General features: G+C 71.3%; 51 protein-coding genes (1 of these 51 running past the window's edge). 32 read left to right on the top strand and 19 right to left on the bottom strand.

The features are described 5' to 3' along the window. Nucleotides 1-239: 239 nt before the first annotated feature. Both AB0G15_RS24570 and AB0G15_RS24575 read right to left on the bottom strand, forming a co-directional pair. Nucleotides 240-2816, bottom strand: a complete 2577-nt coding sequence (locus AB0G15_RS24570; RefSeq protein ID WP_362843904.1) for a DUF6493 family protein — start codon at nt 2814-2816, stop codon at nt 240-242. Further along, nucleotides 2813-4135, bottom strand: coding sequence for an SWIM zinc finger family protein (locus AB0G15_RS24575; RefSeq protein ID WP_362843907.1), 1323 nt, complete (start codon nt 4133-4135; stop codon nt 2813-2815). Before AB0G15_RS24575 ends, AB0G15_RS24570 begins: the two co-directional genes overlap by 4 nt. Nucleotides 4136-4343: 208 nt before the next feature. On the opposite strand from AB0G15_RS24575, the gene AB0G15_RS24580 reads away from it, so the two are divergent. The 4 genes from AB0G15_RS24580 (at nt 4344) to AB0G15_RS24595 (ending at nt 8211) form a co-directional block, all read left to right on the top strand. Beyond that, nucleotides 4344-5354, top strand: a complete 1011-nt coding sequence (locus tag AB0G15_RS24580; protein WP_362843910.1) for a TIGR01777 family oxidoreductase — start codon at nt 4344-4346, stop codon at nt 5352-5354. A gap of 140 nt (nt 5355-5494) precedes the next feature. Beyond that, nucleotides 5495-6772: a hypothetical protein gene (locus AB0G15_RS24585; RefSeq protein WP_362843913.1), complete on the top strand. Its 1278-nt coding sequence runs from the start codon at nt 5495-5497 to the stop codon at nt 6770-6772. A 128-nt stretch (nt 6773-6900) separates the two neighbouring features. Then, the gene (locus AB0G15_RS24590) at nt 6901-7200 is read left to right on the top strand and encodes a hypothetical protein (protein WP_362843916.1); all 300 of its coding nucleotides are present in this window, start codon (nt 6901-6903) and stop codon (nt 7198-7200) included. A 420-nt stretch (nt 7201-7620) separates the two neighbouring features. Then, entirely contained in the window at nt 7621-8211 is a 591-nt protein-coding gene (locus AB0G15_RS24595; protein WP_362843918.1) for a hypothetical protein, read from the top strand. Nucleotides 8212-8265: 54 nt separating this feature from the next. On the opposite strand, the gene AB0G15_RS24600 is transcribed toward AB0G15_RS24595, so the two are convergent. Continuing rightward, nucleotides 8266-9204, bottom strand: a complete 939-nt coding sequence (locus AB0G15_RS24600) for a helix-turn-helix domain-containing protein (RefSeq protein WP_362843920.1) — start codon at nt 9202-9204, stop codon at nt 8266-8268. 86 nt (nt 9205-9290) lie between these two features. Between AB0G15_RS24600 and AB0G15_RS24605 the strand changes: the two genes are divergently transcribed. Next, on the top strand, nt 9291-10538 hold the full coding sequence (locus AB0G15_RS24605) for an MFS transporter (RefSeq protein WP_362843923.1): 1248 nt from the start codon (nt 9291-9293) through the stop codon (nt 10536-10538). Nucleotides 10539-10707: 169 nt separating this feature from the next. Here AB0G15_RS24605 and AB0G15_RS24610 read toward each other — a convergent pair whose 3' ends face one another. Then, entirely contained in the window at nt 10708-12564 is a 1857-nt protein-coding gene (locus AB0G15_RS24610; protein ID WP_362843926.1) for a protein kinase, read from the bottom strand. A 97-nt stretch (nt 12565-12661) separates the two neighbouring features. Then, entirely contained in the window at nt 12662-14023 is a 1362-nt protein-coding gene (locus AB0G15_RS24615; RefSeq protein ID WP_362843929.1) for an FAD-linked oxidase C-terminal domain-containing protein, read from the bottom strand. A 191-nt stretch (nt 14024-14214) separates the two neighbouring features. On the opposite strand from AB0G15_RS24615, the gene AB0G15_RS24620 reads away from it, so the two are divergent. The 3 genes from AB0G15_RS24620 to AB0G15_RS24630 all read left to right on the top strand — a co-directional run bounded on the left by AB0G15_RS24620 (nt 14215) and on the right by AB0G15_RS24630 (nt 18316). Continuing rightward, nucleotides 14215-16995 carry an immune inhibitor A domain-containing protein gene (locus AB0G15_RS24620; protein ID WP_362843931.1) on the top strand — a complete coding sequence of 927 codons (2781 nt, stop codon included), beginning with the start codon at nt 14215-14217 and terminating at the stop codon, nt 16993-16995. Nucleotides 16996-17106: 111 nt separating this feature from the next. Continuing rightward, the gene (locus AB0G15_RS24625; protein WP_362843934.1) at nt 17107-18045 is read left to right on the top strand and encodes a diacylglycerol kinase family protein; all 939 of its coding nucleotides are present in this window, start codon (nt 17107-17109) and stop codon (nt 18043-18045) included. 115 nt (nt 18046-18160) lie between these two features. Further along, entirely contained in the window at nt 18161-18316 is a 156-nt protein-coding gene (locus AB0G15_RS24630) for a hypothetical protein (RefSeq protein WP_362693218.1), read from the top strand. 171 nt (nt 18317-18487) lie between these two features. Here the strand turns inward: AB0G15_RS24630 and AB0G15_RS24635 are convergent, their stop codons facing one another. Further along, nucleotides 18488-20146, bottom strand: a complete 1659-nt coding sequence (locus AB0G15_RS24635) for an NERD domain-containing protein kinase family protein (protein WP_362843937.1) — start codon at nt 20144-20146, stop codon at nt 18488-18490. A 374-nt stretch (nt 20147-20520) separates the two neighbouring features. Between AB0G15_RS24635 and AB0G15_RS24640 the strand changes: the two genes are divergently transcribed. From AB0G15_RS24640 to AB0G15_RS24660, 5 genes are all read left to right on the top strand, one after another. After that, a complete protein-coding gene (locus AB0G15_RS24640) occupies nt 20521-20919 on the top strand; it encodes a phage holin family protein (protein WP_362843940.1) in 399 nt (132 codons plus the stop codon). Then, nucleotides 20916-21632 (top strand): DUF3618 domain-containing protein, encoded by a 717-nt coding sequence (locus AB0G15_RS24645; RefSeq protein ID WP_362843943.1) that lies wholly within the window; start codon nt 20916-20918, stop codon nt 21630-21632. Before AB0G15_RS24640 ends, AB0G15_RS24645 begins: the two co-directional genes overlap by 4 nt. After that, on the top strand, nt 21633-22634 hold the full coding sequence (locus tag AB0G15_RS24650; protein ID WP_362843946.1) for a YihY/virulence factor BrkB family protein: 1002 nt from the start codon (nt 21633-21635) through the stop codon (nt 22632-22634). A 409-nt stretch (nt 22635-23043) separates the two neighbouring features. Next, entirely contained in the window at nt 23044-23619 is a 576-nt protein-coding gene (locus tag AB0G15_RS24655; protein WP_362843948.1) for a hypothetical protein, read from the top strand. A gap of 9 nt (nt 23620-23628) precedes the next feature. Next, nucleotides 23629-24102 carry a VOC family protein gene (locus AB0G15_RS24660; protein WP_362843952.1) on the top strand — a complete coding sequence of 158 codons (474 nt, stop codon included), beginning with the start codon at nt 23629-23631 and terminating at the stop codon, nt 24100-24102. Nucleotides 24103-24165: 63 nt separating this feature from the next. Here the strand turns inward: AB0G15_RS24660 and AB0G15_RS24665 are convergent, their stop codons facing one another. Then, nucleotides 24166-24861 carry a TenA family protein gene (locus AB0G15_RS24665; RefSeq protein WP_362843955.1) on the bottom strand — a complete coding sequence of 232 codons (696 nt, stop codon included), beginning with the start codon at nt 24859-24861 and terminating at the stop codon, nt 24166-24168. A 267-nt stretch (nt 24862-25128) separates the two neighbouring features. Between AB0G15_RS24665 and wrbA the strand changes: the two genes are divergently transcribed. From wrbA to AB0G15_RS24690, 5 genes are all read left to right on the top strand, one after another. After that, a complete protein-coding gene (gene wrbA, locus AB0G15_RS24670) occupies nt 25129-25761 on the top strand; it encodes an NAD(P)H:quinone oxidoreductase (protein ID WP_362844115.1) in 633 nt (210 codons plus the stop codon). 150 nt (nt 25762-25911) lie between these two features. Next, nucleotides 25912-26430, top strand: coding sequence for a MaoC family dehydratase (locus AB0G15_RS24675; RefSeq protein ID WP_362693245.1), 519 nt, complete (start codon nt 25912-25914; stop codon nt 26428-26430). A 27-nt stretch (nt 26431-26457) separates the two neighbouring features. Further along, nucleotides 26458-27618 carry an acyl-CoA dehydrogenase family protein gene (locus tag AB0G15_RS24680; protein ID WP_362843958.1) on the top strand — a complete coding sequence of 387 codons (1161 nt, stop codon included), beginning with the start codon at nt 26458-26460 and terminating at the stop codon, nt 27616-27618. 170 nt (nt 27619-27788) lie between these two features. Beyond that, nucleotides 27789-28244: an HIT family protein gene (locus AB0G15_RS24685; RefSeq protein WP_362843961.1), complete on the top strand. Its 456-nt coding sequence runs from the start codon at nt 27789-27791 to the stop codon at nt 28242-28244. Nucleotides 28245-28388: 144 nt separating this feature from the next. Next, nucleotides 28389-30386, top strand: coding sequence for a hypothetical protein (locus tag AB0G15_RS24690; protein WP_362843963.1), 1998 nt, complete (start codon nt 28389-28391; stop codon nt 30384-30386). Here the strand turns inward: AB0G15_RS24690 and AB0G15_RS24695 are convergent. Further along, a complete protein-coding gene (locus AB0G15_RS24695; protein ID WP_362843965.1) occupies nt 30373-30840 on the bottom strand; it encodes a hypothetical protein in 468 nt (155 codons plus the stop codon). The two genes, AB0G15_RS24690 and AB0G15_RS24695, sit on opposite strands and share 14 nt — an antisense overlap. Nucleotides 30841-30941: 101 nt before the next feature. Between AB0G15_RS24695 and AB0G15_RS24700 the strand changes: the two genes are divergently transcribed. Beyond that, nucleotides 30942-31232: a hypothetical protein gene (locus AB0G15_RS24700; RefSeq protein WP_362843968.1), complete on the top strand. Its 291-nt coding sequence runs from the start codon at nt 30942-30944 to the stop codon at nt 31230-31232. 56 nt (nt 31233-31288) lie between these two features. Here AB0G15_RS24700 and AB0G15_RS24705 read toward each other — a convergent pair whose 3' ends face one another. From AB0G15_RS24705 to AB0G15_RS24715, 3 genes are read right to left on the bottom strand one after another with little or no spacing between them, the layout of a single operon-like run. After that, on the bottom strand, nt 31289-31456 hold the full coding sequence (locus tag AB0G15_RS24705; RefSeq protein ID WP_362843971.1) for a hypothetical protein: 168 nt from the start codon (nt 31454-31456) through the stop codon (nt 31289-31291). Between the two features lie 56 nt (nt 31457-31512). Further along, nucleotides 31513-32244, bottom strand: coding sequence for a hypothetical protein (locus AB0G15_RS24710; RefSeq protein WP_362843973.1), 732 nt, complete (start codon nt 32242-32244; stop codon nt 31513-31515). Continuing rightward, nucleotides 32237-32773, bottom strand: a complete 537-nt coding sequence (locus AB0G15_RS24715) for an RNA polymerase sigma factor (protein ID WP_362843976.1) — start codon at nt 32771-32773, stop codon at nt 32237-32239. The genes AB0G15_RS24710 and AB0G15_RS24715 overlap by 8 nt, the downstream gene beginning before the upstream one ends. Nucleotides 32774-33132: 359 nt before the next feature. On the opposite strand from AB0G15_RS24715, the gene AB0G15_RS24720 reads away from it, so the two are divergent. The 7 genes from AB0G15_RS24720 to AB0G15_RS24750 all read left to right on the top strand — a co-directional run bounded on the left by AB0G15_RS24720 (nt 33133) and on the right by AB0G15_RS24750 (nt 40868). Beyond that, nucleotides 33133-34329: a histidine kinase gene (locus tag AB0G15_RS24720; RefSeq protein WP_362693254.1), complete on the top strand. Its 1197-nt coding sequence runs from the start codon at nt 33133-33135 to the stop codon at nt 34327-34329. A 114-nt stretch (nt 34330-34443) separates the two neighbouring features. After that, complete coding sequence (locus AB0G15_RS24725; RefSeq protein ID WP_362693257.1) at nt 34444-35205, top strand: LytTR family DNA-binding domain-containing protein; 762 nt, start codon at nt 34444-34446, stop codon at nt 35203-35205. After that, a complete protein-coding gene (locus tag AB0G15_RS24730) occupies nt 35202-35726 on the top strand; it encodes a hypothetical protein (protein WP_362843978.1) in 525 nt (174 codons plus the stop codon). The genes AB0G15_RS24725 and AB0G15_RS24730 overlap by 4 nt, the downstream gene beginning before the upstream one ends. 106 nt (nt 35727-35832) lie before the next feature. Next, nucleotides 35833-37332, top strand: coding sequence for a cation acetate symporter (locus tag AB0G15_RS24735; protein ID WP_362843980.1), 1500 nt, complete (start codon nt 35833-35835; stop codon nt 37330-37332). Nucleotides 37333-37575: 243 nt separating this feature from the next. Next, on the top strand, nt 37576-38757 hold the full coding sequence (locus AB0G15_RS24740) for an MFS transporter (RefSeq protein WP_362843983.1): 1182 nt from the start codon (nt 37576-37578) through the stop codon (nt 38755-38757). 174 nt (nt 38758-38931) lie between these two features. Further along, entirely contained in the window at nt 38932-39261 is a 330-nt protein-coding gene (locus AB0G15_RS24745) for a DUF485 domain-containing protein (protein WP_362843985.1), read from the top strand. Next, complete coding sequence (locus AB0G15_RS24750) at nt 39258-40868, top strand: cation acetate symporter (RefSeq protein WP_362843987.1); 1611 nt, start codon at nt 39258-39260, stop codon at nt 40866-40868. The genes AB0G15_RS24745 and AB0G15_RS24750 overlap by 4 nt, the downstream gene beginning before the upstream one ends. 114 nt (nt 40869-40982) lie before the next feature. On the opposite strand, the gene AB0G15_RS24755 is transcribed toward AB0G15_RS24750, so the two are convergent. The 8 genes from AB0G15_RS24755 to AB0G15_RS24790 all read right to left on the bottom strand — a co-directional run bounded on the left by AB0G15_RS24755 (nt 40983) and on the right by AB0G15_RS24790 (nt 50991). Then, the gene (locus AB0G15_RS24755) at nt 40983-41906 is read right to left on the bottom strand and encodes an aldo/keto reductase (protein ID WP_362843990.1); all 924 of its coding nucleotides are present in this window, start codon (nt 41904-41906) and stop codon (nt 40983-40985) included. Nucleotides 41907-41987: 81 nt separating this feature from the next. Further along, nucleotides 41988-43496 carry a wax ester/triacylglycerol synthase family O-acyltransferase gene (locus AB0G15_RS24760; RefSeq protein WP_362843992.1) on the bottom strand — a complete coding sequence of 503 codons (1509 nt, stop codon included), beginning with the start codon at nt 43494-43496 and terminating at the stop codon, nt 41988-41990. A 341-nt stretch (nt 43497-43837) separates the two neighbouring features. Next, nucleotides 43838-45523 carry a DNA polymerase/3'-5' exonuclease PolX gene (polX, locus tag AB0G15_RS24765; protein WP_362843995.1) on the bottom strand — a complete coding sequence of 562 codons (1686 nt, stop codon included), beginning with the start codon at nt 45521-45523 and terminating at the stop codon, nt 43838-43840. 134 nt (nt 45524-45657) lie between these two features. Next, a complete protein-coding gene (locus tag AB0G15_RS24770) occupies nt 45658-46308 on the bottom strand; it encodes a cupin domain-containing protein (RefSeq protein ID WP_362843998.1) in 651 nt (216 codons plus the stop codon). A 78-nt stretch (nt 46309-46386) separates the two neighbouring features. Then, nucleotides 46387-47226: a PmoA family protein gene (locus AB0G15_RS24775; RefSeq protein ID WP_362844001.1), complete on the bottom strand. Its 840-nt coding sequence runs from the start codon at nt 47224-47226 to the stop codon at nt 46387-46389. Beyond that, nucleotides 47217-48248, bottom strand: coding sequence for a Gfo/Idh/MocA family oxidoreductase (locus AB0G15_RS24780; RefSeq protein ID WP_362844004.1), 1032 nt, complete (start codon nt 48246-48248; stop codon nt 47217-47219). The genes AB0G15_RS24775 and AB0G15_RS24780 overlap by 10 nt, the downstream gene beginning before the upstream one ends. A 229-nt stretch (nt 48249-48477) precedes the next feature. Next, nucleotides 48478-49749: a glycoside hydrolase gene (locus AB0G15_RS24785; protein ID WP_362844006.1), complete on the bottom strand. Its 1272-nt coding sequence runs from the start codon at nt 49747-49749 to the stop codon at nt 48478-48480. 231 nt (nt 49750-49980) lie between these two features. Beyond that, nucleotides 49981-50991, bottom strand: coding sequence for a LacI family DNA-binding transcriptional regulator (locus tag AB0G15_RS24790; protein ID WP_362844008.1), 1011 nt, complete (start codon nt 50989-50991; stop codon nt 49981-49983). Between the two features lie 174 nt (nt 50992-51165). Between AB0G15_RS24790 and AB0G15_RS24795 the strand changes: the two genes are divergently transcribed. The 6 genes from AB0G15_RS24795 to AB0G15_RS24820 all read left to right on the top strand — a co-directional run. Continuing rightward, nucleotides 51166-52464, top strand: coding sequence for an extracellular solute-binding protein (locus AB0G15_RS24795; protein ID WP_362844011.1), 1299 nt, complete (start codon nt 51166-51168; stop codon nt 52462-52464). A gap of 9 nt (nt 52465-52473) precedes the next feature. Next, nucleotides 52474-53463: a sugar ABC transporter permease gene (locus AB0G15_RS24800; RefSeq protein WP_362844014.1), complete on the top strand. Its 990-nt coding sequence runs from the start codon at nt 52474-52476 to the stop codon at nt 53461-53463. Next, a complete protein-coding gene (locus AB0G15_RS24805) occupies nt 53460-54284 on the top strand; it encodes a carbohydrate ABC transporter permease (protein WP_362684313.1) in 825 nt (274 codons plus the stop codon). Before AB0G15_RS24800 ends, AB0G15_RS24805 begins: the two co-directional genes overlap by 4 nt. 36 nt (nt 54285-54320) lie before the next feature. Beyond that, nucleotides 54321-55742, top strand: coding sequence for a cellulase family glycosylhydrolase (locus AB0G15_RS24810; protein WP_362844017.1), 1422 nt, complete (start codon nt 54321-54323; stop codon nt 55740-55742). Between the two features lie 701 nt (nt 55743-56443). Next, on the top strand, nt 56444-57382 hold the full coding sequence (locus AB0G15_RS24815; RefSeq protein WP_362844020.1) for a hypothetical protein: 939 nt from the start codon (nt 56444-56446) through the stop codon (nt 57380-57382). Between the two features lie 112 nt (nt 57383-57494). Then, a protein-coding gene (locus tag AB0G15_RS24820) for a serine hydrolase (protein WP_362844023.1) crosses the window boundary here: on the top strand, nt 57495-57671 show its 5' portion. Its footprint extends 1254 nt past the window's final position; the window shows 177 of its 1431 coding nt (coding positions 1-177); its start codon is at nt 57495-57497; the stop codon falls past the right edge of the window.

Genomic DNA, 57671 nt, shown 5'->3' on the forward strand with positions numbered 1-57671 from the left:
TCCTTTTTGGCCTTTCTGGGCCTGGCCAACTACGGGGTGTGGTGGGGGTTTACCCCCCCCGGGCCCCCGCGCCGCGCACCGTGCGAGCCGGTCCGTCCGCACGGTGCGCGGCGCGAAGCTCTCCCGCGGCCGCGCCATCCATGGGACGACCGCCCGCTCCCGGCCGGAGGGCGGTGAACCCCCGACGGCCGGGCCGCCGGTCAGGCGGCTCCCGGGACGTCGGGGGTTCAGGGCGTTCGTCAGGGTGAGAGCAGCCGGGTGAGGCGGAGCGCCTCGCGGACCATCCGGCTCGACCCGCCGCGCGCGGCGATCGCGGCCAGGCCGGGGACCGGCGTGGTGTCGCCGGGGGGAGCGGTCCTGAGACCGAGCGCGATGAGGTCGGCCAGGCCGCTGGGCGGCCGTTCCCCGTCGGCGGGCAGCATGTGCGGAAGGGCGGCCGCGACGGCCCGCCACACCTGCGCGCCCGCGCCCGCCCGTTCCGCCTCGGCCAGCGAGGGGATGACACGGCTCAGCGTCACCATGCCGTTCCTGACCAGGTGGCCGAGCTGGTCCCCCAGGTCGGCGGCGGGCAGGTCGCCGGTCGCGGCGAGGACGAGAAGCAGGTCCAGGGCCGCCGTACGCTCCGCGGGGTCCTCGTGGTTCAGGTAGAAGACCAGCATGGTCGCGAAGGCGGGGCCGAGGGGGCCGTCCGCCCGCGCGAGATCGTGAAGGATCGGCAGCCGGGGACTGTTCTCGGGCCAGTCCCAGCTGAAGAACGGCAGCAGGTGGGCCGCGACGACCTCGCGGTGGGAGGGCATGACCCCGGCCCACCAGCTCATGGAGCCGCCGCGGTTGTGAACGTAGGTCTCGGGATCGCGGCACAGCGGGTCGACCAGGTCGAGCTCGACCGGCGAGGCCGCGACGAACGAGGCCGCACGCGGGTCGTAGGGGTACAGCGGCTGCTCCCCCTCGTCGAACCAGCGGCGGGAGGCGCCTGCGAGGTAGCTGTACCGGACCGTCACCACGGGATCGGCCAGCCCCTCCCCGGACATCCACCGCGCCACGAGCCGCCCGGCTGAAGTGGTGAGCCCGGCGGCCCTCGCGGCGACCTCGGCGTCGACCCGCCGGGGGATCCGCAGCAACGCCTGCTGCAGGTCGGCGTCCGGCGGGTCGACGCCTGCGGCTTGCAGCCGTTCGAGACGGGCGAGGAGCTCGGCCGGGTCCACATGGCCGTCGGCGCTCGTCGGGGTGGCCAGCAGCACCGGCGGCAGGGCGTCCTCCCGCGCCGCGGTGACGAGCTCGGCCATCCGGCGCAGGGTCAGCACGTGCGGCACCGAGACATGGCCGGGCCCCGGAAAACGGGGCTCGGACGACGGCGCCGACGGAGAGGCGACGGCCCGCATGGCCGCCCACAGCCACGCCAGCGGGTTGTCGTTCTCGCTCCATCCCCACCTGCGGACCGGCACCTGGGCCAGGACCGCCCGCACGGCCTCGCGGTCGCGGTGGGTGAGCTCGACCAGCCCCGCCATCAGCCGTTCGGTCTCCAGCCGGTCGAGCTGACTGTAGGGGTCGGCCGCGAGCCGGGCGAACTCCGCGCCGAGCTCGGCCGCCGTGGCGATGGGCGGCGGTAACTCGACCCGGGGAAGCCGCGGGGCGACGAGGAGGACGGGCCCCTCCTCCTTCTCGCCGGGCCGCTCCGCGACGCCGAGGAGCGCGCGCAGATCGGCGGGCAGGGCGCCGGCCGCGTCGCGAAGCGCTGCCGGGTCCAGGTGCGCGGCGTGCTTGACAGCCAGCCGAACGGCGCGTTCCTGCACGTCGGAGGCCTCGTGAGCGAAGGCCGTCGCCAGGGCCCCGGCCGTCGCCCCGGCATGGTCCGGCGACAGCCGCACGGACCGGTCGAGCCACGAGAGACCGGCGCGCACGAGCTTCTTCTCCGGCCGGTACATCAGCGCCTCGAGGGCCTCGGCGAAGTCGCCGGGGGACACGGCGGGCAGCTCGCGCAGGTGGCCCAGGGCGAGCTCGGCGACCGTGCCGGGCGCGGACGGCAGCAGCCGCAGGTAGTCGCGGGCCCGGGACCCGACCTCGGCGGGGGTGGGTTCGAGCGCCTGGTGCAGGCGGACGAAGAAGCGCAGTTCCAGCGCGGTGCCGCCGCGCAGGAACCGGCCGACGCACCCGTCCAGCAGCATCGCGCGGTCGACCCGGCCGTCGGCGGCCAGCGTGCGAAGCCCGCCCAGCCAGGTGCCGCCGGAGGTGGGGTCACCGTCCCACTGCAGGGCCTCGCCGACTCCCCGGGCGTGAAAGATCCGCGGCAGGAGCGCGTCCAGCAGCGGGTCGGCGGCCAGCACCTCGGCCACCCGCCCGCGGCCGAGCGCCGCCGACACCCAGCCCACGACGAAGCCGTCGTCGGCCGGCGGCTCGATACCCGTCCGGTGGATCAGGGACGCGGTCAGCTCGTAACTCGGGTCGCTCCCGCGGAGCCTCTCCGCCAGCCGCGCCGCCAGCTCGGCCTGCCACGCCTGCGGGCGGGCGCCGACCAGGCCGAGCAGCCGATCGGTGTCGTCCACCGTCTCGCGGGAGCCGACCAGGCCGCGCCGGGTGAGCCAGGACGCGACGGAGGCCGCGGCGGCGATCGTGCCGGCGCCCGCCGCGCGCAGCGCCTCGGCCCGGTCCCCGGCGCCGCGCCAGGAGTCGAGATAGAGCCGGATCTCCTTGAGATGCCCCGGCAGCCGCTTGGCGACCTCGCGCCTGGCGGCGTCGTCCAGGGTCACGACCAGCTTCGCGACGCCGTCGGCGTCGCTCCTGTCGATCAGGTCGCGTACGTCGTCCCACGCGCTCACGCCCGGGCTCCCTTCATGATCTGTACGGCGAGCACGTGCTTGCACGGTCCCCGTCGTCCTTGGTGCCTGGCCCACCACGGGCAGGTACAGGAGGTGCCGCGCACCTCGCGGACCTGGTCGCCGGAGGTCACCAGGGCCCGGCCGGGCCCGTCGAGCCGTACCGCCCCGCCGCCGGCGAGCTCGCGGGCGGCCCTGGCGCGCGGGTTCATCGCGGCGACCCTGTCGCGGTCGTAGGGCAGCTCGCGGTGGAAGTAACCGGCCTCGGCGGTGTCGTAGCCCACCCGGCCGGCCGCGCCGAGCTGGGTCAGCGCGGCCCGCACCCGGGACGCGTCGAGACCGGAGCGCTCGGCGAGCAGGTCGGGCTCCACCCTCGGCTCGAAGGCGAGCAGCGCGCCGACCAGGTCGGCGTCGTCCGCGGCGTCGTCGGAGGCCAGCGTCCGGAGCACGGCCCCCTCGGTGGAGAAGGAGCGCCCGCTGTCCGGGGACAGGGTGAGCACGTAACGCATGCCGGGTAGCTCCAGTTCCCACGCGCTCGCCACGGCCGCGTCCGGGCGGGCCGGGCCGTACAGCCGCAGGGTCCTGGCGAAGCGCAGCAGCGTGAGCATCGTCGCCAGCCGGTCGGGGCCCGGCAGGCAGACGGCGCCGGGCGCCGGGCCCGCGGTCAGCCGCAGCGAGCGGCCCGAGGGCACCGCCCACAGGGTGGAGCCGGCCCGCCGGGGCAGCGTGCGCAGGAAACGCGCCGCCTCCGGCCCGCTCAGCTCGGCCCGCGGGTCGAAACCCGCGGTGACGAGCTGGACCTCGGCGAAGCCGCGCAGCCACCGTTCGGGCAGTGGCACCTTCTTCTCCACCACCGCGCCGTCCAGCGTGGTGACGGCCAGCTCGTCGCGCCCGACGCCCAGGTGGAGGGGGTCGGCGCCGCCGACGCGCGCCAGCGCCTCGCGCAGCGGGCCGTTGACGTCGACGTTGGTGGTGCCCAGGTCGACCACCTCCCCGTCGAGGGCGCGTTCCAGCACGTCGAGGCGGGCGTAGACGCCGCCGCAGGCGGAGAACGACTCGAAGCGGAGCCGGTCGCCGTTGCAGGTGACCACCGGATCGCGGGAGAAAGCCGGGGCCGGGCGGTCGTAACGGGCCTGCGCCACGTTCGCGACGGCGAGCAGCCCGGCCGCGGCGGGGGCGGCCTCGGTCAGCAGGCCGCTGAAGAACCGGGGATGGCTCAGCGGGCCGCGCGCGGTACGCCCGCCCGAGGTGGACAGGGCCAGCCGCCCGGCGGTGAGCGTGGAGGGTCCGGCGTACGCGTACGCCTGCACCGCGTTGGTCATGATCGGGACCGTAGCCGTGGTCGCCGACATTTCTCACAACGGAGACCGGTTTTGTCTGTGGCGAATCAGCGCCCGGCGGCAGAGGTCGCCGTCCGTTCGCCTCCGCGGGCTCCGAGGTGCGCCGAGCATTCCCCGGTGTGGAGGGCGACCCCCTTTTGAACGCGTTCAGCGCTGTACTACGGTGGTCCCACACGTTCTGGGGAGTCCGATGAAGATAGTGATACCCGGAGGAAGCGGTCAGGTCGGCGCGATCCTGGATCGTGCGCTGACGGCCGCGGGGCATGACGTCGTGGTGCTGACCAGGCGGCCGGCGCGTGAGCGTGAGGTCCGCTGGGACGGGGAGACACCGGGACCCTGGGCACGGGAGATCGACGGCAGCGACATCGTGGTCAACCTGGCCGGGCGCAGCGTCAACTGCCGCTACACCGCCGCCAACCTGAAGGCCATGATGGACTCGCGTGTGCGCTCCACCCGGGCCGTGGGCGAGGCGATCGCGGCCGCCGCGCGGCCTCCCCGGGTCTGGCTGCAGATGAGCACCGCCACCGTCTACGCCCACCGCTTCGACGCGCCCAACGACGAGGCGACCGGCGTGCTCGGCGGCACCGAACCCGGCGTCCCCGGCTACTGGGCCCGCAGCGTCGAGATCGCGAAGGCGTGGGAGCGGGAGCAGGAGCGGGCCGAGACCCCGCACACGCGCAAGGTCGCCCTGCGCACCGCCATGGTGATGAGCCCCGATCGCGGCGGCGTCTTCGACGTCCTGCTGCGGATGGCGCGGCTCGGCCTCGGCGGCCCGATCGCGGGCGGCGCGCAGTACGTGTCCTGGATCCACGACCGCGACTTCGTCCGCGCCGTCGAGTTCCTGGCCGGCCGGGACGACCTCGCCGGGCCGGTGAACCTCGCCGCCCCCGATCCTCTGCCGCAGCGTGCGTTCATGCGCGCACTGCGCGCCGCGTGGGGTGTCCGGGTCGGCCTGCCCGCGACGAGGTGGATGGCCGAGCTCGGCGCGTTCGCGCTGCGCTCGGACACCGAACTCCTGCTGAAGAGCCGCCGGGTCGTCCCCGGCCGCCTGCTCGAAGCGGGTTTCGCCTTCGAGCACGCCCGCTGGCCGGAGGCCGCCGGCGACCTCGTACGGCGCGTGCGCGGCGGGTCCGGCGTCACCGGACGCCTGGTCCGCGATCCATGCTCGTTCGACCGGGACAGCGCGCTCGACGACCGTTGACGTGCCGTTCGAGCTTCCCGAGGCGCGTGGATGGCGGTGACGCGTCCTTACGGAGCCCTTACGGCGGTCTCGCGACCCGTGACCGATCGGAGTCCTACGACGATCATCTGAGGCGTAGAGATCACGAGAAGCGAGGATTCATGGCACGCACCCTCCGTCCGCTGCGCCTTCTCATCGCACTCCCGTTGAGCGGTATGGCCCTGGCACTGATCGGGACCCTCCCCGCCGCTTCGGCCGACACCACCGCTTCGGCCGACACGTCCCCGCGGCCTTCCGCAGGGGCCGGTGATCCCGCTGTCGCCCCGGCCTTCCAACCGGCCCGCAAACCGAGACCGACGCGCTGGCCGACTCCGCCCCCCACTCCGACCCCCACCCCCACCCCCACTCCCACCCCGGCCCCCACCGCCTCCGGCTGGCAGGTGATACCCGATCCGGAACTACCGCTGGGCAGCCGCCTGTCGGACGTCGCCGCCATCGACGCGAACCACGCCTGGGCCGTCGGCTATCAGGGGTCGACGTACAGCGGCCCGCTCCCCGAGCGGCCGTACGCGCTGCTGAGCTGGGACGGGACGAGATGGGCGGAGCGGACGCTCCCCGACAGGCCCGCGAACCTGGAGGTGGTCGGCGCGTCAGGCCAGGACAACGTCTGGGTCCTGGGGAAGACCGTCGGCTACTCCACCTACGCCGCACGCTGGGACGGCAGCGCCTGGAACAGCTACCTTCCCTTCCCCGGCAACCAGAACATGGGCTTCAACGACATCGCCGTCACGGGGCCGGACCAGGCCTGGATGGTCGGGGGCTCGAACGGCCGCCCCTTCATCGTCGAATGGGACGGCCAGGACTTCAAGCCGGTGTTCACCGGAACCAACGACGGCCCCACGTCCGCACGCCTGATGGCCGTGACCGCCGCTGGGGAGTCCGACGCGTGGGCCGTGGGCCGCACCGACGACAGACCGCTCGTCATGCGCTGGGACGGCACCTCCTGGCGTGAGACCCCCACTCCCTCCATCGCCGGAGCCGAGCTCTGGGGCGTGCACAGGGTCTCGGCGAACGACGTGTGGGCGGTGGGCTCGATAGATCGTGAGAGCCTCACCCCCAAGCCGCTTCTCCTGCACTGGGACGGCGTCACGTGGCGGACGGTCGCGTCTCCGATCACCACGGCGCTCTACAGCATCACCGGTGACGAGTCGGGACGCCTCTGGGTGAGCGGCTACAACAGGGAGGGCACCACGTTCCTCCGCTACGTGGACGGCCGGTGGACGACCGCGGCCGCACCCCTGATGTTCGGTCACACGCCCTTCTTCCAGAGCCTCGTGAGCGTTCCCGGCACCACGGCCACCTGGGCGGTCGGAGCCGTGTCCCACCCCGGCGGGTACCCGTCGCAGCATGTGATCGCACTTCACGGGACACTCGGCTAGAACCGGCCGGCCGGGCGGCGAGGGCACCTTCCGCCGCCCGGCCGGCCGAAGGACGAGAACCCCTCCGGGTTCGGCCGCAGTGGCTCCAGCCGCCCTTCCATGACAGTGATCCGTGCGAGCCGCCCCAGATGACGCACTTCTTGACGGCGGGGAGCCGTACGGGGCCCGCGTGGACGGTGAACCTGCCGGAGCCGCTCGCGGTGGAGCCGCCCTTCACCTGGAGGACCGCGTTCATCGCGATCTTGGACGGGAACACGTACCTGGACATGGTGACGACGCGGTTCCTGCCCTGGGCGGTGTTGCAGAGGATCCAGGTTCGCCTCCGCCACACCCCGCTCGCGCATCGACAGCGCCGACGTCACCGAGAGCGTCGCGAGTGCCGGGGCGAGCCCCTTGCCGGCCTGCGCCGGCGCCACCGGCGCGGGTAGGGGAACACGGAGATTACTGGACTGCATGGTCCAGTCTTATGTCACCGCAAATTGGACTGGCAAGTCCAATTTAAGGGGTGGCACTCCCGGAGGCCCGCAACGGGGCGAAGGCGGCGTCCGCACGCTCCGGACTCCCCGGGGCGCGGAAGGCGGTGCCGTACGGCCGCCGGCGCCGATCCTCACCCGCGGGCCGCGGGTCACGGGACCGGTCGCCCGCCTTCGTGGTCACCTTTCGGCACCCCGTGCTCCCGTGGCACGCGCAGGCCCGCCTGGAGCGGTTCGCGGCGCGGCCGGCCCGGTTCTTTCGGGGTGCTTACGTCCCTCTTTCGGGGTGCTTACGTCTTCGCGCACCCACTCAACTTCCTGGCCGGCAGCGCGCACGATGACGAGCGTCATGACCGCAAGGAACGGAGTTTCCCCATGCGTCGATCGGCTCTCTACCGGGCCACCGGGGCGGCCGGCCTCGTCTGCGCCGTGCTGCTGCTCGTCAACATCCTGCGCCGCGCGGGCGCGCTGCCGGAGACCGCGCTCACCCATGCCGTCGCACCGTTCGGCGCGCTCGCCGGCCTGTTCGCGATCACCGGCCTCTACTTGCTGATACGCGGTACGGCGGGCGGGCTCGGCCTCGTCGGCTACCTGCTCAACTCGGCCGGCCTGGCGGGGGCGTTCGCGATCGAGTACACGCTGCACTACGTCTTCCCGCTGCTGGGCAGGCCCACGATCGACGGGCTGCTGGCCGGGGGCACCGGACGGGCGTTCCTCGTCACCTCGGTCGTGCTGATCGCGGGAGTCCTGACCTTCAGCGTCGCGGCCCTGCGCTCTGGCGCCCTCCCGGCCGTCGCGATCGCGCTCTACGCCGCCGGCATGGTCCCGGGCTCGCTCAGGAACCTGGTGCCCGTACCGGTCTACCTGGCCGGCCTGGTGATCGCGGCCGTGGGCATCGCCTGGATGTCCGCACGGCTCTGGACCGCCCGGGAGGAGACCGCCCCCCTCCGGGCCGCCGGCGTCTGACAGCGGTGGCGGCGTGGTCCGCCGCCTGCGCGCGGCGGCGCCGCCGGACGCCGGTCAGCGGAACGAACGCCGGTAGGCGGCCGGGGTGGTGCTCAGCGCCTTGCGGAAGCGGCGGCGCAGGTTGACCGCCGAGGACAGGCCGACGCGCTGGGCGATCGTCTCCACCGGAAGGTCGGTCTCCTCCAGCAGGGCGCGGGTGCCTGCGATGCGCCGGTCGAGCAGCCAGCGGCCCGGGGAGATGCCGAGCTGCTCGGTGAAGTGGCGGCTGAGGGTGCGCGCCGACATCCCCGACCGGGCCGCCATGTCCTCCAGGGTCAGCGGCCGGTCGAGGTTGGCGGTCATCCAGTCGAGGAGCGGGGCGAGGGAGTCGGGGACCGGCCCGGTCGTCGGCAGCGCGGGGTACTGGCGCTGGCAGCCCTCCCGGTGCGGGGCCGCCGACAGCTGCCGGCCGATGCGCATGGCGAGGGCCGCGCCGTGGTCGCGCCTGACCTGGTTGAGGCACAGGTCGACGGTGGTGGCCGTGGCGCCCGCCGTCGCGACGTCGCCGTGGTCGACGTACAGGACGGTCGCGTCGGCACGGACCCTCGGGTACAGCCGTCCCAGCTCGTGGGTGAGCTCCCAGTGGGCCGCGGCGCCGCGGCCGTCCAGCAGTCCCAGGCTCGCCGGGACGTGGACGCCCGCGCAGATCCCGACGATCCGCGCGCCGCGGCCGTGGGCGGCCAGGACCGCCGCGCCGATTTCGGCGGAGACGTCAGGGCCGGGGCACCAGCCCGCGATGAGGATCGTGTCGGCCTCCGCCAGGGCCTCCAGGCCGTCGTGGACGACGATGTCGGCGCCCAGCGTGGTCGGGATCGGGCCGGGCCGCTCGGCGCAGAGCCGGAAGTCGTAGTGCTGGGGGATGTCGGGACCGTGGTAGCCGAACACGGCGGACGCGCAGGTCACCGGGTACATCTCCTGTGTGGGGCCGACCAGGGCGACGACGCGATGCCTCATGGCAAGAATGTACCTAACAATGTCATTCGGGACGTCTGCGGGGATATGCGCCGATATCCAGAATGAGTGGTCATGGAGTTCGTCACATGACCGCGATTCTCGATCGTGAAGATGCCCCGAGCGTCCCGCCCACGCTCTGGACCAGGGATTTCTCGTTCTATTTCGCTGCCCGGGTGGTGTCGCTGCTGGGCGACGCCATGATGCCGGTCGCGACGGCGCTGGCGGTCGGCGCCGTCTACGGGGTCTCGGGCGTGGGGTACGTTCTCGCCGTCTGGACAGCGCCCTTCGTGCTGTTCGTGCTGTTCGGCGGGGTCTTCTCCGACCGGATCGGCGCACGCGCCATGATGGTCGGCGCGGACCTGGTGCGGATCGTCACCCAGGGCGTGCTCGCCGTCGCGTTCTTCACCGGCACCCCGTCGCTGTGGCTGCTGATGGTCGCCTCCGCGCTGTCCGGTACGGCCGCCGCGATGTTCCAGCCCGGCGTCAACGGCATGGTCCCGCTGGTCGCGAAGGACCCCCAGCGGGCCAACGGCACCCTCAAGATCGCTGACGCGGCCACCCAGCTCGGCGGCCCGGTCCTGGCCGGAGCGCTGATGGCGCTGACCGGCGCGGGCGCCGTCTACGCCCTCGACGCGGCCACCTTCCTGGTCAGCGGCCTCTGCCTGGCCCTGATCAGGCTCGCCCCCGCCGCCGGGACCGGGGCCGGGGCCGGGGGCGGGGGCGGGAAGTCCTCGACGGTCCTGCTCGACCTGCGGCGCGGCTGGACGGAGTTCCGTTCCCGCAGCTGGATGTGGTCGGTGATCCTGGTCTGGGTCTTCTTCGGCATGTTCGTCTTCGGCCCCTACATCCCGCTCGGCTCCCGGCTGATCGGCGATCGCCTGGGCGAGGCCGCCTACGGCTGGGCGATGGCCGCCCTCGGCGCCGGCACCGTGATCGGCGGCCTGGTCGCGATCCGCTTCCGTCCCGCCCGCCCGCTGGCCGCGGGCGCGGTCGCCCTGACCGGCTTCGTCTGCATCCCGCTGTCGGCCGCCCTGGAGCTCCCGCCTCTCCCGCTGATGGCGGGACATCTGCTCGGCGGCGCCTCCTGGGCGTTCTGGTCGGTGATGTGGTCGACGAGCGTCCAGACGCAGGTGGCCCCGGACGTCCTCAACCGGGTGACCGCCTACGAGGTCGCCGGCTCGGTCTCGGGCGTCGCCGTGGGCCAGGCCCTCGTCGGCCCGGTCTCCTCGATCGTCGAACCCCGGGACCTGCTGTTCGTCTCGACCGGCGTCGCCGCCGCCGTCTGCGCCGCCCTCCTGCTCATCCCGCCGATCCGCCGTCTGCGCCGGATCTGACCGCCCGGGCGGGAAGGGATCCGCACGCCCGAGCGTCTGATCACCGCTTCCGGCACTCCGAGCAGCCCGGAGTTCCGGTCGCTCCCGGGGGGTTCCGCTCCGGCGCTGCCCGAGGACGGCTTTCGACGGCGAACGACAGGAACCGGCGGGACCTGCGGCACCTCTGTGCTCAGCCGCAGTGGCTCCAGCCGCTCTTCCACGACAGCGATCCGTGTGAACCGCCCCAGATGACGCACTTCTTGACGGCGGGGAGCCGTACGGGGCCCGCGTAGACGGTGAACCTGCCGGAGTTGATCGCGGTGGAGCCGCCCTTCACCTGGAGGACCGCGTTCATCGCGATCTTGGACGGGAACACGTACCTGGACATGGTGACGACGCAGTTCTTGCCCTGGGCGGTGTTGTAGAGGAGATAGACGGTCGCCGCGCGGCCCAGGGCCCTGGAGGCGACCACCTTGTAGCCGCTCCCGCAGACGCCGGTAGCCGTGTGGGGGTTGGGCCTCTGGCTCGGCGTGGCGGTGACGATGGGCTTCACCGTCGGTTTCGCCGTGGTGGGCCTGGACGTCGGGCTCGGAGACGACGAGGGCTTGGGGGTGCCGCTCGGCCGCGGCGAGGTCGTCGGCTTCGAGGACGGGGCCGGCGTGGGGGTGGGGGTCCGCGAGGGGGATCCGCTGGGCTTCGGCGTCGGCTTCCCCGTATCGGGGTCCTGACCCCCGGCCGGCCGGGAGGTCGGCTGGGAGGTACGCCGGGACGGGTGGGGCGTGATCGCGGCGACCGTCTCCTCCTCCGGGGCCGGCTCCGAGGGCTGGGGAGATTCCTCCACGACGTCGGGGATGAGCGTCGGCTCCTGAGCCGCGGCCTCCGACACGGCGGAAGTCGCCACCGGCCGCGCCGCCGCGGCCTCACCGTCGTCCTGGAGGAACGTCACGGCCCCGGCGGCCACGCCGAGCGCGGCCACCACCGCCACCCCGGCGAGCAGGAGCCCCACCGGCCGGGGAGCCTTCCTCCCGCCGGGCTCCCGGCTGTGCCGTCCCGGTCCGCCCTGCTCAGGCCCGCCGCGCCGAGGCCCGGCCTGTCCGGGCCCGCCCGCCGACGGTCCGGTCTGACCCTGTACGCCCTGCCCGCCCTGCCCGCCCTGTCGCGCGGTCGTCCCGGGCACGGGCGCGGGTCCGACGCCGGTACCGGGGAGGGGGAAGGCGGCCGGGCGCGGCACCGGGGTGGTGGGGCCCGAGCCCATCAGGTGGCTGACGAGCTGCTCGGCGGTGGGGCGCTGGGCCGGGTCCTTGGAAAGGCAGGCCGCGACCAGGTCGCGCAGCGGTCCTTCCAGCGGGCCCAGTTCCGGCTGCGCGTTCAGGATCCGGTTGATCACGACGGCGATGGAGTCCTGGCCGAACGCGGGCGTGCCGGTCGCGGCGAACACCATCGTGACGCCCCAGGCGAACACGTCGGCCGCGGGCGTCACCTCACCGGGGCCGAGCTGCTCGGGCGCGAGGTAGGACGGGGTCCCCATCGCCACCCCGGTCGCCGTCATCCCCGGCGAGTCCAGCGCCCTGGCGATGCCGAAGTCGATCACCACCGGGCCCTCGGGGCCCATCAGCACGTTGGCGGGCTTGAAGTCGCGGTGCAGGATGCCCGCGCGGTGGATCGCCGACAGCGCGGTGGCCGTGCTGACGGCGAGGCGCTCCAGGGAGGCGCCGCGCCGGGGCCCCTCCCGGTCGACCAGCAGGCGCAGGGACGGTCCCGGGACGTACTCGCTCACGATGTACGGGCGGCTGCCGGCGAGGTCGGCGTGCAGCACGGCCGCGGTGCAGAACCGGGCCACCCGCTGCGCGACCGACACCTCGCGCAGGAAGCGGGCCCTGGCCTCGGGGTCGCCGGTCAGCCCGTGGTGCAGGAGCTTGACGGCGACCTGCTCGCCCCCGGGCCCCCGCCCGAGGTAGACGATCCCCTGCCCACCCTCGCCGAGCCGTCCGATCAGCTCGAACGAGCCCAGCCGCGGTGGATCCTCCTCAGTGAGCGGCTCTGTCACGATGGTCCCCCGAAAAAACCCCGAAAAATGGTTTATGTGTGGCAGAACGCTACCAGCGTGAGTGCCTATGAATAGTTACCGCGGCGCGAAAGCCCGCTCAGATGGCCTTGCCGGGATTGAGGATGCCGAGCGGGTCGAAGACCTTTTTGATCCCGTGGTGGATCTCCTCGGTGACCGGCCCGGTCTCCAGCGCCAGCCAGCGCCGTTTCAACAGCCCGACGCCGTGCTCGCCGGTGAGCGTGCCGCCCATCTCCAGGGTCTCCCTGAAGAGCTCGTCGGCCGCCGCCCACACCTGCGGCGGCGGCTCGGTCAGGGCGTGGTCGAAGATGAAGACCGGGTGCAGGTTGCCGTCGCCCGCGTGGGCGACCGTGGTGATCAGCACGTCGTGCCTGACCGCGATCGCCTCGATCTTCTCGATCATGTGCGGCAGCAGGGAACGCGGCACGCACACGTCCTCCACCAGGCACTTGCCCAGCCGTTCCTTGGCCTGGTAGGCCATCCGCCGGACCCCGATCAGCTCCTCGGCCTCCTGCGCCGACGACGACACCGCCACGAAGGCCGCGCCGTTGGCGGTGCAGAGCTCGGCCATGCGCTCGGAGACCGCGGGACCGTCCGCCGCGTCCGACTGCGCGATCAGCATCGCCCGGGTCGACTCCTCCAGCCCGATGTTCCGCCAGTCGTCGATGGCCTTGAGCGTGTTGCGGTCGAGCATCTCCATCAGCGACGGCTGGCAGCCGGCCGCGATGATCGCCGAGACGGCGGCGGCGGCGTCCCTGAGGGAGGTGAACTCGGCCGCGATCGTCGCCGGGTAGACCGACGGGGCCCTGCGCAGCCGCACCGTCGCCGCGGTGATGACCCCGAGCGTCCCCTCGGAGCCGACGAACAGCCCGGTCAGGTCGTAGCCCGTCACGCCCTTCACGGTGCGCCGGCCGGTGTTGATCACCCGCCCGTCCGCGAGCACGACCTCCAGGCCCATCGCCGAGTCGCGGGTCACGCCGTACTTCACGCACCGCAGCCCGCCCGCGTTGGTGGCCAGGTTGCCGCCGATGGTGGAGATCTCGTACGAGGAGGGGTCGGGGGCGTACATCAGCCCGTGCTCGCGGGCGGCCCGGTCCAGGTCGGCGGTGATGACGCCCGGCTCGACCACGGCCGTCTCGTCGGCGGGGGACAATTCCCTGATCGCCGCCATCTTGTGCAGCGCCAGCACGACGCATCCCTCGACGGCGGTCGCCCCGCCCGCCAGGCCGGTCCCGGCGCCCCGGGGCACCACCGGCACCCGGTGCTCGGTGGCCCACCTCATCACGGCGACGACGTCGTCCCTGGTGTGCGCCAGGACCACGGCGAGCGGTTTCCCCGGTTCCAGGAAGGTGCGGTCCCGCGCGTAGGAGTCGGTCACGTCGGGGTCGGTCAGCACCTTCTCCGGTGCGAGCGCTGCGACGAGTTCGGAGATAGCGGTCACACGTTGGACTGTACGGCCTATGCCAACATGCCTTCTCCGGACAAAACGCACTTTATTGCAGTTTAGCAACATCATTTGGACTCTTGACTCTGACTTTACCTTCTCGTCTAATCTCCCGGTTCGGTGCGCTCATACGGCGGGCCGGTAGTGGGACGCGTCCGGCCAACCCGGGCGCAAGGGAAGGGGACAGGTTGTCCGGCAGAGTCAGCAGCGGAGGCGCCGGCAGGCGTTTTCTCGCGATAGTCCCCGTGCTCGGCCTGGCCGTCACGGGACTGGCCGTGGGCGGTGCCTCGGCCGAGAGCGACACCTCGGTCGCGCGGTACCAGCCGACCGCGGCCGACTACTACATCAACTACGCGCCCCCCAGGGACGAGCCGGAGGTCGACGACCCGGCCGTGCCGTCGGCGAAGGCGCGTAAGGTCAGCCCGTCCAAGAAGATCGCCGAGAAGTACTCCGCGGGCAACCCCGTCGCCGCGCGGGTGCTGGCGGCCCGTGAGGCCCAGGCGATCAGGACGGGGACCAACCCGGCCGACTTCCTCTTCAAGAAGTCGAAGACCGTCAAGACGGCCAAGCTCCTCACGCTGCTGGTGGAGTTCAACGACAAGGCCAACGACGACTTCTCCGGTTTCTCCCGCCCGGCCGACGTGAACAGCGAGGACCCGGCCGAGTGCGTCACCGAGCCGGCGGGCACGCTGCTCAACGGCCCGCTGCACAACAAGATCCCCAACCCGGCCACGCTGTCCCACAAGGACAACAACAGCTTCTGGGTGCCCGACTTCAGCCCCGACCACTTCAACAAGATGCTCTACACCAAGCAGGGCATCACCCAGCGCGTCCGCACCGACCTGACCGACCCCCGGGACGGCCGCAAGGGCATCGACATCTCCGGCTACACCATGAAGAACATGTACGAGGAGATGTCCAAGGGCGCCTACACGGTCACCGGGCAGGCCAGCCCGTGGATCAAGGTCCCGCACTCCGAGGCCTACTACGGCGCGCGCGCCTGCGGCCAGCCGGTGCAGGACATGAGCGGCCACCCGGACAACCCGCTCGGGGCCGGCCAGCTCGCCATCGACGCGGTCAAGACCCTGGCCGCCACCGACCCGGACTTCCCCTGGGCCGACTACGACATCGAGGACGTCGGTGACGCCGACGGCGACGGCAACTTCGCCGAGCCCGACGGCGTGGTCGACCACCTGGTCCTGGTCCACGCGGGCAAGGACAAGTCCTCCGACGGCGGCGCCGAGGGCACCTACGCGATCTGGGCGCACTCCAGCGCGGTGGCCGGCGGCTACCAGGTGCCCGGCGAGAACGTGAAGATCTCCAACTACATCGTGCAGCCCGAGGACTCCGGCGTCGGCGTCTTCGCGCACGAGTACGGCCACGACCTGGGCCTGCCGGACCTCTACGACACCAGCGGCCAGGCCTCCTCGGCCGTCGACTTCTGGGACCTGATGTCCAGCGGCTCGCACAGCGGCCCGATCTTCCAGTCGATGCCCTCCCACATGAGCATCTGGAGCAAGTGGATCCTCGGCTGGGCCGACCCCAAGGTCTTCAACCCCGGCGACCGCGCCGGCCTGGTGACGATCGGCCAGGCCTCGCGCACGCCCAAGCTCACCCAGGACGGCGTCAGGGTGAACCTGACCAGCCCCCCGGTCACGATGGTCGAGCCGCACAGCGGCACCAAGACGTTCTGGTCGAACTTCGACCAGGAGTGGGCCGACGTCAAGCTCGGCCGTGACGTCCAGGTGCCCGCCGGGACCGACCTGAAGTTCTGGATGTGGAACAACTACGAGATCGAGGAGGACTGGGACTACGGTTTCGTCGAGATCTCCACGGACGGCGGCACGACCTGGGCCCAGCAGAAGGTCTACACCGAGGGCGGCGCCCTGGTCTCCACCGACGACGACTACACCGACCCCAACAAGAACCTGGCCACGTTCGGCAACAAGAAGTACGGCCTCACCGGCAACACCGACGGCTGGCGGCACGACTACGTCGACCTCGCCCCGTTCGCCGGCACGACCGTCAAGCTGCGCCTGACCTACAACACCGACGCCGCCTTCACCCCGCGCGGCTGGCACGTCGACGACTTCGCGCTCACCAACGGCGCCGAGACCGTCTGGAGCGACGACCTGGAGAGCGGCGCCGGCGGCTGGACGACCGGCCGCGGCACCTTCAACGGCACCACCGGCGCGGGCTGGGTCGTCAACGACGGCAAGCGCGAGGTCTCCCGGTTCTACCTGGCCGAGTGGCGCAACTTCGACGGGTTCGACAAGGGCCTGCAGTACGCCTACGACACCAACTACTCGCGTGAGGGCGCGTGGAAGGTGGAGAAGGTCAAGTACAACGCCCCCGGCATGCTCGTGTGGTTCCGCGACTCGAACTACACCAACAACTCGGTGGCCAACAACCTCGAACTGGCGCCGAGCATCGGTTCCAAGGGCAGCCTGCTGCTCGTCGACTCCCACTTCGACCCGCTGCGGCGGACCGGCGCGGCGGCCGAGAAGGACACCACCACGCTCAAGAACATGGACGGCCGCGTGCAGACCTCGAACGCCGCCTTCTCCTTCTCCAAGACCTACCCCTTCACCGAGTGCCTCGAGGGGCCCGGCGAGCCCTTCAGCGAGTACTGCACCAAGGTGGCCGCGCAGCGCGGGGTCTCCGAGTTCACCGACGCCAAGACCTGGTACCCCGGGTTCGAGGCGCGCGGCACCAGCCTGTTCTACCGCGACTTCGACGCCTCGGCGGTCGTCCCCTCCAAGGACGACCAGCCCTACAGCACCCGGGTCGTCAACGCCGACGGCACCCCGGCCACCGAGCTGTACGGGACCGACATGGGCAACGGCCACGTCCTCGGCTCCGGCAACCCCGATGACGAGGACAAGGCGCTGGGCGTGAAGATCAAGCTGGTCACCCCGTTCCCGGGCGACCTCGGCGCCATCGTGCAGGTCACCCCGCCCAAGAAGTAGATCATCCCGCCCAACGGGCGGATGAGGGCCCACGGGCCCCGGGGCCCCGCCGTCACCGACGGCGGGGCCCTACCATTTGAACGGGCAACCACCCGATCGGATAGGGGCAGCGTGGGAGAGCTTCGAAGCAAGGCCGAGCACACCGAGGCCATCCGGACCAAGGGCAGGGTCTGCGTGGTCGTCAACACGCGCTCGCGCCGAGGCCGGCGCCACTACCCCGCCGTGGTCCGCGCGCTGCGGGCCCAGGAATTCGGCTCGATCCGCTTCTTCCCGGTGGTCGACACCAAACGCCTGCGCGCCACCCTGGAGCAGGCCCTGGCCGACGAGCCCGACCTGCTCGTCGTGGGTGGCGGCGACGGCACGCTCAGCGCCGCCGTCAAGCACGTCGCCCACCGCGACGTCGCCCTGGGCGTGCTGCCCCTGGGCACCACCAACAACTTCGTCCGCAGCCTCGGCGTCCCCCTCGACCTCGCCGGGGCCATCGGCGTCCTGCGCACCGGGAAGGTCGCCGACATCGACCTGGGCGTCGCCGGAGATCGCGAGTTCGCCAACCTGGCCAGTTTCGGGGTCTCCGTGGAGGTCGCGGGCAGGGTGCGGCACGGGGTGAAGCGGCTTCTCGGCCGAGCGGCCTACCCGCTCACCGCCCTGACGATCCTCCCGGGCCACCAGCCGTTCCGGGCCTTCCTCACCGTGGACGGGCGCCGCCACGAGCTGCTCACCCACCAGCTCAACATCGCCAACGGCCGTTTCCACGGCGGCTGGCAGGTCGCCAGGGACATCAGCATCGACAACGGCCGCCTGGTCGCGTACCAGCTCGGCTCGGGCAAGCGCCTGCGCCTGCTGCTGGAGACCATGGTCCGCGCCGGCAGCGGCCGCTGGCGCAGCCTGGCGGGCGGCCCCTTCGTGGTGGGGCGCGAGATGTACCTGGAGACCGACCCGCCGATGGCCGCCGACGTCGACGGCGAGGTCCGCCTGATGACCCCCATCATGATCCGCACCGTCCCCAACGGCCTGCGGGTGATGGTCCCCGACGACTTCGTCGACTCCTGAGCCCGATGCGGCCCGGGGAGGCCCGAAAGCCCGGGGAGCCGGGAGGCCGGGTGCCGGTGGTGATTGGAACCGTTCTCAGCGGGTAGTCGGAGGGTTCCGACAGATGGAGGACACCATGGCATCGCTGATGGATCGGGTTCGGAACTACCTGCGCACCCCGCAGGGACAGCGGCACATGGAGAAGGCCAAGACGATGGCCCGCGACCCGCGCAACCAGCAGAAGCTGCGCGGGCTCCTTGCCCGCTTCCGGGGCGGCCACACCCGCCACTGACCCGCCGCCCGGCGGGCGCCAGGGCCCCGGCCGAGAGCCAGGGCCCGGCCTCCGCACTGCCGTCGGCCGGACGGGCGGCCGGTCGGCTCACGGCTGCTCTCCCTCAGAGCTGCTCTCCGGTGAGCCTTAACGCTGTTTTCCAGTGAACTTTTACGGCTTTCCCAGTGACCTTTACGGCTGTTTTCCAGTGATACGCCGGAATCTCGTCCTGAGCCTGTCGAGCAGCGGCTCCGGTGCCGGCAGGCCCCCGTGGTGCTCGTCCTCGTACCGCGCGGGTGCCTGCGGGCGGGCGTCCCGCGAGTGGTGTTCCGCCCCGCGCTCCTCCGGCCACCCGGTGTCCGCCACGCCGGCGCCCGCCGCGGCGGGGACCTCGGGGACGCCGGGGAACTCGGGGACGACCTCCCGAAGGGCCGGGGCCTCGGGGTGGCCGAGGTGCCGCGGCCGGAGATCCTGGGGACGAAGGTCCGGTACGGCGGGCTCCGGCGGGCGGGGCCGCCGTATCCGCCGCAGGTCGGCCAGGGCCTCGGCCGCGCCGGGACGCTTGCTCGTCGCGTGGTCGCGCATCCGCCGCAGCAGGTCCATGACCTCCACGGGCGCCTCGCCGGAGGCGGGCTCGGCGTCGGGGGTGATCGGGGGAAGCCTCCCGGTCAGCAGCTGGAAGGCGATCACCCCGGCCGCGTACACGTCGGAGGCGGCCGTCATCCGCTCCGGCATGGCCTGGCACTCGGGGGCCGCGTAATGGGTGTCGAGGACGTTGGGCAGCTCGCTGGCCACGGTGTGCGCGCGGGGGCCCGGCTTGGCGTAGTCGAACCCGGTGAGCATGGCCCGGCCCTCCTCGGTCACCAGCACGCACGCGGGGCTGAGCGCCCGGTGGATCACGTTGTTGGCGTGCACGTGGGCCAGGCCCAGCAGCATGTCCTCCACCACGTCCAGCCGGGCGGCGGTGGAGAGCGTGGACATGGGGGCGGTGAGGTGCAGGTGCAGCGCCTGGCCGTGCACGTCGTCGAGGACCAGCACGAACCGGCTCTCGTCGTCGATGGCGAAGAAGTCACGGGCCCGCACCACGCACGGGTGCGGGGGAATCCTGGTGAGGGCCTGGTAGGCGTTGGTGATCAGCCGTCGCTCGGCCGCCCTCGGTTCCTCCTCGGCCAGCGGGTCGGCCCGGTAGACGCGCAGCAGGACCGTCTCGCTGCCCGGGACCGTCGCGTTGATCGCGCGGTACTCGGTGACCCGGTTGTCGCCGCCCAGCTGCTCCTCCACCTCCCAGCTGCCGAAGCGCGGCGGCGCCGTGGAGCGCCGCACGCTCCCGTTGAGCGCCTCGATGATCGCGGTGCCGTACGGCGCGGTGTCCGTGGTGTGGCCGCGCCTGACGCGGGAGACGTCGCCCAGCGTGCCGATCAGCCCGGCGAGGCCGGTGACGTGCCGCGAGTCGCGGCCGGCCGGGTCGACCAGCTCCGCGTCGGTCCCGGTGAGCACCACGAGGCTGTCGACGTAGACCCGGTCCAGCTCGCGGCGCTCCTGGGTGAGCAGGCCCTTGAGCGCGCGCCCGTTGCCGCGCAGCTTGGCGACGGGGGAGCCGAACGCCTCCCTCCGCTGCGGGAACCAGCGGGTTCCCGCGACCTCGATCCGGCCGCGGGTGCCCTTGACGTCGATGACGCAGAGCGAGTGGCCGGTCAGGACGATCACGTCCACCTCGAAGGTGTCGTCCCCGCGGGGCACCTCGATGTTGTGCAGCAGCAGCCAGTCGTCCGGGGCGTTGTCTCGCAGATGCGCGATGACCCGTCGCTCGGCGTCGTTGACCGGGCTCCCGCCGCCGACGATCTGTGCCATCTCTAGCGTGCCGCCTTTCTGATCGCGCTCATCGTGCCACGCACTATCCCAAGAGGCTCATCTTCGCCCGTACCTCTACTTTTCCACCACTGGGACACGCGGGCCTCCCTATGATCATGGCGTAGTCCCGGCCGCGAGGCGTGATCGACGTGTCCGGAGCATGTCCGCCCCGCTCCCGGCCACCGCCACCGCCGTGCCGTTCGGCACGCCGGCCGGGTTCGCCGCCCCGCCCCGGCCCGGCGCGGCGCGGCGCGGCCGCCGGGCGACACGGCACGGTGTCGTCCCCACGCCCCCCTGTGATCATCGCAGCCAGGACCATGTTTGCCGGGGGAGGAGAGGGTAGACGTCCTTTCCTGTAGGGGAGGAGGCAGCCCATGACCAACGCCAAGGAATCACTGCCGACGTCCGAGCTGATCCGGCAGATGTCGGAGCAGGTCTCGCGTCTCGTCAAGGACGAGCTGCGCCTGGCCAAGGCCGAGCTGACGGAGAAGGGCAAGCACGCGGGAATCGGCGTGGGGTTGTTCGGCGGAGCGGGAGTGGTGGCCCTGTTCGGGGCCGGCGCCCTGGTCGCCGCGGTGATCCTGCTTCTCGCGCAGGTCATGCCCCCGTGGGCGGCGGCCGCGCTCGTGGGCGGGGTGCTGCTGGTCGTGGCCGGCGCGCTCGGGTTCTTCGGCAAGCGCCAGGTCGCCGAGGCCGCCCCGCCGACCCCCGAACGGACCATCGAGAGCGTCAAGGACGACATCGACGCGGTGAAAGAGAGGGCGCACCGATGACTGAGACAGACCCGGGCGGACCCGAACGGCCCCAGGCCGTGGCCGGCACCACCGGATCCCGCAGGAAGGGCGTCGACGAGCCGATAACGCCTGACGAGAGCGGATCGCTGAACATCCCGCCGAACCAGCCGGACGGCACGCCCGCCGAGGACCTCGGGGTTTCCGAGTCCGAGCGCGACGGCACGCCCCGGCTCCCGGAGGGCGCGGCGCTCGCCGCCGTACCGGACAGCACGGCGAAGAACACCCCGTACGTCAACACCGGTGACACCGGTGGCGGCGCGACGGAGGTCGGCAAGACCGTCGGAAACGACGGGAACGACACGGAGACCGTGCGGCGGGACATCGAGGAAGCCCGCCGCGAACTGGGCGACACAGTGGAGGCACTGGTGCACAAGACCGACGTCAAGGGCCGTCTGCAGGAGACCGCCGCTCAGGTGGGCGACGACCTGCGCAAGGCGGGGGCGGCGACCGCCACCACGGCCACCGAGATGGTGGAGCGGGTCAAGGTGGCCGCTCCCGAGATGGTCGGGCGGGTGAAGGAGGCGGCCCCCGAGGTCGTCGGCCGGGTCAAGGAAGTGACTCCCGTCGAGATCAAGGACGCGGCGAACAGGGTCACGACCGAGGCGGGCAAGCGCCCGGTGGTGACGATCGCGGCGGTCGCCGCGCTCGTCCTGGTCGTCTTTCGCGTGCTGCGGCGAGGCAAGAAGAAGTAGATGACCGGCAGCACCGGCAGGGCCGCCCCCGACGATTCGCGGGGGCGGCTCGCCCTTGTCCCGGACACCCCCTCGCAACTGCCCCGGCGGGCCTGGTGGGGGGTCCTCAAACGGACCGTCCTGGAGTTCCAGCGGGACGGCCTGCCCGACTGGGCCGCGGCCCTCACCTACTACGCGGTGCTGTCGATCTTCCCCGGCCTGATCGTGCTGGTGTCCGTGCTCGGACTGGTCGGCCAAGACGTGATCTCCACCATCCTGGCCCAGGTCGCGGTGCTCGCCCCCGGCGACGTCACGCAACTGGTGAAGGACCAGATCTACCAGGTGGGCGGCGGCACGAGGGGTCTGCTGGCGATCGCCGGTCTGCTGGTGGCGCTCTGGTCGGCCTCCGGCTACGTCGCCGCCTTCGTCAGGGCCGGAAACGCGATCTACGACATCCGGGAGGGACGCCCCCTGTGGAAGCTGACCCCGCTCAGGGTCGGGCTGACGCTGGTGGTCGTCGTCCTGATGGCCGCCGCGGCGGTGGCCGTCACCTTCACGGGAAGGCTCGCCGAGGCGGCGGGCGAGGCCCTGGGAATCGGGCAGACCGCGGTCACCGTCTGGGGGTACGCCAAGTGGCCGGTCCTGGTGCTGATCGCCGCGGGCCTGGTGATGCTGCTCTACTGGGCCGCGCCCAACGTCCGCCAGCCCGGATTCCGCTGGATCAGCCCCGGCGGGCTGCTGGCCGTGCTGCTCTGGGTCGTCGTCTCGGCCGGGTTCGCGGCCTACGTCGCCAACTTCGGCTCCTACGACAAGACCTACGGCACGCTCGGCGCCGCGGTGGTGTTCCTGGTCTGGCTGTGGCTGTCCAACATGGCGATCCTGCTGGGCGCCGAGTTCGACGCCGAACTCATGCGGGAACGCCGGATCGCCGGAGGCCATCCGCCCGAGAGGGAGCCGTACGCCGAGCCCAGGGACGAGGCGAAGGAGGAGGACGGCCCCCTCCCCGGTCCCGGCGAACGCTGACCGGGTGCCGGTGGACCGCCACCCCGGCCCCGGCCGGACGGCACTCGCGGCTCTTTCGGCTACCCCTCCCGCCGCCGGCCGGACGCCCCAGGTCTCGGCGGCCCTTCCCGGCCCGCCGGGGAACGGGGCCGGTCACCGGAGATCCGGCCGATACCTGTGCGCGCAAGCGAGCCAAACTCATGTCTGTCGGGGTAATCTGACCGTTTCCGGGTGGGCGGCGGACCCCCTCCTCTCCGCCCACCCGGACCTTCCCGCGACCGATGTGCCGGCCAGGCCGCCGTTTCCGGCCCGGAAGGGCGAACTATGCTGATCTCGGACGCGCGCGGAGCCACGCGCATGTAGCGTTCTCGGGCAGGACACGATGTTCTCGGGCAGGACACGATTCTCGGGGCAGGACACAGGAGGTCTCATGCGCCGTGCTCTCGGGGTCGCCGCGGGCCTCGCCCTCATCGCGGCCGCCCTGTCGCCGCTGCCGCAGGCCCAGGCCAGTTGCGTCACCGCCGCCAGGAAGTGCCAGGGTGAGCCGCTGATCGGCATCGAGCTGACGGCCGGGGCCGCGCCGCGCCCCGACTCGCAGGGCCGGGTCTCCTACACCCTCGACTACTCCATGACCTGGACCCCCTCCTTCGCCCCCTACTGGGGCGCCTTCTGGGTGGGGGGCCGCTTCCCCGAGGGCGCGCGGGGAGGCGTCCGGGCGGTGCTGCTCGACGGCGCCGGCGGGCGGGTCTCCGTCCTGCGCTGCCGCGAGCGCTCCGACGGCGTCTGGTGCGCCGCGGGAAGCCACGTCCCGCACCGGGGACGGATCGTCTTCACGACCCGCCTCGCGCCCGGCACCGAGGCCGGGACCGTGGCCAGGCTCGGTTTCGACAGCTTCGAAGGGCTCGACAGGGAGGAGTCCGAACGCGGTTTCAGCCGGGCGCAGGCGAGGGAGAGATTCTGCGAGCACCGTTTCACCACGACCGTCACGACGACGCAGGCACCCTGAGGAGACGAGTTGAACGCCGTACTGACCGGTGTGCACCACCTCAAGATCTGGGTGAGCGACCTGGAGCGGAGCCGTTCCTGGTACGAACGGGTCCTGGGGCTGGAACACCACACCAGCTTCCAGGACGAGGACGGCGTGATCAGGGGCATGAGTTTCACGGTACCCGGCGCGGCCTTCCAGATCGCGCTGCGTGAGAACCCCGACCTGGCCAGGGTGCTCTTCGACGCCGACCCCTTCGCGCTCCAGGTGACCCGCGAGGGGCTCGACGACTGGGTCGCCCGTCTCGACGGCCTCGGTGTCCCGCACAGCCCGGTCTTCCGGGCCTCCGCGGGCCACGCGATGGGCTTCGCCGACCCCGACGGCGTCCAGATCCGCCTGTACGCCCCGGACGAGGAGGTCCACGCCGCCCAGGTGGGCGCCGGAGGCGTCTACCAGGGCCAGGCACCCGCCCCCGCCCCCGCCCCCGAGCGGGACCGGGACTGAGAGGTCCCACCCCGGAGGCGGAAGCGGGCGAGTGTCCGGTGTGTCCGGTCCGGGGGCGAGGTGTCAGGAACCGGCGGCCATGTCGAAGAAGCGCAGCTCCAGCCGTACGGCGCGGCGGAAGAAGTCGAGCACGCGCAGCCGTCCCTCCTCGTCCAGCCCGGGGCCCAGCCGGTCCAGCTCGTCACGCAGGAAGTGCACCCAGGCGCGGAAGGCCGGGCCCTCGTGCAGCTCGATCCACTCGCGGTGCACGAAGGTGTCCGGAAGCGGCTCCTCGGCGCGGGAGGCCCAGCCCAGGTAGGACCATTCGGCCACGCACAGCACCGCCAGGACGAGCGGGTAGTCCAGGCTGGTCCTGGCCTCGTCCATCAGGGCGCGGAAGTCGACCGTGACCGGTTCCAGCTCCGGAGAGGTCATCTCGGCGGGGGTGGCGCCGAGGGCGGCGAGGGCCCGGTGGAAGTACGTCAGCTCCTCGGTGGTGGCGATCTCGCCCAGGAACTGGCCGAACGGCACCCGGGACTCGAAACTGTCCGCGCAGGCCACGGCCGCCCCGAGCAGGGCGGTGAAGGAGTCGACGAACTGGAAGTCCTGGACCAGGTAGCGGCGCATGTCGTCGTCGGGGACGTCGCCCCGGGTGATCGCGGCGGCGAACGGGTGGCTCACCACCGCCGTCCACTCCGGCTCGCTCAGCGAGCGCATCCACTCGCTGAAGGCGGGATCGACGGCACTCGCGCGCCACTCGTCGTAGGGGATCTGCTCCACGGGGCCTCTTCTCGCGATCTCGGCGTCTCGACATCTCGATCAGCGTGAATGCTAGCCCCGCCGGGCCCGGCGCGCGGCGGCCCCGCGCATTCCGTGATCACTCGGGTCAAGGAGTCTTTGCAGGTCAGGACGGGTTCTTCTGGGGATCGTCGGGCACGTTCCGGCAGGACGATCCCGAAAGGGCGCCCGGAGGGATGTGAGGCCGTGACCGAGGAGGCTGGGACCGGGGAGACCGTGGCCGGGAAGACCGTGACCGGGGACGCGGCGATCGAAGAGGTCCTGACCGAACCGGTCGTCAACGCCGCCGTCATCTACTACTCGGCCACGGGTACGGTCTTCGCGCTGGCCAAGGCGGCCGCCGCCGCCGCGGAGAAGGCCGGTGCCGAGGTCCGCCTGCGCAAGGTCAGGGAACTCGCGCCGGCCGAGGCCATCGCGTCCAGCGAGGGCTGGGCCGCCCACGCCGCGGCCACCCAGTATGTCGTGGAGGCCTCGCTGGAGGACCTGGAGTGGGCCGACGCGCTCCTGTTCGGCACGCCCACCCGGTACGGCAACCCCACCGCCCAGATGAGGCAGTTCATCGACACCACCGGCCGGCTGTGGGCCCAGGGCCTGCTGGTCAACAAGATCGTTTCATCGTTCACCGCGAGCTCGACGACCCACGGCGGGCAGGAGAGCACGATCCTCGCGATGAACAACACCTTCTACCACTGGGGGGCGATCATCGTGCCGCCCGGCTACGCGGACCCCGTCCAGTTCCGGGCCGGCAACCCCTACGGCGCCAGCCACACCTCCGACAACGGCACGATCCCGCCCGGGGACGTGCAGCTGGAGGCGATGGACTTCCAGGCCCGGCGGGTGGTGGAGGTCGCCTCGGCGTTCCTCCGCGGGCGCCTGCCCTGACGGCGGCGTTCCCCCGCGATCACCGGGCGACCGGGGCGGCCGCGCCGACCCGGCCGTATCGGCCTACCCGGGAACCGGCACAGAGCAGGTCATTGACCGCCGAAACGCTGGACGATTAGCGTCGAGGTCCCGGCGTCCAGGGGAGAGACCGTGACCGTGCACGAACCCGGCCTCGGCCGGTACTACGAGGACTTCGTCGTCGGCGACGTCTACCAGCACCCGCTCGGCCGCACGATCAGCGAGGCCGACAACACCTGGTTCACCCTGCTGACGATGAACACCAACCAGAACCACTTCAACGCCCACTTCGCCGAGCGCGCCCCGGTCGGGAAGATCATCGTCAACTCCGGCCTGTCCGTGGCGATCGTGCTCGGCATCTCGGTGATCGACGTCAGCCAGACCGCCCTGATGAACCTCGGCTGGGACGAGATCAGGCTGACCCACCCGGTCTTCCTGGGCGACACCCTGTACGCGGAGTCGATCGTGCTGGACAAGCGGGAGTCGCGGTCGCGGCCCTACGCCGGGATCGTCACCTGCAAGACCCGCGGCCTCAACCAGGACGGCGACGAGGTCATGTCCTGGCGCCGCGCGGTGATGGTCTACCGCCGCGACGCGCCGCAGGACAAGAACTACTTCCCGCGGGCCAGGACCGGTCCGCTCACCCCCTGACGGCCGCTCCGCGGAAAGGACCCCGTGATGGACTTCGAGCTCAACGAGGAGCAGCAGCTGTTCCGCCGGACCCTGCGGGAGTTCGTCGACAAGGAGATCGTGCCGGTCGCCTCCGAGTGGGAGCGGGCCGGTCGCTACCCCACGGAGATCGTCGAGGGCTTCGGGGAGATGGGGCTGTTCGGGATCACGATCCCCGAGGAGTACGGCGGGCTCGCCCTGGACCGCGTGTCGTTCGCCCTGGTCTTCGAGGAGATCGCACGCGGGTGGATGGGTGTGGCCGGGGTGCTCGGCTCGCACTCCCTGGCCGCCTGGATGATCGCCAGGTACGGCACCGAGGAGCAGAAGGACGCCTACCTGCCGGACCTGGCCACCGGCGCCCGCCGTACCGGCATCGCGCTGACCGAGCCCGCGGCGGGCACCGACCTGCAGGGCATCCAGACGCGGGCCGTCCGCGACGGCGACCACTACGTGATCAACGGAACCAAGACGTGGATCACCAACGCCAGGCACGCCGACCCGATGCCCGTCCTGGTCAAGACCTCCGTCACCGACCCCGCGCACCGCGGCATGTCCCTGCTCCTCGTCGAGGCCGGAACCCCCGGGTACACCGTCAGCCGCGACCTGCCCAAGCTCGGCTACAAGGGCCCCGAGACCTGCGAGATCGTGCTGCAGGACGTGCGCGTCCCGGCCTCCGCGCTGCTCGGCGGGACCGAGGGACGGGGCATGCAGCAGGCCCTGTCGGCCCTGGAGCTCGGCCGGATCAACATCGCCGCCCGCGCGGTCGGCCTGTCCCAGTGCGCCTACGACGCCGCGCTGAGCTACTCGCGCGAGCGTCACGCCTTCGGGCAGCCGATCGCCGATTTCCAGGCCATCCAGCTCAAGCTCGCCGACATGGCCACCGACATCCAGGCGGCCCGGCTGCTGACCTACTGGGCGGCGGTCCGTTCCGAGAGCGGCGCGGTGAACTCCGAGGCCGCGATGGCCAAGTACTTCGCCTCCGAGGTCGCGCTGCGCGCCACCACGGAGGCGATGCGGATCCACGGCGGCTACGGCTACTCGCAGGAGTTCGTCCTCGAACGCCTCTACCGGGACGCGCCGCTGATGGCCATCGGCGAGGGCACCAACGACATCCAGCGGATGGTCATCGCGAGGTCCCTCATCTCGGGCGCGGCCAAGCTCGGCTGGTGACGCGGGTGGCGCGGGTGCGCCGGTGACGCGGGTGGCGCGGTGACGCGGTGAAGCCGGTGACGTGGGTGACGCGGTGAAGCCGGTGACGCCGCTGGCGCCTGGTGACACGGCCCCGCTCCCGCGCCGCCGGGGGACCGTACGGGCCGCCCGGCGTCTCCTATCCTGACGTGATGCCGGTCTCTGAAGTGGTGCCAGGTGAGGACTGTCTGTTCTGCGCCATCGTCGCCGGGGGGCGACCGGCCCACGTCGTCCTCTCCGACGGCGTGGCCGCCGCCTTCCTGGACACGCGGCCGGTCTTCAAGGGTCACGTCCTCGTGGTCCCGCGGACCCACGTCGAGACGCTGGCGGACCTGCCGGTACCGATGGTCGGCCCGTTCTTCGAGCGCGTCCGCGCCCTCTCCGCCGCCGTCGAACGGGGCCTGGAGGCGGCCGGCACGTTCGTCGCGATGAACAACCGGATCAGCCAGAGCGTCCCGCACCTGCACGCCCACATCGTTCCCCGCAACCGCAAGGACGGCCTGCGCGGCTTCTTCTGGCCCCGTACGAAATACGAGGACCCCGCCGAGGCCGGGTCCTACGCCCGCCGCATCCGCGAGGCCCTGCAGGCGGGGACCGCGCGGCCCTGAGAGCCGCCCCGCCCGCGTTCCCGCACCGGTTCCACCGGCCGGCCGGGAATGGGGGCTCGGCGACGAACGCCTGGCCGTCTCCGGCCGCGGGGATGGCGGCGGGCGGACCCGCGCGGCCATGATGGTCGCGGGGAGGTGGTGGAGGTGGAGGAGACGCCCGCGGCACCGGGGACCGGGCCGCTCGCACCCGGCTTCAACGGGATCGACCCGGCATTGATGAGGGACTTCATCACCCAGCTGGAACGGGCCGGGCAGGCCATCGCCGAGCACGCCGAGGCCATCCGCAGGGAACTGGCCGCGGTGGACATGCCCGCCGCCTCGCTCGCGCCGGTCAGGGAGATCGGCGGCTGGGCCGAAGAACAGCTGCCCAGGCTCCGGCAGCGGGTGGAGACCATCACCGCCACCCCTGCGGCACTCCTCGGCGGCGGGCTGAGCGGCTACCGGGAGGGTACCGCCCTCACGCGGGCCGAAGCCCTCGAGCGGGGAAAGGACCTGGGGGAGCGTTTCGCCGGCATCGACCCGGACGCGTTCTCCCTTCTCGGTCCCTACGCCTCCGACCGGATGGCCGCGGTCGTCGAGGAGCTGAAAGCTCACCAGAACGACGCCGACTTCACCGCCTCGTTCTTCGCCGCGCTCGGACCCAAGGGCACCCGGGCACTCGGCGAGCGGCTTCGCCGCCGCCTGGACGACGCGGAGGAGGCGATCGGTGTCGCGGGAAAGGCCTTCGCCACCGCGGTCGCGGGCGGCGCCGCGGTTCCCGGATTCGCCGCTGTCGTCAAGGCCGTGGAGAGGCGCGAGGCCCTGGACGACGTCGCCGACCTGCTGGCCCACGGCCGCTACCCGACCGGGTGGCTGGTCGGCATCGCGGCCCCCGCGCTCCTCCCCGGGAACCGGACCGGTACGGCCACCCTGGGCAGGCTCCTCAACGCCCTGGGCAACAACCCCGCCGCCGCCCGTCTCGCGATCAGCTCGGCCACCGACCTCGCCCCGGTCCCGGCCTCGGCGAAATCCCCCTTCGGCGTCCTGCCGGCCTCCCCGCGGTCGTGGAAGGCCCTGCCGACGCTGGCGGCCTTTCTCAAGGAGCTCGGCGAACGGGCCGGCCGGACGCCCGAGTCCGCGGGCGGGTTCGGGCGCATGCTGGCCGCGGCCTCCGGTGCCTACGACGAGCCGCAGGGGAGGCACAGCCGCGAGGCCGCCTTCTTCGCGTACACCGTGATGACCACGGCCGACGAGCTGAGACTGGACGACGCCACCCGGCCGCACCTGTCGGAGATCGCGGGCTCCTATGCTCCCGAGATCACCCTGGGCGCCGACATCGGTGACGCCGACATGACCAAGGACAGCGCCCTGTGGGCGACCCCCACCCCTTTCGAACCGGCCGCCGTCCCCGGCCTGCGCGGCGCCTTCCGGCTCAGTCCCGAGGACACCTTCCGCTTTCTCACCACCTTTGCCGCCACGCCCCGGAGCCGGGCCCCGTTCGAGGCGGGCATGGGCCAGCTCGCCGAGCGGCTGCTTCCCCAGGCCTCCCGCCTGGTCAGGGACACCGGCGACGTCACCGCCCTCGACAACCTGTTCACCGTCCTCGGAAACGTCCGCGGCTTCGAACTGGCGGCCGCGGTCCGGGTGCTGAAACCCGTGGACGAGGCGGTGAAGGACGCCGACGACGCGGACAGCCTGATCCTCGGCACCCTCATGGGCGGGCTCGGCCTGGTCTACCCCATCTCCCTTTTCGCCCGTACCTGGACGGCCCTCTCCACCGGGGTGGCCGCGGGTGACACCTACGCTCCCGATCCGGAGGAGCAGGTGGCCAAGCTCCACGAGCTGGACGGCGCGGAAACGCTGGGCCGCCAGTACGAGATCGCCCGGCTCCTCATGAAACAGGGCTTCCTTCCCCAGACGGCGCCGTCCGGCTCGGTCATCGCCGACGCGAACGGCGATCTGCGTCCTTTCCACGAGATCGCGAAGCAGGGAAACGCCGGGATGAAGGCCCTGGAACAGTGGTTCATCGACAACGGCATGGGCGGTCAGGACAAGCTAAGTCTCGGGGCACTGAGCGTCGCGCTTGCGGGCCGCTTCGATGGGCGCAAGGATCCCGGCTTTCAACGTGCGGGTCTCTACAAGAGCAAACTCACGACCGACTAAGACATTCGGTCTCACCACGCACCGCGTATTGACCATTGATCGAGGACTGCAGTATCAGGGATGTCCCGGATGACTCATCGGCCACCGTCATGGGATCGTTGATGTCATCAGGGTCGCCAATGCTGACAAGTTTGTAATTCGCCACACGTTTTGAGGCACTGATCATCAACTCGTTGAGGCCGCTTGCTCCGCGTTCAGGCGCGATGTCCTGGCCCGTCGCCGCGAAGGTGCGTTTGGCTCCGTCCTTCCCGCAGGGGACGTCCTTTCCGCCCGGGTCGGTTATCTGGATGTTTTTGGCATTCACCTCTTCAAGGAGTTTCAGGACGTGTGCTTTGAGGGTTTCCCCCGCCTCGATGGCCGTGGGGTGCTTCTCGCCGCAGGCGACCATGGGCAGGGCCACCAGCAGGAGCGTGAGGCCGAGCCGTACGGGAAAACTGCGGGCGGAACGGGGCATCGAATCTCCTTCGAAGCACTGGCCGACTGAGCGCACGATCTCATATCGTCCGGGAGGTCGCGCAACTCTTACAAGAAACACCGACAGGAAAGGCCAGGCGGATGGTTTCCGGATCCAGGGACGCGATCCCCAATCCCCGGCGGGAGGAGTTGCGGCGTGCGCTGGCGCGGGTTCGGCTGCACGCGGCGCAGCTGGAGACGGCGCTGGATCCCGCGCACGCCTCGTTCACCGGGAAGGCGGTCTGGGTGGGACCGGCGGCGCGGACGTTCGCCGAGGAGTTGATCGGCCGCCGGAACCGGCTTCGCGTGCTCGTCGGGCGGATCGTCGAGGAACTGGAGGCGGAGTTCCGCGCGACTTCCGAGACGACGGACCGGCCGGCGGGCACGCGATGACCGGGTGGGGGCTTCCAGCGCTCCGTGTCACCTGGTACTCCCGTGACATTTCGCGATCATGGTTGCGATCTGCGCTGGTAGTGGCGGCGGCGCCACTGTGACCAGTGCAGGACATGGTGGACGGGGCGGTGCCGGGTGAGGACGAGGGCGGCCGGCAGGCCGCGCACGTATGCGGTGGCCGTGCGCCGGGGCGACAAAGTGCCGGTCGTGAACATCGCGGACATGAACCTCGGCAAGGCCGGTTTCGGCGCCTGGGCCGGAAGGTCCTGAGAAACAGCCTTTAATCCACGGATGAAACCGTTGGCGCGGCCGGGGCGTCGTACGCCGCGATCGACCAAGCCCCGGGACGCTTGCCGAGTTCGGTGGCCAGCCGGTCGGCTGTCTTCGGGTCGGAAAGGTCGTACCTCCCCTTGCACGCATCCTTGGACGGGCACGAACCGCGTCCGCGCGCGACAGGGGCATCTGGCGGAAAGACCCAGATGGTGATTTCGTGATCGCGGCCGAGCCAGCCCGGCTCGTGCGCCTTGTCCGCGAGCATGCTGAGCCCGCCGTCCGGGCCGCATATGCCGCTGGCGCTGCTCGTTCCCTCATTGGTGAAGAAAATCGAGCCCGGCTTCTGACAGAAGATCACGATCTTGATGTTTTCGCTTGTGGGACGGAAGCGGAGGCGCTCTTTTGCCGCCGACCGCGGCACCGTCGTTGCCGATAGACGGTTCAGCCCCTTGTAGGCGCGTGGTGGCTCTTCGAAGGCCGCCGGGGTCGCGGGCGAGGCCGGCAGCGCGGGTTCGGGAACGCCGATCAGGTTCGACACCAGCATGACCACTGTCATGACGACCACCGTGGTAGCGATGGCGGCGCCCGCCGTCCAGCCCCAGCCCCATTGTCGGCGCGGGCGAGGCTGACGTGCCGCGGCCTGGCGGGCGATCAGCCGCGCACGAGCTCTGGCCACGGTCTCGGCTGAAGGCGGTGGTTCGTCCGGGATCGCCTGGGCGAGCAGCGTGATCTCATCCATCGTGCGCCTCCTTTAGCGGGTTGACGTCGCCCAGTGCCTTGCGAAGCTGCTTGCGTGCCCGGTTGAGCCGGGACGCGACGGTGCCATAGGGGATTTTCAGGGCGGCTGCGACTTCTCGGTGGGTCAATTCGCCCAGCGCCACCAGCAGCACCACGTCCCGGTCGCCGCTGTTCAGACCGGCGAGCGCCCCCGCGAGCCTGCCGGCGAGGCTTCCAGCCGTGACACGCGTGAGCGTCGTGTCCTCGTGGCTTTGCGCCTCGCGTTCGGATGTCCGGCTGAGCGCTTTCCATCTGCGGATCTCGCTACGGCGGTGTCTCGAGATGAGCTTGGTCGCGATGCCGTACAGCCAAGGTCTGACCTCACCGCGCGAGGATTCGTATCCCCCTCCGGCAGCGATGAGAAAGACCTCGCCCGCCAGGTCGTCGGCGGCGTCTCTGGAAAGCCGCCGAGCGATGTAGCGGTGGATCTCGGCGAAGTGCGCGTCGAAGATCTGATCGAGGTCCAGTCCCAGACGGGTGGAAACGCTCATGCGAGCGGTCCCGCTGGCATCCGTGGTTGGGTCACGCGCTGCTCTCCGTCCAATTCGACAAGGCGGTCACCCCTGATTGCCCGATGTGCCGAAAAGCTTTCACCACCCCTGCGAGGCATGCCGAATCCCAAAGTGTCACCGGAGTACCGGCCGGTCGAGACTCACCGAGGCGGGCGCTGCCGGAACGGCGGCGCATTGTCTTGATCTACAATGTAAAGGGGCGTGGCTGGGTGCTCGCCTTGCACCGAGAGCGCCTCGCACCGCGTGGAAGATCCTGTTCGACCCTGCTCCGAGGTGGAAGGAGGGTGTGATCCCGATGGGTGAGGCGCGGGCGTGGCCGGGCGTATAAGGTCCGGAGCGTGGAACCCCTCGTTGCCGTGTTGCTGGTCGCCGCCCTGGTCGGCGTACCCGCTCTGGTGCTGTGGCGGGTGCTGCGCGGGCGCAGGGAGCTGGGCAGCAGCCCCGCGGAGCGGGCCACGTTCGAGACCCTGCACACCGCCTCCCTGGCCGCGCCGCCGCTGCGGGCGGGGCTGACCGAGGCGGGGGCGCAGAAGGCGTCCCGCCATCTTCGGGAGCTGCTGGGCTCCCCGGCGCTGGCGATCACCGACGAGGAGCGGCTGCTGGTCTACGACGGCGAGGGCGACCACCACGCCCGCGAGGCGTTCGCCCACGCCGCCAAGACGCTCTCCGGGGGCCGGACCCGGGTCCTGGGCCCCGAGGTCGTCTCGTGCGACCTTCCCGAGTGCCCGATCAGGTTCGCCGTGGTGGTGCCGCTCACCACCGACGGCAGGGTGGTGGGTTCCCTCGCCTCGTACGGCGGGCACGCCTCGGCGGGTCTGGTCAGGGCCGCCCACGAGGTCGCGAACTGGGTCGACTCGCAGCTGGAGCTGGCCGAGCTGGACCGGTCGAGAACGCGTCTGATGGAGGCCGAGGTCCGGGCGCTGCGCGCGCAGATCTCCCCGCACTTCATCTACAACTCGTTGACGACCATCGCCAGCTTCGTCCGTTCCGATCCGGACCGTTCCCGCGAGCTGCTGCTGGAGTTCGCCGACTTCACCCGGTACTCCTTCCGGCGGCACGGGGAGTTCACCACGCTGGCCGAGGAGCTGCGTTCCATCGACCGCTACCTCACCTTGGAGCGTGCCCGTTTCGGCGATCAGCTCCAGGTGACGCTGCGCATCGCCCCGGAGGTGCTCGCGGTCGCGGTGCCGTTCCTGTGCCTGCAGCCCCTGGTGGAGAACGCGGTCCAGCACGGGCTGGAGAGCAAGCCCGGGGTCGGGCGCATCTCGATCGTCGCCGAGGACGCCGGGGCCGAGTGCCGGATCAGCGTGGAGGACGACGGCGTCGGCATGGAGCCCGACCGCCTGCGCCGCATCCTGGCCGGTGACGCCGACGAGCGCTCGGGGGCCGGGGGAGTGGGGCTGGTCAACGTGGACGAGCGGTTGCGCCAGGTCTACGGTGACGAGTACGGCCTGGTGGCGGAGACGGCCAAGGGGGCGGGAACGAAGGTCAGCGTCCGCCTGCCCAAGTATCATCCGGGTGTCTCCGCCCGTTGAGCCCGCTTGAGCCCGCGCCTGGTCCGAACCTTTCCCCCTACCGAAAAGTTGACAGGCGATGTCTGATTCATCACCCTCTAGAAATTCCCTCGTGAACGATCTGGAGGAGTGACCGTGACCGGCCTGCGCGTCCTTGCGGTGGACGACGAGCTTCCCGCGCTGGAGGACCTGGCCTACCTGCTCCGGGACGATCCCCGTATCGAAGAGGTGTCCCTGGCCAGGGACGGGGCAGCCGCGCTGCGCGTCCTGGACCGGGCGATCGCCGACGGGCGGCCGATCGACGCGGTCTTCCTCGACATCCGGATGCGCGGCCTGGACGGGGTGGTGCTGGGCCGGTTGCTCTCGCAGTTCGCCAACCCGCCCCGGGTGGTCTTCGTGACGGCCTACGAGGAGCACGCGGTCGACGCCTTCGAGATCAAGGCCGAGGACTACCTGCTCAAGCCGGTACGGCCGGAGCGGCTGGCCGAGGCGATCCGCAGGGTGTTCGTCTCCGCGGAGCTGCCGGAGAGCGAGGGGGCGGGCCGCGCCGATCCCGACACCATTCCGGTGGAGCTCGGCGGTGTCACCCGGTTCGTGGCCAGCACCGAGGTCCGGTACGTGGAGGCGCAGGGCGACTACGCCCGCCTGCACACCGCGGGGGGCAGCCATCTCGTGCGCATCTCGCTGGCCACGCTGGAGGAGCGCTGGTCCTCCGCGGGGTTCGTGCGGGTGCATCGCAGCCATCTGGTCGCGGTCAAGCACATCGACGAGTTGCACATCGACTCGGGCCGGTGCGTGGTCCGCATCGGTGAGACCGAGATCCCGGTCAGCCGCCGCCACACCCGTGAGCTGCGCGATCTGCTGGTTCGCAGGGCGCGCAGGGGCAGGTCGGAATGAGCCGTGATCCCGAGCCCGGGGAGGGCGCCGAGCCGCGCCGGTGGATCGCCGACCGGACGCGCAGGGATGCCGACCGGACGCGTAAGGACGCCGAGCGGACGCGCAGGGACGCCGAGCGGACGCGCAAGGATGCCGAGCGGTCGCGCAGGGATGAGCGTCCGCGGCGCGAGGTGGTGACCAGCCCTCGTACGATGGCGCCCCGCCACCCCCGCTACCCGGTCACCCGCGAGATCGACGAGCAGACCCGTCTGGGTGAGGTGTACATGCGCTCGCTGGTCCGCACCCAGTTCCGCCTGGCCCTGTTCGTCTGCACGGTGCTGGGGTGCGTGGTGGCGGGACTGCCCCTGATGTTCCTGCTGGTGCCGGAGTTGCGCGCGGTCCACCTGCTGGGGATCCCGCTGCCCTGGGCGGTGCTGGGCGGCCTGATCTATCCGGCGTTCGTGATCGGCGCCTGGCTCTACGTCCGGCAGGCGGAACGCAACGAGCGGCACTTCGCCGAACTGGTGGACAGGGCCCGTTGACCAGGAGACGGACCGTCCCGGGGCCTGAACCCGAGGCCCCCACGACAGGAGACGTCACAGGAGGCGTCACGGGAGATGGCATGGAAGACGTCGGGGGAGGCGTCGGATGAGCACCGCGTACGGTGTGACGGCGGTCGTGCTGGTGGTACTGGCGGCGGTGCTGATCGGTGCGTTCGGGATCAGGTTGTCGCGGACCACCTCCGACTTCTACGTCGCCTCCCGGACGGTCTCCCCGTTGTGGAACGCCTCCGCCATCGGCGGGGAGTACCTGTCGGCCGCGAGCTTCCTGGGCATCGCCGGGCTGATCCTCACCTACGGCGCCGACATGCTGTGGCTGCCGGTCGGCTGGACGGGCGGGTATCTGGTGCTGCTCGTGCTGGTCTCGGCGCCGCTGCGCCGCTCGGGGGCGTACACGCTGCCCGACTTCGCCGAGGCGCGGCTGGAGTCGATGGTGGTGCGGCGGATGGCCGGGGTGCTGGTCGTGCTGATCGGCTGGCTGTACCTGATGCCGCAGTTCCAGAGCGCGGGCCTGGTCCTGCGGGCCATCACCGGTGCCCCCGAGTGGGCGGGGGGCCTGCTGGTGGCGGCCGTGGTCGCGGTGAACGTCATGTCCGGCGGTATGCGGTCGATCACGTTCGTGCAGGCCTTCCAGTACTGGCTGAAGCTCACCGCCCTGGCCGTGCCGCTGGTGTTCCTGCTGCTGGCGTGGCGCGACGGCGGCTCACCGGGCCTGAGCGCGCAGGACGCGGCCACGTGGGCGCTGCCGCTGTCGACCGGCAGGGAGTACGGCCTCTACTCGACCTACTCGCTGATCCTGGCCACGTTCCTGGGCACGATGGGGCTGCCGCACGTGCTGGTCCGCTTCTACACCAACCCCGACGGCCGGGCGGCGCGCCGTACGACGCTGGTGGTCCTTTCGCTGCTGGGCGCCTTCTACCTGCTGCCGGCGGTGTACGGCGCGCTGGGCCGGATCTACGTCCCGGAGCTGGAGGGCAGTGACACGGTGGTCCTGTCGCTGCCCGGGCGGCTGATCGGCGGCGTGGCCGGGGATCTGCTGACGGCGCTGGTGACGGCCGGGGCGTTCGCGGCGTTCCTGTCGACCTCCTCGGGGTTGACGGTCTCGGTCGCCGGGGTTATCGGGCAGGACATCCTCAAGGGCGGGGTGCGGTCGTTCCGGGCGGCGGCGGTGCTGGCGGTGATCGTTCCGCTGGGGCTGGCGGCCTTCGCCCGCTCGCTGCCGGTCGCCGACGTCGTCGGCCTGGCGTTCGCGGTGGCGGCCTCCTCCTTCTGCCCGCTGCTGGTGCTGGGCATCTGGTGGCGGCGGCTCACTCCCGTCGGCGCGATGGCCGGGTTGCTCGCCGGTGGCGGCCTGGCCTGCGGCGCGGTGCTGATGACGATCGGCGGGGGGCCGCACACCGGTCTGGTCGGTGCTCTGCTGGCCCAGCCCGCCGCGTGGACGGTGCCGATCGCCTTTCTCGTCATGGTGGTGGTCTCGTTGCTGACGCCGGGGCGCATCCCGCCGAACGTGGCGCGCACGATGGTGCGTCTGCACACCCCCGAGATCCTCAATCTGGACCGGGGTGACTGGCGGCCCCGGTCCTCTTGACGGCTCCGGCGAGCTGTGACGGAATGACGCTTATGGGCCGATATTTCGGTTGTTCTGACTAGATTTGGTACTCGCCGGCTCCGGTGATGAGGCGCTCGCCGAGGTCGGCGACGCCACTGCCGTGCTACCCGGGAGCCGGTCGGCACGCCGGTCCGCCGTGTCGTATGAGAGCCGGACCGCGCACCGGTCCGCCGCCGTGTCGCATGAGAGCCGGTCGGCACACCGGTCCGCCGGTCAGCGGTGATGCCGGAGGTCCTGCGCCGGCCCCGGTTCCGGCTCATCTACTTCGGGATGGCCGTCAGCCTGCTGGGCGACGCCTCGCTGCTGCTGGTACCGGGGATCCTGGCCAAGAGTCTCACCGGCTCCGACGCCGCGGCCGGGCTGACCCTGTTCTTCTTCATCCTGCCCCTGTGCTTCTCGCCCCTGTTCGGATACCTGATCGACCGGGTGGACCGCAGGAGGCTCCTGATCGTCACCTGCGTGCTGTCGGGCGTCTCGCTCGCCCCGCTGGTCGCGGTCACCGGGCCGGACACGGTCTGGCTGATCTACCCGGTGTCCGCGGCCATGGGCTGCTCGTACGCGGTGATCTTCTCCGCGCTCGGCGGGCTGCTCAAGGCCATCCTGCCCGGGCACCTGCTGGCCGAGGCCAACGGAGCCCTGCAGACCACCCGGCAGGGACTGCGCCTGTTCGGGCCGCTGCTGGGTGTGGCCGTCTACACCGCCTTCGGGCTCGGCGCGCTCGTGCTGTTCGACATGGTCACCTTCATGGTCGCCGCGGGGGTCTTCGCGATGCTGCCCGCGCCGGAGTCCCTTGCGCGCGTCTCGCCGGCCTCCCCGGGGCACTGGCGCGAGGAGTTCTGGGCCGGGGCCCGCTACCTCTCCGCCGAACCGGCGCTGCGTCGTGCGACCGTGGCGCTCTGCCTGATGTTCTCGGTGGCCGGGGCCGCCGAATCGCTGATCTTCGCGGTCATCGAGCACGGCCTCGCCAGGTCGCCGGAGTTCACCGCGTTCACCTCGACCGCGATGGGCCTCGGCGCGATCGCCGGGGGGCTGCGGAGTTCCACGGTGATCGCGCGCCGGGGCGAGCTGTTCGCGATCGGCGCGGGAATCGGCCTGTACGGCGTGGCGGTCCTGTGCTGGGTGGTTCCCGCGGAGGCGGTCGTGCTGGGGGCGATGACGGTGGCGGGCGCCGGGCTGACCCTGGAGGGGGTGGCCAGGACGACCCTGGTGCAGCGCCGCAGCCCGGCCCACCTCGTCGGCCGGGTCTCCACCGCCCTGGAGTCGCTCACCGGGTTCACCCAGCTGCTGTCCCTGCTCGGCGGCGCCGTGCTGGTGTCGCTCGTCGACTACCGCCTGCTGCTGGCGGTGGTCGGCCTGACGGTCTGCTGTGCGGGCGTTTATGCCCTGCGGGGCGGGCCGTGGTGAGATCGGGCTCCTGCGGGAACCGTTCGTCGTACGAGACGGACCTTTCACCGCAAGCCCGATCCAACTGAACGCGACGCGGCGGCGCCTCGGCGAAGAGAGCGCGTGCGGGTCTCCTCCAGGGGTAGCGTCCACCCCTACGTTGTCCGTGATCCAGATCACATTTTGGGAGGTCCCGTGACCGCCAGGCAACATGATTCGTCGGTCTACGAAGAAATTCAGACCGACGCACGATTCCAGGAGTTGAAGAAGCGTTTCCGGGCCTGGGCGTTCCCGATGACCGCGGCGTTCCTCGCCTGGTACCTGCTGTACGTCGTCCTGTCCGCCTGGGGGCGCGACTTCATGGGCACGAAGGTCTTCGGCAACATCAACGTGGCGCTGATCTTCGGTCTGCTCCAGTTCGTGTCGACGTTCGGCATCGCCTGGGCCTACTCCCGTTTCGCCGAGAAGAAGCTTGACCCGCTGGCCGACGAGATCCGCCACGGAGTCGAGGGGAAGACCGAATGAGCCACCAGACCCTCTCCACGATCCTGTTCCTGCTCTTCGTCGCGGGAACGCTGGGCATCACCTTCTGGGCCAGCCGCAACACCAAGGACGCCACCGACTACTACGCCGGTGGCCGCTCCTTCAGCGGTGTGCAGAACGGCCTCGCCATCGGCGGCGACTACATGTCGGCCGCGAGCTTCCTGGGCATCGCCGGAATCATCGCCCTGTCGGGCTACGACGGCTTCCTGTACTCGATCGGCTTCCTGGTCGCCTGGCTGGTGGCGCTGCTGCTGGTCGCCGAGCTGATGCGCAACTCCGGCAAGTTCACCATGGCCGACGTGCTGGCCTTCCGGATGAGCCCCCGCCCGGTCCGCACGGCGGCGGGCGTCTCCACCATCACGGTGTCGATCTTCTACCTGCTGGCCCAGATGGTCGGCGCGGGCGCGCTGGTCGGCCTGCTGCTCGGTGTCACCTCGCCGACGGGCAAGGCGCTCACGATCGTCGGCGTCGGCATCCTGATGATCGTCTACGTGGTCGTCGGCGGCATGAAGGGCACCACCTGGGTGCAGATCGTCAAGGCCGTGCTGCTCATGGGCGGCGCGACCCTGGTCACCCTGCTGGTGCTCGGCCACTACGGCTTCAACCTGTCCGGCCTGCTCGGCGAGGCCGCCACCCAGAGCGGCAAGGGCGCGGCCTTCCTGGAGCCGGGCCTGAAGTACGGCACCGAGGCGCAGGGCCTCGCGGGCAAGATCGACCTGATCAGCCTGGGCCTGGCGCTGGTCCTCGGCACCGCCGGCCTGCCGCACATCCTGATCCGCTTCTACACGGTCCCCACCGCGAGGGAGGCCCGCAAGTCGGTCCTGTGGGGCATCGGCATCATCGGCACCTTCTACCTGCTCACCCTCGTGCTCGGCTTCGGCGCGGCGGCGCTGGTCGGCGGCAAGGCGATCGTGGCGCAGGACAAGGCGGGCAACACGGCGGCGCCGATGCTCGCCGAGGCGGTCGGCAAGGCCATCTTCGGCGACGTGGGCGGCACCATCCTGCTGGCCATCATCGCGGCGGTCGCCTTCGCCACGATCCTGGCGGTCGTGGCCGGCCTGACGCTGGCGTCGAGTTCCTCCTTCGCCCATGACCTGTACGCGCACGTGTTCAAGCGCGGCAACGTCACCGACAAGGAGGAGATCCTGGTCGCCAGGATCTCGGCGTTCGTCATCGGCGCGGTCGCCATCGGGCTCGGCATCCTCGCCCAGGGGCAGAACGTGGCCTTCCTGGTCGCGCTGGCCTTCGCCGTGGCGGCCTCGGGCAACCTGCCCGCGATCCTCTACAGCCTGTTCTGGAAGAAGTTCAACACGGCGGGCGCGGTCTCGGCCATCTACGGCGGCCTGGTCTCCGCGCTGCTCCTGGTGATCTTCTCGCCGGTCGTCTCGGGCAGCGCCACCGCGCTGTTCCCCGACGCGAACTTCGCCTGGTTCCCGCTGAGCAACCCCGGCATCGTCTCGATCCCGATCGGCTTCCTGGCCGGGTTCATCGGCGCCCGCCTCAGCAAGGAGTACAGCGCGGAGAAGTACGCGGAGATCGAGGTCCGCTCGCTCACCGGCATCGGTGCCGAGAAGTCCACCCCGCACTGAACCCCGTACTGTGACCCCCCGTGCGAACCGTGTGCGGAAGTGCGGGGACCCGGGGCCCGGCCGCGTCGCGGCCGGGCCCCGTCGTCATGCGCGCCCGGCGGGCGCCGGTCGTCCCTAGCGGGACGCCTCGTCCAGCAGGGCCAGCTCGTCCGCCGACAGCGTCATGTCGGCGACCGCGAGCAGTGGCCGGAGCTGCTCGACGTTGCGGGCGCTGGCGATCGGCGCGGCCACCGTGGGCTGGGCGGCCAGCCAGGCGAGCGCGACGGTGGCCGGTGCGGCGCCGTGGGAGGCGGCCACCTTGTCCAGGGCGTCGAGCACCCGCGGGCCGCGCTCCGTCTCCAGGTACTGCGCCGCCTTGTCCGCGCGCGGGCTGTCCACGGTGACCCCCGGCCGGTACTTGCCGGTCAGGAAGCCGCGGGCCAGGCCGAAGTAGGGGGTGCTGGTCAGCCCCGCCTCCGTCACCACGTCGCGCAGCGCCCCCTCGTAGTCGCGCTCGAGCAGGTTGTAGTGCTGCTGCAGCACCCCGTACCGCGCCAGGCCGGCCTCCTCGGAGATCGACAGCGCCTCGGCGAGCCGCTCGGCGCTGTAGTTCGAGGCGCCGATGTTGCGTACCTTGCCCTCGGTGACCAGGTCGTCGAACGCGCCGAGGGTCTCCTCCAGGGGGGTGGCCGCGTCGTCGACGTGGGCCCAGTACAGGTCGATGTAGTCCGTGCGGAGCCGCCGGAGCGAGTCCTCGGCCGCCGCGCGGATGTTGGCCGCCGACAGTCCGGCGCGGCTGCCCAGCATGCCCACCTTGGTCGCCACCACGATCCGGTCGCGGTTGCGGCGGGAGGCCATCCACTCGCCGATCACGGTCTCCGACTCCCCGCCGGCGTGCCCGGGAACCCGCGCGGAGTAGGAGTCGGCGGTGTCGACGAGGTTTCCGCCCGCCTCCGCGTAGGCGTCCAGGACGGCGAACGAGTCGTCCCGGTCGGCGGTCCAGCCGAATACGTTGCCACCGAGGCAGAGAGGGAACAGGTTCAGCTCAGAAAAGCTCATGGGTCAACTCTATTTCTTGACCAATCGCGCGGTTGCGGGACATCGGCGGTGATTCTCCGGGAGGCGCCCCCCGGCCCGCCCTCAGACGGATGCCATCTCCCTGGCCGGCGCGGGCCGCTCCACCGGGGCGATCCGCCCGGCCGGGGGCGGCTCGACCTGCTCCATCAGCTCGTCCATGGCCTCGCGCAGGTGGCCCATGAGCCGCCACACGTCGGCCACCCGGTCCGGGCAGGACAGGATGCCGAAGTCGAGCGAGCCGTCGTAGGAGAAGCAGGTGATGTTGACCCCGCCGCTCACGTCGGTCAGCACCGACATGGGGTGGTAGGCGAGCACCCTGGCCCCGCACAGGTACAGCGGGAGCTGTGGCCCCGGCACGTTCGAGACGATCAGGTTGATCGGCGGCAGCACGATCGAGGCCAGCCGGAACACCGCGGAGGTCGCCAGCGCGGTGACGGCCGAGGGCAGCATCGACGACAGCTCGCCCAGCCAGGCCGTGGGGGCGCCGGCGAAGCGCCGCTTGGCGCTGAGCATCGTGCCCGCCATGACGCGCAGGCGCTCGCGGGGGCAGGCCAGGTCGGTCGGGATCGGGGTGACCATGACGGAGATCTGGTTGCCGACCACCTCCCGCGCGCTCGCGGTGCGGACCGCGACCGGGACCGCGGCGATCAGCGGCCGGTCGGGCAGCGCGTCGTGCTCGCGCAGCCACGCGCGCAGCGCCGAGGCGCACAGCGTCATGACCACGTCGTTGACACTGGCCCCCGCGCTCCTGGCCACCCGCTTGACGTCCGCGAGAGGGATCGATCCGTAGGAGAAGCGCCGCTCGGCGCCGATCGGGCCGTTGAACGGGGTGCGCGGCGCGGTCAGCATGGGCGCCTCGGGCGGTTCGGTCTCCCTTCCCGCGATCAGCCGGGTGGCGGCGGCCACCTGCCGGGCACCGGGCAGCGCCGAGGTCAGCGGCATCGTGTCGAGCTCGGCCGCCATGCGGCCCAGCGAGTACAGCGTCCTGGCGGGCTGGAGCACCGTCCTGGCCACGGCGCCGGCGAGCATGCCGGCCAGGCCGGGGGCGGTGGTCCGGGGCTCGGGCGCGGGCCGCTCGACGGCACGGGGTTCGGGTGTCAGGTCCAGTAGCGCCGCGAGCAGCTCCGCCCCCGACACCCCGTCGATGGCGCAGTGGTGGACCTTGGCGTACAGGGCGACGCGACCTCCGGTCAGGCCGTGGATGAGGTGCATCTCCCACAGCGGGCGGTCCCGGTCGAGATGCCGCTCGTGGATCCTGGCCACCTTCTCGGCGAGCTGGGCGTCGTCGCCGGGGCCGGCGAGGGTCACCTCGTGGACGTGGCCGGAGACGTCGAGATCGGGGTCTTCGGTCCAGTACGGCCGGTCGAGGCCGAACGGCACGGTGGCCAGGCGCAGTCTCAGCGCCGGGGCCAGGTGCAGCCGATCGCGCAGCAGCCCGACCAGGCACTCGCGGGTGACGGCCCCGAGACTGGAGCAGGCGGGGTCGAGGATGGCCAGCCCCGCGACATGAGCCGCCGTGGTCGCCGACTCGGCGTGAAGGAACTGCGCGTCGAGCGCGGTCAGCTGGCGCATCGGTCGGGCCTCCTGGCGGAAAATGCGAGAACTCGGAGAACACGTGTTGCCATCATCACGTCGGCGCGTTTCCCTCTCGTTTCCTCCGTGGGACCTCCGGCGTCTTTCGGGTGTCTTCTCGGGCGAGGTGCGGAGGCCCGCCGTGACCACTTTCCGTAACCTTCCCATTTCACACGGTAGGCATGCCTTCCGGACAGGGTGATCCCGGCGATCTTTTCCGAAGGCGATACCCGTCCGTGGGCGTCCGGCGTCGCGCGTATTACATATATTTCCTACCAGATAACTAGGTAAGATGCGAGGGGGCGCGCCCCCGCCTGGGTCCGTCGCCCGGGGCCGTCGTCTCAGCGGCCGAGGAAGGCCAGCAGCCGCTCCAGCGGCCAGGTGTTGATCACGTCGTCGGCGGTGAGCCACCCGCGCTGGGCGACGCCGATGCCGAACCGCTGGTTGTCCAGGTGCGGGACCGCGTGGGCGTCGCTGTCGACGGAGAACTTCACGCCGTGGTGGTGCGCGAGCCGCACCAGGTCGGCGGGGAGGTCGGAACGGTCGGGGAAGGAGTCGATCTCCATCGCGGTGCCGGTGCGGGCCGCGGCGCGGAACACCTCGTCCCAGTCGGCGTCCACCGGCGGGCGGACGCCGATCCTGCGGGTGGTCGGGTGGCCGATGATGTGCACGTGGGGGTTCTCGCAGGCGGCGACGAACCGCCGGGTCATCTCCGCGCGCGACTGGTTGAAGTGCGAGTGGACGCTGGCCACGCACACGTCGAAGCCCTCCAGCACCTCGGCCGGCCAGTCGACCGAGCCGTCGGGGGCGATGTTCAGCTCGCTGCCGTGCAGCAGCCGCGTCTTCGGGTACTTCTTCTGCAGCTCGCGCAGGCGTTCGCGCTGCTCCAGGGCCTTTTCCAGCTTCATCCGGTGCATCGCCAGGTCGGGCGCGTGGTCGGTCACCGCGTAGTAGGAGTAACCGCGGGCCGCGGCGGCGGCGACCATGTCCTCGAGGGAGGCGATGCCGTCGGTGAGGTCGGTGTGGGTGTGCAGGTCGCCCTTGAGATCCTCGACGGTGACCAGCCTGGGCAGCTCGTGCTTGAGCGCGGCGGCGATCTCGCCGCCGTCCTCGCGCAGGGTCGGCGGGATCCACTCCATGCCGAGCGCCCCGAAGACCTCCTCCTCGGTCGCGGCCGCGATCACCCGGTCGCCGTCGAACAGGCCGTACTCCGACAGCTTCCAGCCCTTCTTCACGATGATCTCCCGCAGGTGCACGGTGTGCTCCTTGGAACCGGTGAAGTACATCATCGCGGCGCCCCACGACTCGGCGGGGATCAGGCGCAGGTCGACCTGGACGCCCTGGGCGGTGCGGATCGAGGTCTTCTTCTCCCCCGAGGCGACGACCTCCGCGACGTAGGGCTGCGCCTTGAAGTCGTCCATCAGCGACTCGGGGCCGACCGCGAGGACGTCGATGTCGCCGACGGTGTCCTTCATCCGGCGCAGCGACCCGGCGTAGGCGATCCGCTCGGCGCCCGGCAACGAGGCGACGACCCGCTCCGCGAGGTCCATCGCCGTCCCGGTGTGCATCCTGGCACTGTGCTCGGCCAGGTGCTCGACACCTTTGAGGAGGTTCTCCACGGTCTTGGCGCCGAAGCCCTTGACGCCGTCGAGGCGCCCCTCCCCGATGGCCTTCACCAGGGCCTCGGGGGAGTCGATGCCCAGCTCCTGGAAGAGGAAGACGGCCTTCTTCGGCCCGAGCGAGGTCACCCGGGTCAGCCGGCGCACCCCCTGGGGGACCTTCTCCCGCAGGTCGTCGAGCTGCCGGAAGCTGCCCCGCTCCAGGTATTCCTCGACCTTCCTGGCGATCGCCTCGCCCACCCCGGACACGCTTCGCACCGGCACGGTCGCGATGTCGTCGGGGAACCCCGCGATCGCCCTGGCGGCCTTCTGGTAGCTGCGGACCCGGAAGGCGTCGCCGCCGCTCATCGCGAACAGCTCGGCGTACTCCTCCAGGGCGGCGGCGACGTCGTCGTTAGCTCGTGCCATGTCCCCAGCCTAGAAGATCGCACCGACGTTTCCCGGCTCCGGCCGTCCGGTGACAGCGGGCGGCGCGCGCCGCCGCGCCGCCCGCTGTCACGCCCCCCCGGGTCCCTCAGGCCCGGGCCCCGGTCCGGGAGGCCCTAAAAGTCCGCCGGGTAGGTCATCAGGTGGCCGCACATGCCGTCGCGGGGTACGGCGGGCACCCGGGTGACCGCGGCCTCGCGCAGGTGGGCGAGGTCGCCGCCGCGCAGCGCGGCCAGCTGGGCGCCCGTCGTCTCGGCGGCGCGCAGCGGGCCCTCGCGCCAGCGGGACTCGAAGGCGTCCAGGCGGGGGGCGACGATCGCGGCGGCGGCCTCCAGGAAGGCGGCGAAGGCCGGGCGGCCCCCGGCGCGCAGCCGCAGGAACCCCTCGACGGCCAGGTCGCGGCGCTCGCGCGGATCCGAGCCCGCGGCGGCGGCGTACCGGGCGGGGTCGGCGAGGACGTCGGGGGGGAAGGTCAGGACGGCGTCACCGGCCTCGGGCAGGCCGCTGTTCTGCATGAGGACCACGATGCGCAGGCCGCCGCCGTTGACCAGGCGGTGGACCGTGCCGGGGGTGAACCGGACGACGGACCCGGCAGCCAGCGCCGTCTCCTCGTACCCGTTCCAGGTCAGGGTCTGCACGCTGCCGGAGCCGGCCACCACGGCGTACGCCTCGGCGCACAGCGTGTGCAGGTGGGGCGAACCTCCGCGCAGGCCGTCCTCGGTGGGCCAGTCGTAGACGGTCAGATCGCTCACGCCGGTGCCGAACACGGGTGCTCCTCACTCCTGCCGGACATCTCTGCCGGACATCTCCGCCGGGCATCTCCGCCGGACGCGGCGCCGGGCCGGTCACGCCGGTTCCGGGTACGGGTGCTCCTTGACGTACGCCTCCAGCCGGGGACGGTCCCACGCGCCGGTGGCCACGACCATCCGGTAGCTCAGGCGCAGCGTCGCGCCGGGCGGCAGGACCATCTCGCGGTGGAAGGCGATGGACGGGTTGACGGCCGCGAACGGCGTCGTGCGGACGAACCAGACGGTGGGCAGGGCACTGTGGAACAGCAGGGTGGAGGAGCGGTCCACCTCGTCGTGGTGGCCGGTGTAGGCCAGCCACGCCGACTCCCCGCCCATCATCTCCGGCCCCTCGCCGCTCTCGGCGATCACCTGCCCGTGCTCGAAGGAGCGGGGCCCGCGCCAGAACAGGCCGCAGTACCCGGCCATCGGGCGGCCGTTGGTGGTGGGGCTGCCGAAGACCAGCTCCTCCCCGCGCACGTTGGTGATCTCGGTGGACAGCTCCAGCGCCCAGGAGTCGTCCAGCACGTCGCGCACCTCGAAGGTCCTCACCTCGTCCACCCAGTGCTCGCCGCCCTGGGTGTGCCAGGTCAGGCGCTCCACGCCGGGGGAGAGGAACTCCTCGTGCCGCATGGTCCCGTTGTTCGGCAGGTCCACGTAGCCGGCGGCCTCGCGGACGTAGCTGCCGCCGCCCCAGAAGTTCTGCCCCGACAGGTCGGAGACGGTCATCTGCAGGCCCTTGTGCCAGCGGTGGTCGTGCGGGCGGAAGGTGCTGACCACGTCCCCGGCCAGGGTCCTGATCGGGTGGAAGTACGGCTTGGGCGACTCGAAGACCGGGGTCTGCGGGCGGTAGACGTAGCGCAGGATCTCGACGCCGCGCTCGGTGAAGGTCAGCTCCATGCGTTTCCGTCCAGCCGGTGGTAGAAGGGATGGTCGGGGGTGAGGTCGGCACGGAGCACCGGCCTCCCGGTGAACGCCGAAGCATACAGGCCGGTGATCAGCTCGAGTGCCTGGCGCCCCTCGGGGCCGCTCATGGGTGGTCGCTCGCCGCGCTCGTAGGCGTCCAGCAGCTCCGCCAGCTGCGCCTCGTGCGAGCTCGGCAGGTCCGCGGGAGGGTCCCAGCGCGCCGAGGTGGAGGTCCAGTCGGCGTTGCGGTAGCCGTACAGGTGGCGCAGCTCCACGGTCGCCTCGGTGTAGTCGAAGCGCAGGTAGCTCTCCTCGCGCCGCGACAGCACGCTGTTGACCACCGAGGCCATCGCGCCGGAGTCGAAGCGGACGGCGGCCATCGAGACGTCCTCGGTCTCGATCCGGCGGTCCAGCGTGCCGGTCATCGCGCGGATCTCCGCCCAGTCGCCGAGGACCGACAGCATCAGGTCCATCTGGTGGATGCCGTGCCCCATCGTGGGGCCGCCGCCCTCGGTCTCCCACCGGCCGCGCCAGGGCACGTCGAAGTAGGCGTGGTCGCGGTACCAGGTGGTCACGCAGAGCGCGACGAGCGGGCGGCCCAGCTCGGGAGCGAGGGCGCGCAGGTGCCGCGCTCCGGAGCCGAACCGGTGCTGGGAGACGACCGAGGCGTAACCGGGTCCCTCGGCCGCCGTGATCAGGTCGTACTCGGCCAGCGACAGGCAGACGGGTTTCTCGGTCCACACCCAGGCGCCCGCCTTCAGGCAGGTCACCGCCTGGGCGGCGTGCAGGTGCGGCGGGGTGCACAGGTGGACGAGGTCGGGCCGCTCCGCGTCGAGCATCGCCTCCAGGGAGGTGTACGCCCCCGGGATCGAGTGCTCGGCGCAGAACGCCCTGACCCGCGCCTCGTCCACGTCCGCGGCGGCCACCACCTGAGCCCGGTGCGCCTGGGCGCGCAGCGCGGGCAGGTGGCAGATCCCCGCGATGCCGCCGGTGCCCACGATCGCCACCCGGATCATCTCGGTCCTTCCGTCTCAGAGGGCCCGGAGCCAGGGAGTCCGGGGGCGGGCGTTCCGGATCCGGGCGGTCCGGGCGGTCCGGACGGTCCGGACGGTCCGGGCGGTCCGGGCGGTCCGGGCGGTCTGGGTGGCCCGGGTGGCCCGGGTGGCCCGGACGAGCTCCCGGCCTCCGGTCGCGGGGAGCACGATGCGCGGCCGGAGACCCGGAGGCCGCCCGCGGGCGGGTACGTCACCGTACGACCACCGTGGTCAGGGAACGCGGGGCGAGGGTGAGGCTCCTGCCGGATCCCAGCCCCGGGAGCGGGGTGGCGGCGAGCGAGTGCTCGGCGTCGGTCAGGTAGGCGGTGGCCCGGCCAGGACGGGTGGTGATCTTGGTGGTGACGGGGGCGGTGGAGGTGTTGAGGATCTCGACGACCTCCGAGCCCCCCGCGTTGCGGAAGGCGGTGACCTTCAGCGCCGGGTCGGCCGAGGCGACGGAGAGGCGGACCGCGCCGGGGCGGACGAAACGGCTGTAGGCGGCCAGCGCCCACAGGCGCTTGGAGACGCGGTAGGTCGCGGTGGCCTCGTCGATCTGGATGAGCCCCCGGGTGGTGCCGCGCGAGGCGCCGAACCAGAAGACGTAGCCGTTCGCCCTGCCCAGGGTGAGCGAGTCGTGGATCTGCTGGGCGACCGCGAAGCCGTCATAGCCGCTGCCGTCGTCCCACGCCTCGTTCCAGGTGGTCCCGTTGGGCGACCACTCCGACATCCACACGTGCCGGTCGGTGGGCAGCGGGCCGTCCACCGGGCTGACGTAGGGGTGCCCGGCGTGCGTGGCGACCCACCGCCGCGCGACGGGGTCGGCCTCGATGGCGGCGGTGTACTCGCGCTGCTGGGACCAGCCGGCGGCGTCGCAGCAGACCACCTTGAGCCCGGTGCGGGCCGCGGTGGGGCCGAGCACCTTGACGAACTCGGCGGCCTCGGCGGGGGTGAACCGCATCGAGGCGTAGGAGACGGTGAGGTCGGGTTCGTTGGTGAACCCGATGTCGGTGATCCTGATGCCCTCGCCGGCGTAGAACTTCGCGTACTGGACCAGGTAGTTCGCGTACGCCTGCCGCCACGCGGGGAGCAGGTTCCCGCCGTTGCTGTCGGAGCCGTTGTCCTTCATGTAGCCGGGGGCGCTCCAGGCGTCGGCGTAGAAGCGGGTCACGCCGTAGCGCCTGGCCTCCTTGGCCAGCCAGACCTGGCCGCCGTCGTCGCCGTCCCAGACGTACTTCGGCGGCGCGGTCGGGCCGCCGGGGTCCTCGGGCTGGATGGAGGTCATCAGGTCGTACGGGCTGTCGGCGGGGGAGGAGCCGATGCCCAGGCGCAGGATGCTGAGCCCGGCGCCCTTCTCGGGGCTGAGCCACAGGTCGAGGATCTCCCGCTGCTTGGCGGCGGGCAGCGCGCGGACCAGCTCGTTGCGCCGGAACGCCTGCGAGAAACCGAAACCGTCGATCCGCTGGAGAACGCCCTGGTGGTCCACCCGAATAGGGGAAGCGCTTTCCGCCGGGGCATGACTGAACCCGAGGAGGGGAAGGATGAGGACCGGTGTCAGCAGTGCCCTGTGACGTCGAGACATGCGGAAACCCGCTTTCCGAAAGTTTCACAAGATTACCGAGACATTTCGTGACAATTACCGTAAATGTTTCGAAGGCGGTCGTCAACAACCCATGACGGCGCGGGTGAGGCCGGCCGGACGGCGCCGGTCGGCCGGTCAGCCGGTCGGCCGGGCGGTGCTCTCGCGGACGAGGAGGTCGGTGGCCAGCTCCACCCGCCGGGGCTCGTGCCCGCCGCGGTCGAGGCCGAGCACCATCCGGGTGGCCAGCGCCGCCATCTCCTGGAGCGGCTGGCGCACGGTGGTGAGCGGAGGCCACGCGGAACGTGCCAGCGGCAGGTCGTCGAAGCCCACCACGGACAGGTCGTCCGGGACCCGCAGGCCGCGCTGCCTGGCCGCCTCGAAGACGCCGAACGCCTGCATGTCGCTGCCGGCGAAGATCGCGGTGGGCGGCCCGTCCAGGGACAGCAGGTCGTGGCCGTGGTCGCGGCCCGAGCCGACCAGGAAGTCGCCGTACCTGATGAGCGCCGCGTCCACCGCGATCCCCGCGGTCTCCAGCGCCGCCCGGTAGCCGTCGACGCGGGCCCGGCTGCACAGCATGTCCGCGGGGCCGCCGATCATCCCGATCCTGCGGTGGCCCAGCTCCAGCAGGTGCCGGGTGGCGGCCAGGCCGCCGTTCCAGTTGGTGGCGCCGACCGAGGCGACCCCGGGCGGCGGCTCGCCTTCGGGGTCCACCACCACGAACGGGATGGACCTGGCGGCCAGCTGCCCGTGCTGGTCGGCGCTGATCCGGGAGCCGACCAGGATGGCCCCGTCGGTGCGCCGGGCGGCGATGCGTTCCACCCAGTCCCTGCCGGGTCCCGCGTGGCTGTGCAGGACCGAGACGACCACCCCGGCGTCTACCTCGCGGGCCGCGGTCTCCACGCCGCGCACCAGCTCCATCGCCCACGGGCTCTCGATCTCGGTGAAGACCAGGTCGACCAGGCCGACGGGGGCGTCGCCCTGGCCGGTCCTGCGCCGGTAGCCGTGCTTGTGCAGCAGGTGCTCGATCCGCTGCCTGGTCTCGGACGCGACCTCGGGCCGGCCGTTGATGACTTTCGAGACCGTGGGCGCGGAGACCCCGGCCTCCTCGGCGATCAGGGCGATCGTCACGCGCGGCTTGGTTGGCATGCGGCGAATACTAACTGAAACCTTTCGGAGGCTTTCCGGGGGTGGTGGTTCTCGCGATCCGGGATCACTACCACGGGGCTATTGACGTGTAACCGGGGGTTTACCTATTCTCCGGATCACGAAATATTCGGGGAATATATGAAAATTTCAAGTAACTCCCGAAAGGGGATACCCATGCTGAGTCGGCGAGGCGTGGTTGCTCTGGCGACATCCGCTCTGCTTCTCGGAGCCTGCAGCACGAGCGGAGACGGCGAGGGGGCCCAGGCAGGCGCGAGCACCGGCTCGGAGAAGGTCACCTTCGAGTTCTGGAACCTGGCGACGGCGGACCCCATGAAAACGTTCTGGGCCAATGCCGTCAAGGAATACCAGGCGGCCCACCCGAACGTGACGATCAAGAATATCTCCATCGAGAACGACTCCTACAAGCCGAAGCTCGCCACGCTCACCCAGTCGGGCAAGGCACCCGACCTGTACTCCACCTGGGGCGGCGGCGTCCTGAAGCAGCACATCGAGGCGGGCCTGGTGAAGGACCTGTCGTCCGAGGCCGGCGACGTCATCGGCACCCTCACCCCGGCGGCCCTGGCCGCCTACCAGTTCGACGGCAAGACCTACGGGCTGCCCATCGACATCGGCATGGTCGGCTTCTGGTACAACAAGGCGCTGTTCAAGAAGGCCGGCATCACCACCCCGCCCGCCACCTGGACCGAGTACCTGGACGCGGTCAAGAAGCTGAAGGCGAGCGGGACCACCCCGATCGCCCTGGCGGGCAAGGCCAAGTGGCCGGGCCACTACTACTGGGCCTACCTGGCCATGCGGGTGGCCGGGCTGGACGCGCTCAAGCAGGCCGGCACCACCAACGACTTCACCGGCCCCGACTTCGTCGCCGCCGGGCAGAAACTCAAGGAGCTCGTCGACCTCCAGCCGTTCCAGAAGGGCTTCCTGGGCGCCGACTACTCCACCCCCGACGGCCAGTCCGCGAACGTGTCGAACGGCAAGGCCGCCATGGAGCTGATGGGCCAGTGGGCCCCGTCGGTGCAGAAGGACTCCGGCAAGGGCCTCGGCGACGACCTCGGCTTCTTCCCCTTCCCGGCGGTGGAGGGGGGCAAGGGCGCCGCGGGCGACGCGTTCGGCGGCGGGGGCGGCCTCGCCGTGAGCGTCAACGCCCCGCCCGCGGCGCTGGACTTCCTGAAGTTCGCGCTCAAGCCGGAGAACCACAGCAAGGCCGTCAAGGCCGGAGGAGTCCTGCCCGTGCTCAAGACGGGTGAGGAGGCGGCCGTCACCGACCCCCACATCAAGACGGTCTCCGAGACCCTCGCGGCCGCCAGCGGCTTCCAGCTCTACCTCGACCAGGAGTACCCGCCGGCCGTCGGCCAGGAGGTCAACGACGTCGTGGCCGAGCTGATCGGGGGCACCAAGACGCCGGAGGAGGTCGTCCAGGCCATCACCGAGACGGCCAAGTCGGAGTCGGAGTAGCCGCCCGGTATGAAAACGGTGACGACGACGACAGGGCCGGACGCACGTCCGGCCCCTCACCACGAGCGGCCCGCCGCGAGGCGGGGGCGGGACGGCTCCCGCCGAGGTCGCGGCTGGGTCACCGCGATCCTGTTCGTCCTCCCCGCGCTGGTCCTGTTCGCCCTCCTGGTGCTGCTGCCGATCCTGGTGGCCGGCTACACCAGCCTCTTCAAGTGGAACGGCATCGGCCCGCCGAGCAACTTCATCGGCCTGGACAACTTCACCCGGCTGTTCGCCAGCGACATCTTCGCCGGCGACCTGCGCAACGGCGCCGTCCTGATCGTGCTGGGCCTGTTGGTGCAGCTGCCGCTCTCGCTGGGCCTGGCGGTGATGCTGAACCAGCGGATCCGCGGGCGGGCCTTCTACCGGCTGCTGTTCTTCGCGCCGTACATGCTCTCCGAGGCGATCATCGGCGTGCTGTTCTCGATGATCCTGTCGCCCGAGACGGGCATGGCCAACCAGCTGCTGGTCTCCTGGGGGATGGAGCCCTGGACCTGGCTGTCCGAACCGGACACCGTGATGTTCTCGCTGTTCCTGGTGATCACCTGGAAGTACTTCGGATTCCACATGATCATCTACCTGGCCGGACTGCAGGGCATCCCCAAGGAGCTGAGCGAGGCGGCCAGGATCGACGGCGCCGGCGGCTGGGACGTGTTCCGCCACGTCACCCTGCCGCTGCTCGGCCCCACCATCCGGGTCAGCGCGTTCCTGTCCGTCATCGGCACGATCCAGCTCTTCGACCTGGTCTGGATCCTCACCGGCGGCGGCCCGTCGCACGCCTCGGAGACCATGGCCGTCAGCATGTTCGAGTACGGCTTCAAGCGGTCCCAGATCGGCTACTCCAGCGCGATCAGCGTCGTCATGTTCCTGATCAGTCTCGTCTTCGCCCTCGGCTACCAGCGGTTCGTCCTGCGCCGGGACCTGGAAGGGGCCAGCACCACCATGGGAGACCGCCGATGATCGCCCGGCTCCGCACGTACCCGATCCACGCGGTCATCTGGGTGGCGGCCGTCTTCATCGTCATCCCCTTCCTGTACGGGCTGCTGGGCGGCTTCAAGACCTCCGCCCAGCTGTCGACCAACCCGCTGGGCCTGCCCTCCCCGTGGGTCACCGACAACTACACCGACGTGATCGTCTCCGGCGCGTTCTGGCGCCAGCTCCTCAACAGCCTGTTCATCGCGGTCGCGACCACCGTGCTGGTCGTGGGGCTGTCGGCGATGGCCGCCTTCGCCTTCGCCCGGTTCGCCTTCCGGGGACGGGAGTTCCTGTTCACGCTGTTCGCCATCGGGCTGATGTTCCCGTTCGCGGTGGCGATCCTGCCGCTGTTCGTCCTGCTGCGCACGTTCGGCCTGCTGGACAACCCGCTCGGGGTGATCCTGCCGCAGGCCGCGTTCGGCCTTCCGCTCACCGTGATCATCCTGCGGACGTTCTTCCGGTCCATCCCCAGGGAGATCGAGGAGGCCGCCATCATCGACGGCTGCACCCCCTTCGGCTTCTTCTGGCGGGTGCTGCTGCCGATCGCCAAGCCCGCCCTGGCCACCGTCTCGGTGCTGGCGCTCGTGGCGAGCTGGAACAACTTCTTCCTCCCGCTGGTGGTCTTCAACGACCCCGGCCTGTGGACCCTGCCGCTCGGCGTCCAGCAGTTCCAGGGGGAGTACATGACGGACATCGCCAGGGTCCTGGCCTACGTCATCGTCGCGATGGTGCCCGCCCTGGCCTTCTACGCCGTCGCCGAGCGTCAGTTGATCAGCGGCCTCACCGCCGGTGCCACCAAGGGCTGACCCGAATCTCGTCGCCTGAGTAGAGAGTGAGAGAACATGACCCTGAGTGTCGCCGGATCGCGTCTCGTCGATTCGGCCGGCACCCCGGTACGGCTGCGTGGAGTGGGCCTCGGGGGCTGGCTGAACATGGAGAACTTCATCACCGGCTACCCGGCCAACGAGTCCGCGATGCGCGAGGCCGTCCGGGAGGTCCTGGGGGAGGACCGGGCCGAGCTGTTCTTCGACCGGCTGCTCACCTCGTTCTTCGGCGCGGACGACGCCGCGCTGCTCGCCGGGCTCGGCGCCAACTGCGTCCGCATCCCGATCAACTACCGCCACCTGGAGTCCGACGACCGCCCCTTCGAGATCGTCGAGCACGGCTTCCGCCACCTGGACCGGGTGATCGGCCTGCTCGCCGAGCACGGCATCTACAGCGTCATCGACCTGCACGCCCTGCCCGGCGCGCAGAACCAGCACTGGCACTCCGACAACCCCACCCACGTCGCCGCGTTCTGGGAGCACCGGCACTTCCAGGACCGCGCCGTCCACCTGTGGGAGGTCGTGGCCGACCGCTACCGGGACAACCCCTGGGTGGCCGGATACAACCCGATCAACGAACCGGGCGACCGGAGCGGGCGGGTCGTCGGCCCCTTCTACGACCGCCTGGTCAAGGCCGTCCGCGCCGTCGACCCGAAGCACGTGCTGTTCCTGGACGGCAACACCTACTCCACCGACTTCTCGATCTTCCGCGAGGTGTACGAGAACACGGTCTTCGTCTGCCACGACTACGCCCTGGCCGGATTCGCGCACGGCGGCCCCTACCCCGGCCACACCCGCGGCGAGTGGGTGGACCGGGCCCAGCTGGAGCTCTCCTTCGAGCGGCGGACCGCCTTCCAGCGCGAGACCGGCACCCCCATCTGGGTCGGTGAGTTCGGGCCCGTCTACACCGGCGACCCGGAGATCGACCGGCAGCGCTACCAGATCCTCCGCGACCAGCTGGAGATCTTCGACTCCTACGGGGCCGGCTGGTCGCTGTGGACCTACAAGGACGTCGGGCTGCAGGGCCTGGTCAGCGCGGGCGAGCCGTACATGAGCCGGTTCGGCGACTTCATCGCCAAGAAGGGGCGGCTGGGCGCCGACCGGTGGGGCTCGACGATGGAGGAGTCGGCGAGCGAGCTGGCCCCGCTGCACCGGCTGATGGAGACCGAGTTCCCGTCCTGGAACCCCTACCCGTGGGGCGCCCGCTACCAGACCGACGACCTGATCCGGCACATCCTCATCGCGCAGGCGCTGCTTCCCGAGTACGCCGAGCTGCTGCGCGGCTGCTCCGACGAGGAACTGACCGCCCTGGCCGACTCCTTCGCCCTCGACCGCTGCGTCCGGCGGCAGCCGCTGCTCGACCTGCTCGCCGAGAACCTGCGCGGCGAGGACGTGCGCGGCGAGGACCCGCGCGGTGAGGAGGTGCGCGGCGGCGCCTGACGCGCGCCCTGCTCCCGCCCGCCGCCTTCGCCCGCCACCCTCGCCTGCCCACTCCCACCTGACCGAGGAGCCCAGGAAAGACGCGCACCTCCCGGCCACCCGCGAGGACGCCGCTCGTACGCACGGACGCCGCGACCTGGAACGACCCGGCCGGGCGGAGTTACGTCGACACGTCGAGGCGGGGGGTGCTCCGGCTCGCGAGGTAGAAACGCCCGCCAGACCGCCGGGTCCGTCCTCCTCCAGGGGACAGGTCCCGGCCTCCGGGGGGGTGCCGGGCCCGGCCTTCAGGGGGGTGGGGGCTCGGCACCCCTTTCGGGGAACTCCGGTTCGGAGGATCACCTGTCTCGGAGGAACCTCAGTGACGATCGGCCGCCTCCGACTGGTTCGAACACCCGCCACTCCCGGAACGATCGTTGACGCCCGGACGAAGACGAGGGCCGAGACGATCGGTCGCCCTGACAAGGGCGGGGCGTGGCGCGGGTACCCGGCCGGCTCACGCGTCATGCCGTATGTCGCTCGTGGGCGGCGATACCCGCCGTACAGGGAGAACCGCTCAATCGTGACGTGCGCGGACGCACGTGCCTCTCCGCTCGGTCACCCCGGCGCCGAACGTCCCGTCGCGGGCATGACCGTGTCGGCGTCGGCTCCCCGGCCTTGACAACCTCGGGATGCCGACGTGAGCCTGGGACGGGAGGCGGCCGGTGACGAGACAGGCAACGACCGAGCGCGACGACAAGGGCGATGAGATCGCGGTCCCGGAAGGCGGGCGCTTCCTCTACCCGGCATGCCGGTGGACCCTCGCGGTGATCCTGCTGCAGTACGGCTTCGCCAAGCTCTTCGGCGCCCAGTTCACCGTGCTCGACTCCGAGCTCGACAAGCCCCTGGGCGCGGTGAGCGGATCCTGGCTGACCTGGTACTACTTCGGTTACTCGCCGCTCTTCGGCAACCTGATCGCGCTGTTGCAGGTCGGCCTCGGCGTGGCGTTGGCGTTCCGTCGCACCACGCTGCTCGGGGCCGCGGGCGCCGCACCGCTGCTCGCCGGGATCGTCGTGCTCGACATCTCCTACCGGATCGCCCTCGACGCCATGCTCGTCGCCCTGGCCGGCGCCGGCTGCGGGAGCTACCTGTTGTGGAGGCACCGCCGGGAGCTGGTGGCGGTGTTCTGGGCCGACCGGAACCGGGTCGCGCCCCGCTCGCGACGTACGCGTCCGCGGTGGGTGCACGCTGTGCTCGTGGTGCTCCTTCTCGCGGTCCCGGCCTCGTGCTCGTACTACGTCGCCAACTACAACAACCGGTCCCCCACTCCGCTCGACGGCACGTGGGACGTGACGGCGGGCGCCTTCCAGCCTCCGGCCCTGCCCGGTCCGGCCGAGCGCGTCTACTTCGAACACAACCGCTCCCACCGGCTCGTCCTGCGCAGCGGGCAGACGTGGCAGACCCACCACTTCGAAGTCGATCCGGCCACCGCCACGATCGGGATCTGGCAGACGTGGCTCACCAAGGGCGAACAGCTGCTGTCCGGGCGATACGGCCTCACCGGCGACCGGCTGGTGATCACCGCCACGGATCCGGCCTCTGGACGGTCACTGCGCTGGGAACTGCGCCGCGTGCCTCCCGAGCAGCTCCGCCGCGCCCCGTGACCGATGCCGTGGGCCTGGAGGACCGGACCCCCGCGCCGTAGCCGATCGGCGGCCCCGAACCACGTCCCGTAATTCGATTGGGCGGATTCGGCGGTTTTGTTAGGGTGCCCGGGTGCCTTCCCCACGCGCCCTGCTGCCACGGTCGACACCGGCCGCCTCGGGGATGTCGTCCCGTGCGGTCGCCGCGCTGCTGGACCGGCTCGAGGAGCGGTCCATCGAGTGTCACTCCATCATGGTCGTACGCCACGGTCACGTCGTCGCCGAAGGCTGGTGGGCGCCGTACTCGGCT

Source organism: Streptosporangium sp. NPDC023825, from assembly GCF_040639575.1.
Taxonomy (GTDB): Bacteria; Actinomycetota; Actinomycetes; order Streptosporangiales; family Streptosporangiaceae; genus Streptosporangium.

Bases quoted from the DNA above. Each gene is read 5' to 3' on its own strand.
- AB0G15_RS24740 (WP_362843983.1), top strand. From the start codon at position 37,576: ATGCCGGAGGTCCTGCGCCGGCCCCGGTTCCGGCTCATCTACTTCGGG.
- polX (WP_362843995.1), bottom strand. From the start codon at position 45,523: ATGGCACGAGCTAACGACGACGTCGCCGCCGCCCTGGAGGAGTACGCC.
- AB0G15_RS24805 (WP_362684313.1), top strand. From the start codon at position 53,460: ATGATCGCCCGGCTCCGCACGTACCCGATCCACGCGGTCATCTGGGTG.
- AB0G15_RS24780 (WP_362844004.1), bottom strand. From the start codon at position 48,248: ATGATCCGGGTGGCGATCGTGGGCACCGGCGGCATCGCGGGGATCTGC.
- AB0G15_RS24645 (WP_362843943.1), top strand. From the start codon at position 20,916: ATGACTGAGACAGACCCGGGCGGACCCGAACGGCCCCAGGCCGTGGCC.
- AB0G15_RS24600 (WP_362843920.1), bottom strand. From the start codon at position 9,204: ATGAGGCATCGCGTCGTCGCCCTGGTCGGCCCCACACAGGAGATGTAC.
- AB0G15_RS24575 (WP_362843907.1), bottom strand. From the start codon at position 4,135: ATGACCAACGCGGTGCAGGCGTACGCGTACGCCGGACCCTCCACGCTC.
- AB0G15_RS24590 (WP_362843916.1), top strand. From the start codon at position 6,901: ATGACGCACTTCTTGACGGCGGGGAGCCGTACGGGGCCCGCGTGGACG.
- AB0G15_RS24775 (WP_362844001.1), bottom strand. From the start codon at position 47,226: ATGGAGCTGACCTTCACCGAGCGCGGCGTCGAGATCCTGCGCTACGTC.
- AB0G15_RS24790 (WP_362844008.1), bottom strand. From the start codon at position 50,991: ATGCCAACCAAGCCGCGCGTGACGATCGCCCTGATCGCCGAGGAGGCC.
- AB0G15_RS24595 (WP_362843918.1), top strand. From the start codon at position 7,621: ATGCGTCGATCGGCTCTCTACCGGGCCACCGGGGCGGCCGGCCTCGTC.
- AB0G15_RS24605 (WP_362843923.1), top strand. From the start codon at position 9,291: ATGACCGCGATTCTCGATCGTGAAGATGCCCCGAGCGTCCCGCCCACG.
- AB0G15_RS24700 (WP_362843968.1), top strand. From the start codon at position 30,942: ATGGTTTCCGGATCCAGGGACGCGATCCCCAATCCCCGGCGGGAGGAG.
- AB0G15_RS24655 (WP_362843948.1), top strand. From the start codon at position 23,044: ATGCGCCGTGCTCTCGGGGTCGCCGCGGGCCTCGCCCTCATCGCGGCC.
- AB0G15_RS24695 (WP_362843965.1), bottom strand. From the start codon at position 30,840: ATGCCCCGTTCCGCCCGCAGTTTTCCCGTACGGCTCGGCCTCACGCTC.
- AB0G15_RS24585 (WP_362843913.1), top strand. From the start codon at position 5,495: ATGGCACGCACCCTCCGTCCGCTGCGCCTTCTCATCGCACTCCCGTTG.
- AB0G15_RS24760 (WP_362843992.1), bottom strand. From the start codon at position 43,496: ATGCGCCAGCTGACCGCGCTCGACGCGCAGTTCCTTCACGCCGAGTCG.
- AB0G15_RS24810 (WP_362844017.1), top strand. From the start codon at position 54,321: ATGACCCTGAGTGTCGCCGGATCGCGTCTCGTCGATTCGGCCGGCACC.
- AB0G15_RS24680 (WP_362843958.1), top strand. From the start codon at position 26,458: ATGGACTTCGAGCTCAACGAGGAGCAGCAGCTGTTCCGCCGGACCCTG.
- AB0G15_RS24715 (WP_362843976.1), bottom strand. From the start codon at position 32,773: ATGAGCGTTTCCACCCGTCTGGGACTGGACCTCGATCAGATCTTCGAC.
- AB0G15_RS24685 (WP_362843961.1), top strand. From the start codon at position 27,789: ATGCCGGTCTCTGAAGTGGTGCCAGGTGAGGACTGTCTGTTCTGCGCC.
- AB0G15_RS24630 (WP_362693218.1), top strand. From the start codon at position 18,161: ATGGCATCGCTGATGGATCGGGTTCGGAACTACCTGCGCACCCCGCAG.
- AB0G15_RS24635 (WP_362843937.1), bottom strand. From the start codon at position 20,146: ATGGCACAGATCGTCGGCGGCGGGAGCCCGGTCAACGACGCCGAGCGA.
- AB0G15_RS24650 (WP_362843946.1), top strand. From the start codon at position 21,633: ATGACCGGCAGCACCGGCAGGGCCGCCCCCGACGATTCGCGGGGGCGG.
- AB0G15_RS24735 (WP_362843980.1), top strand. From the start codon at position 35,833: ATGAGCACCGCGTACGGTGTGACGGCGGTCGTGCTGGTGGTACTGGCG.
- AB0G15_RS24800 (WP_362844014.1), top strand. From the start codon at position 52,474: ATGAAAACGGTGACGACGACGACAGGGCCGGACGCACGTCCGGCCCCT.
- AB0G15_RS24730 (WP_362843978.1), top strand. From the start codon at position 35,202: ATGAGCCGTGATCCCGAGCCCGGGGAGGGCGCCGAGCCGCGCCGGTGG.
- AB0G15_RS24640 (WP_362843940.1), top strand. From the start codon at position 20,521: ATGACCAACGCCAAGGAATCACTGCCGACGTCCGAGCTGATCCGGCAG.
- AB0G15_RS24710 (WP_362843973.1), bottom strand. From the start codon at position 32,244: ATGGATGAGATCACGCTGCTCGCCCAGGCGATCCCGGACGAACCACCG.
- AB0G15_RS24755 (WP_362843990.1), bottom strand. From the start codon at position 41,906: ATGAGCTTTTCTGAGCTGAACCTGTTCCCTCTCTGCCTCGGTGGCAAC.
- AB0G15_RS24795 (WP_362844011.1), top strand. From the start codon at position 51,166: ATGCTGAGTCGGCGAGGCGTGGTTGCTCTGGCGACATCCGCTCTGCTT.
- AB0G15_RS24750 (WP_362843987.1), top strand. From the start codon at position 39,258: ATGAGCCACCAGACCCTCTCCACGATCCTGTTCCTGCTCTTCGTCGCG.
- AB0G15_RS24580 (WP_362843910.1), top strand. From the start codon at position 4,344: ATGAAGATAGTGATACCCGGAGGAAGCGGTCAGGTCGGCGCGATCCTG.
- AB0G15_RS24705 (WP_362843971.1), bottom strand. From the start codon at position 31,456: ATGTCCGCGATGTTCACGACCGGCACTTTGTCGCCCCGGCGCACGGCC.